53 protein-coding genes and 1 pseudogene (1 of these 54 running past the window's edge) are annotated in these 56015 nt (G+C 66.5%); 22 read left to right on the top strand and 32 right to left on the bottom strand.

The window, feature by feature from the left end:
- Both sseA and STE01S_RS09820 read right to left on the bottom strand, forming a co-directional pair.
- Positions 1-457: the 5' portion of a 3-mercaptopyruvate sulfurtransferase gene (gene sseA / locus STE01S_RS09825; protein ID WP_062767403.1), read on the bottom strand. Its footprint begins 386 nt before the window's first position; the window shows 457 of its 843 coding nt (coding positions 1-457); the start codon lies at positions 455-457; its stop codon lies off the left edge, out of view.
- Positions 458-666: 209 nt separating this feature from the next.
- Positions 667-2106, bottom strand: coding sequence for a hypothetical protein (locus STE01S_RS09820; protein WP_062767401.1), 1440 nt, complete (start codon positions 2104-2106; stop codon positions 667-669).
- A 122-nt stretch (positions 2107-2228) separates the two neighbouring features.
- On the opposite strand from STE01S_RS09820, the gene queF reads away from it, so the two are divergent.
- Both queF and STE01S_RS09810 read left to right on the top strand, forming a co-directional pair.
- Complete coding sequence (gene queF / locus STE01S_RS09815) at positions 2229-2699, top strand: preQ(1) synthase (protein WP_062767399.1); 471 nt, start codon at positions 2229-2231, stop codon at positions 2697-2699.
- A gap of 104 nt (positions 2700-2803) precedes the next feature.
- On the top strand, positions 2804-3214 hold the full coding sequence (locus STE01S_RS09810) for an acyl-CoA thioesterase (protein ID WP_003041952.1): 411 nt from the start codon (positions 2804-2806) through the stop codon (positions 3212-3214).
- A 175-nt stretch (positions 3215-3389) separates the two neighbouring features.
- Here STE01S_RS09810 and STE01S_RS09805 read toward each other — a convergent pair whose 3' ends face one another.
- From STE01S_RS09805 to STE01S_RS09780, 6 genes are all read right to left on the bottom strand, one after another.
- The gene (locus tag STE01S_RS09805; RefSeq protein WP_062767397.1) at positions 3390-4676 is read right to left on the bottom strand and encodes a cytochrome P450; all 1287 of its coding nucleotides are present in this window, start codon (positions 4674-4676) and stop codon (positions 3390-3392) included.
- 70 nt (positions 4677-4746) lie between these two features.
- Positions 4747-5199, bottom strand: coding sequence for a hypothetical protein (locus STE01S_RS09800; RefSeq protein ID WP_062767395.1), 453 nt, complete (start codon positions 5197-5199; stop codon positions 4747-4749).
- Positions 5196-6791, bottom strand: a complete 1596-nt coding sequence (locus STE01S_RS09795) for a helicase HerA-like domain-containing protein (protein WP_062767393.1) — start codon at positions 6789-6791, stop codon at positions 5196-5198. Before STE01S_RS09795 ends, STE01S_RS09800 begins: the two co-directional genes overlap by 4 nt.
- A 153-nt stretch (positions 6792-6944) precedes the next feature.
- Positions 6945-8789: a M2 family metallopeptidase gene (locus STE01S_RS09790; protein ID WP_062767391.1), complete on the bottom strand. Its 1845-nt coding sequence runs from the start codon at positions 8787-8789 to the stop codon at positions 6945-6947.
- A 76-nt stretch (positions 8790-8865) separates the two neighbouring features.
- Positions 8866-9618, bottom strand: coding sequence for an alpha/beta fold hydrolase (locus tag STE01S_RS09785; protein WP_062767389.1), 753 nt, complete (start codon positions 9616-9618; stop codon positions 8866-8868).
- 400 nt (positions 9619-10018) lie between these two features.
- Positions 10019-10666, bottom strand: coding sequence for a 2-hydroxychromene-2-carboxylate isomerase (locus STE01S_RS09780; protein WP_062767426.1), 648 nt, complete (start codon positions 10664-10666; stop codon positions 10019-10021).
- A 129-nt stretch (positions 10667-10795) separates the two neighbouring features.
- On the opposite strand from STE01S_RS09780, the gene STE01S_RS09775 reads away from it, so the two are divergent.
- Genes STE01S_RS09775 through STE01S_RS09765 form a run of 3 tightly spaced genes read left to right on the top strand, consistent with a single transcriptional unit; the run spans position 10796 to position 13981 of the window.
- Positions 10796-11248 carry a MarR family winged helix-turn-helix transcriptional regulator gene (locus tag STE01S_RS09775; RefSeq protein ID WP_062767387.1) on the top strand — a complete coding sequence of 151 codons (453 nt, stop codon included), beginning with the start codon at positions 10796-10798 and terminating at the stop codon, positions 11246-11248.
- Complete coding sequence (locus STE01S_RS09770) at positions 11248-12381, top strand: HlyD family secretion protein (RefSeq protein ID WP_062767385.1); 1134 nt, start codon at positions 11248-11250, stop codon at positions 12379-12381. Before STE01S_RS09775 ends, STE01S_RS09770 begins: the two co-directional genes overlap by 1 nt.
- Before the next feature lie 10 nt (positions 12382-12391).
- Positions 12392-13981, top strand: coding sequence for an MDR family MFS transporter (locus STE01S_RS09765; RefSeq protein WP_062767383.1), 1590 nt, complete (start codon positions 12392-12394; stop codon positions 13979-13981).
- A gap of 21 nt (positions 13982-14002) precedes the next feature.
- Here the strand turns inward: STE01S_RS09765 and STE01S_RS09760 are convergent, their stop codons facing one another.
- From STE01S_RS09760 to STE01S_RS09730, 7 genes are all read right to left on the bottom strand, one after another.
- Entirely contained in the window at positions 14003-14737 is a 735-nt protein-coding gene (locus STE01S_RS09760; protein ID WP_062767381.1) for a DUF4336 domain-containing protein, read from the bottom strand.
- Positions 14738-14797: 60 nt separating this feature from the next.
- Positions 14798-15406, bottom strand: a complete 609-nt coding sequence (locus tag STE01S_RS09755) for a hypothetical protein (protein ID WP_062767379.1) — start codon at positions 15404-15406, stop codon at positions 14798-14800.
- Between the two features lie 49 nt (positions 15407-15455).
- A complete protein-coding gene (locus STE01S_RS09750; protein ID WP_062767377.1) occupies positions 15456-16235 on the bottom strand; it encodes a dimethylarginine dimethylaminohydrolase family protein in 780 nt (259 codons plus the stop codon).
- 186 nt (positions 16236-16421) lie between these two features.
- A complete protein-coding gene (locus STE01S_RS09745; protein WP_003041985.1) occupies positions 16422-17447 on the bottom strand; it encodes an aspartate-semialdehyde dehydrogenase in 1026 nt (341 codons plus the stop codon).
- Between the two features lie 108 nt (positions 17448-17555).
- Positions 17556-17933 carry a 50S ribosomal protein L19 gene (gene rplS, locus STE01S_RS09740; protein WP_003041987.1) on the bottom strand — a complete coding sequence of 126 codons (378 nt, stop codon included), beginning with the start codon at positions 17931-17933 and terminating at the stop codon, positions 17556-17558.
- A 4-nt stretch (positions 17934-17937) separates the two neighbouring features.
- Positions 17938-18675 carry a tRNA (guanosine(37)-N1)-methyltransferase TrmD gene (gene trmD / locus STE01S_RS09735; RefSeq protein WP_003041989.1) on the bottom strand — a complete coding sequence of 246 codons (738 nt, stop codon included), beginning with the start codon at positions 18673-18675 and terminating at the stop codon, positions 17938-17940.
- Complete coding sequence (locus STE01S_RS09730; RefSeq protein ID WP_062767375.1) at positions 18672-19592, bottom strand: LysR substrate-binding domain-containing protein; 921 nt, start codon at positions 19590-19592, stop codon at positions 18672-18674. Before STE01S_RS09730 ends, trmD begins: the two co-directional genes overlap by 4 nt.
- Positions 19593-19695: 103 nt before the next feature.
- Between STE01S_RS09730 and STE01S_RS20375 the strand changes: the two genes are divergently transcribed.
- Positions 19696-19857, top strand: a complete 162-nt coding sequence (locus STE01S_RS20375) for a hypothetical protein (protein WP_156000993.1) — start codon at positions 19696-19698, stop codon at positions 19855-19857.
- On the opposite strand, the gene STE01S_RS09725 is transcribed toward STE01S_RS20375, so the two are convergent.
- From STE01S_RS09725 to hflK, 5 genes are all read right to left on the bottom strand, one after another.
- Positions 19854-21362 (bottom strand): serine hydrolase domain-containing protein, encoded by a 1509-nt coding sequence (locus tag STE01S_RS09725; RefSeq protein WP_062767371.1) that lies wholly within the window; start codon positions 21360-21362, stop codon positions 19854-19856. The two genes, STE01S_RS20375 and STE01S_RS09725, sit on opposite strands and share 4 nt — an antisense overlap.
- A gap of 125 nt (positions 21363-21487) precedes the next feature.
- Positions 21488-21856, bottom strand: coding sequence for a VOC family protein (locus STE01S_RS09720; RefSeq protein ID WP_062767369.1), 369 nt, complete (start codon positions 21854-21856; stop codon positions 21488-21490).
- Positions 21857-21976: 120 nt separating this feature from the next.
- Positions 21977-23476, bottom strand: a complete 1500-nt coding sequence (locus STE01S_RS09715; RefSeq protein ID WP_003041997.1) for a Do family serine endopeptidase — start codon at positions 23474-23476, stop codon at positions 21977-21979.
- Positions 23477-23603: 127 nt separating this feature from the next.
- Complete coding sequence (hflC, locus tag STE01S_RS09710) at positions 23604-24455, bottom strand: protease modulator HflC (RefSeq protein ID WP_003042000.1); 852 nt, start codon at positions 24453-24455, stop codon at positions 23604-23606.
- The gene (gene hflK / locus STE01S_RS09705) at positions 24455-25627 is read right to left on the bottom strand and encodes a protease modulator HflK (protein ID WP_082813294.1); all 1173 of its coding nucleotides are present in this window, start codon (positions 25625-25627) and stop codon (positions 24455-24457) included. Before hflK ends, hflC begins: the two co-directional genes overlap by 1 nt.
- 92 nt (positions 25628-25719) lie before the next feature.
- On the opposite strand from hflK, the gene STE01S_RS09700 reads away from it, so the two are divergent.
- The 7 genes from STE01S_RS09700 to STE01S_RS09670 all read left to right on the top strand — a co-directional run bounded on the left by STE01S_RS09700 (position 25720) and on the right by STE01S_RS09670 (position 33440).
- Entirely contained in the window at positions 25720-26697 is a 978-nt protein-coding gene (locus STE01S_RS09700; protein WP_062767367.1) for an Mrp/NBP35 family ATP-binding protein, read from the top strand.
- Complete coding sequence (locus tag STE01S_RS09695; RefSeq protein ID WP_062767365.1) at positions 26697-27119, top strand: CoA-binding protein; 423 nt, start codon at positions 26697-26699, stop codon at positions 27117-27119. Before STE01S_RS09700 ends, STE01S_RS09695 begins: the two co-directional genes overlap by 1 nt.
- Positions 27120-27171: 52 nt before the next feature.
- Complete coding sequence (locus STE01S_RS09690; protein ID WP_062767363.1) at positions 27172-29460, top strand: xanthine dehydrogenase family protein molybdopterin-binding subunit; 2289 nt, start codon at positions 27172-27174, stop codon at positions 29458-29460.
- The gene (gene hemH, locus STE01S_RS09685; RefSeq protein WP_062767361.1) at positions 29457-30455 is read left to right on the top strand and encodes a ferrochelatase; all 999 of its coding nucleotides are present in this window, start codon (positions 29457-29459) and stop codon (positions 30453-30455) included. The genes STE01S_RS09690 and hemH overlap by 4 nt, the downstream gene beginning before the upstream one ends.
- A 96-nt stretch (positions 30456-30551) precedes the next feature.
- Positions 30552-32144, top strand: coding sequence for a DUF1963 domain-containing protein (locus STE01S_RS09680; RefSeq protein ID WP_062767359.1), 1593 nt, complete (start codon positions 30552-30554; stop codon positions 32142-32144).
- 106 nt (positions 32145-32250) lie between these two features.
- Positions 32251-32973 carry an acetoacetyl-CoA reductase gene (phbB, locus tag STE01S_RS09675; protein WP_058810798.1) on the top strand — a complete coding sequence of 241 codons (723 nt, stop codon included), beginning with the start codon at positions 32251-32253 and terminating at the stop codon, positions 32971-32973.
- Between the two features lie 212 nt (positions 32974-33185).
- Positions 33186-33440, top strand: a complete 255-nt coding sequence (locus STE01S_RS09670; protein WP_062767357.1) for a ribbon-helix-helix domain-containing protein — start codon at positions 33186-33188, stop codon at positions 33438-33440.
- On the opposite strand, the gene STE01S_RS09665 is transcribed toward STE01S_RS09670, so the two are convergent.
- The 4 genes from STE01S_RS09665 to STE01S_RS09650 form a co-directional block, all read right to left on the bottom strand.
- Positions 33425-34276 (bottom strand): ATP-grasp domain-containing protein, encoded by an 852-nt coding sequence (locus STE01S_RS09665; protein ID WP_062767355.1) that lies wholly within the window; start codon positions 34274-34276, stop codon positions 33425-33427. The two genes, STE01S_RS09670 and STE01S_RS09665, sit on opposite strands and share 16 nt — an antisense overlap.
- Before the next feature lie 43 nt (positions 34277-34319).
- Positions 34320-39017 (bottom strand): NAD-glutamate dehydrogenase, encoded by a 4698-nt coding sequence (locus STE01S_RS09660; RefSeq protein WP_062767353.1) that lies wholly within the window; start codon positions 39015-39017, stop codon positions 34320-34322.
- Between the two features lie 165 nt (positions 39018-39182).
- A complete protein-coding gene (locus STE01S_RS09655; protein ID WP_062767422.1) occupies positions 39183-40583 on the bottom strand; it encodes a PAS domain-containing protein in 1401 nt (466 codons plus the stop codon).
- Between the two features lie 96 nt (positions 40584-40679).
- Positions 40680-41060: an OsmC family protein gene (locus STE01S_RS09650; protein ID WP_003042032.1), complete on the bottom strand. Its 381-nt coding sequence runs from the start codon at positions 41058-41060 to the stop codon at positions 40680-40682.
- Between the two features lie 102 nt (positions 41061-41162).
- Between STE01S_RS09650 and STE01S_RS09645 the strand changes: the two genes are divergently transcribed.
- Both STE01S_RS09645 and STE01S_RS09640 read left to right on the top strand, forming a co-directional pair.
- Entirely contained in the window at positions 41163-42182 is a 1020-nt protein-coding gene (locus STE01S_RS09645) for a DUF2804 domain-containing protein (protein ID WP_062767351.1), read from the top strand.
- Between the two features lie 124 nt (positions 42183-42306).
- Entirely contained in the window at positions 42307-42912 is a 606-nt protein-coding gene (locus STE01S_RS09640) for a Yip1 family protein (protein ID WP_062767350.1), read from the top strand.
- A gap of 54 nt (positions 42913-42966) precedes the next feature.
- On the opposite strand, the gene queG is transcribed toward STE01S_RS09640, so the two are convergent.
- Positions 42967-44019 (bottom strand): tRNA epoxyqueuosine(34) reductase QueG, encoded by a 1053-nt coding sequence (gene queG / locus STE01S_RS09635; protein ID WP_062767348.1) that lies wholly within the window; start codon positions 44017-44019, stop codon positions 42967-42969.
- Between the two features lie 57 nt (positions 44020-44076).
- Between queG and STE01S_RS09630 the strand changes: the two genes are divergently transcribed.
- The 4 genes from STE01S_RS09630 (at position 44077) to msrB (ending at position 48239) form a co-directional block, all read left to right on the top strand.
- Complete coding sequence (locus tag STE01S_RS09630; protein ID WP_058810805.1) at positions 44077-45066, top strand: ABC transporter ATP-binding protein; 990 nt, start codon at positions 44077-44079, stop codon at positions 45064-45066.
- Positions 45063-46310, top strand: coding sequence for an ABC transporter permease (locus tag STE01S_RS09625; RefSeq protein ID WP_062767346.1), 1248 nt, complete (start codon positions 45063-45065; stop codon positions 46308-46310). The genes STE01S_RS09630 and STE01S_RS09625 overlap by 4 nt, the downstream gene beginning before the upstream one ends.
- A 123-nt stretch (positions 46311-46433) precedes the next feature.
- The gene (locus STE01S_RS09620; RefSeq protein ID WP_062767344.1) at positions 46434-47690 is read left to right on the top strand and encodes a cytochrome P450; all 1257 of its coding nucleotides are present in this window, start codon (positions 46434-46436) and stop codon (positions 47688-47690) included.
- 60 nt (positions 47691-47750) lie between these two features.
- Entirely contained in the window at positions 47751-48239 is a 489-nt protein-coding gene (gene msrB / locus STE01S_RS09615; protein ID WP_062767342.1) for a peptide-methionine (R)-S-oxide reductase MsrB, read from the top strand.
- Between the two features lie 84 nt (positions 48240-48323).
- Here msrB and STE01S_RS09610 read toward each other — a convergent pair whose 3' ends face one another.
- Positions 48324-49052: a Bax inhibitor-1/YccA family protein gene (locus tag STE01S_RS09610; RefSeq protein ID WP_003042056.1), complete on the bottom strand. Its 729-nt coding sequence runs from the start codon at positions 49050-49052 to the stop codon at positions 48324-48326.
- Positions 49053-49191: 139 nt separating this feature from the next.
- Between STE01S_RS09610 and thpR the strand changes: the two genes are divergently transcribed.
- Complete coding sequence (thpR, locus tag STE01S_RS09605) at positions 49192-49809, top strand: RNA 2',3'-cyclic phosphodiesterase (RefSeq protein WP_062767340.1); 618 nt, start codon at positions 49192-49194, stop codon at positions 49807-49809.
- On the opposite strand, the gene STE01S_RS09600 is transcribed toward thpR, so the two are convergent.
- Positions 49716-50204 carry a low molecular weight protein-tyrosine-phosphatase gene (locus STE01S_RS09600; protein ID WP_003042063.1) on the bottom strand — a complete coding sequence of 163 codons (489 nt, stop codon included), beginning with the start codon at positions 50202-50204 and terminating at the stop codon, positions 49716-49718. The two genes, thpR and STE01S_RS09600, sit on opposite strands and share 94 nt — an antisense overlap.
- Before the next feature lie 105 nt (positions 50205-50309).
- Between STE01S_RS09600 and STE01S_RS09595 the strand changes: the two genes are divergently transcribed.
- Positions 50310-51914 (top strand): spinster family MFS transporter, encoded by a 1605-nt coding sequence (locus tag STE01S_RS09595; RefSeq protein WP_062767338.1) that lies wholly within the window; start codon positions 50310-50312, stop codon positions 51912-51914.
- Between the two features lie 16 nt (positions 51915-51930).
- Here STE01S_RS09595 and STE01S_RS09590 read toward each other — a convergent pair whose 3' ends face one another.
- The 5 genes from STE01S_RS09590 to STE01S_RS09570 form a co-directional block, all read right to left on the bottom strand.
- Positions 51931-52503 (bottom strand): superoxide dismutase family protein, encoded by a 573-nt coding sequence (locus STE01S_RS09590; RefSeq protein ID WP_003042066.1) that lies wholly within the window; start codon positions 52501-52503, stop codon positions 51931-51933.
- Positions 52504-52692: 189 nt separating this feature from the next.
- Positions 52693-53118: an ExbD/TolR family protein gene (locus STE01S_RS09585; protein WP_040589500.1), complete on the bottom strand. Its 426-nt coding sequence runs from the start codon at positions 53116-53118 to the stop codon at positions 52693-52695.
- A 32-nt stretch (positions 53119-53150) separates the two neighbouring features.
- Positions 53151-53642 carry an ExbD/TolR family protein gene (locus STE01S_RS09580; protein ID WP_003042070.1) on the bottom strand — a complete coding sequence of 164 codons (492 nt, stop codon included), beginning with the start codon at positions 53640-53642 and terminating at the stop codon, positions 53151-53153.
- 120 nt (positions 53643-53762) lie between these two features.
- Positions 53763-54518 (bottom strand): MotA/TolQ/ExbB proton channel family protein, encoded by a 756-nt coding sequence (locus STE01S_RS09575; RefSeq protein WP_051066368.1) that lies wholly within the window; start codon positions 54516-54518, stop codon positions 53763-53765.
- Positions 54519-54644: 126 nt separating this feature from the next.
- Positions 54645-55301, bottom strand: coding sequence for an energy transducer TonB (locus tag STE01S_RS09570; RefSeq protein WP_040589502.1), 657 nt, complete (start codon positions 55299-55301; stop codon positions 54645-54647).
- A 306-nt stretch (positions 55302-55607) separates the two neighbouring features.
- Between STE01S_RS09570 and STE01S_RS09565 the strand changes: the two are divergent.
- Positions 55608-56015, top strand: a pseudogene (locus tag STE01S_RS09565) (hypothetical protein); the annotation flags it as partial.

Raw genomic sequence — 56015 nt, 5'->3', positions numbered from 1 at the left:
TGCGGACGGCCTTCGCGTCGCGCCATACGGTAAAGTGACGGTGGCGCAGCGTCTGCTTGCCCATTTCGAGCGGGCGTCCTTCGGCCTTCCACTTGGCGAGGCCGCCGTCGAGCAGCGCGACATCATGCGCGCCGAACAGTTTGAGCAGCCACCAGGCACGCGCCGCGCTCTTGAGGGGGCTGTCGTCATAGATCACGATCCGGCTGCCGTCGCCGAGGCCGAGCGACTGCATGCGGCTTGCGAATTTTTCGGGCGGCGGTGCCATATTTTCGACCACGCTCGTCGTGTCGGCCAGTTCGGTCAGGTCCATGAACACCGCGCCGGGGATATGGCCGGCTTCATATTCGGCGCGCGCGTCGCGGTCGGTTCCCGCCATGAATTTCGTCGCATCGACAACCCGCAGGTCCGATGCCCCCAGTTCGCGTTCCAGCCATTCGGTAGAAACCAAGGCGTCCATGTCATGCTCCTGTTACGACCGGGCGGTGGACCTTCTATCCATTCCCTCCGCCGGCCATCCTGCTGTGGCTCTTAATCTTTCCGGGGAACATCAGCCTATGCCCCCACCTGCGCTTTTTCAAGCGCAGTGGCGCTCTGCCCCAGTCAATGCTGCGCCGCAACACAAAAGCGGAGGCAACGCAGAGCGTGGCGCCCGCGCGATGCGGGGAATCACTGCATCCGGCGCACGGCGGTCGTGCGTGCACCGGGGCGGTCAATGACCAGCATCGGGCGATCGAAGGGCAGCGGCGCCAGCTTGTCGCTACCGCTGCTCCCCTGTTCGCGGCCGAGCACGAAACTGCCGGCATTCTGGCCAAAAGCCTCGCCCGGGCCATCCCAATGATAGGTGACGTCTAGCGCGATGACCGGGATGAGCATCGGGCGGCCGCCGATCACCAGCGGCTCGACGATCGCGCGCGGCAACATGACCTCGGTCGTCAGCGCCTCGCCCGCGCCTGCCGCCAATGTCATGTCGTCGCGCAGCACGCTGCCCCCCGCCCCGTCGAAAAAGCGCGCGAGCACCGCTTCGGGCATCGCCGACGCCTGATGGAGCGCAATACGGACGAGCAGACCGGTGGCGTCGAGCAGCCCCTCGTTGAGCAGGTTGAGCGTGAAGGACACGACCAGATGCTCGGACGTCAGGCGAATGTCGCGCACCTCGAACGCCATCGACACCTGCGCACGTCGTTCGGCCGCCGGGCGCGTGACGAGCGGGGAGGGAACGGGCGGCGAGGCAACCGGAAGCGGCGTCGGACGGAATTGCGGCTGGGGCGCACGATCCGGTTGCGGCGCGGGTTGCGGCGCCGGAGGAGCAGGCCGCGGTGCTGGCTGCGGCGCGGCGGCGCGCGGCGCAGGAACGGCGGCACGCGGTGCGGGGGGCGGCGAGGGCTGATCATAATCTGCCGGGGCGTCAGCGGCGGGCGCCGGACGGCGGCGCCAATACCATAGCCCTGCCCCGGCAGCGGCGAGCCCGGCGAGCAGCCACGCCCAGATCGGCACCGCGCCCTTGTCGATCGGCGCCGCCGGACCGGCCGCCTCGTCCGACGGCTGCACCGGCGCGTCGAGCGTGCCCGCCGCGCTCGTCGGATCGCTGGTGAAGCCCGGCAGCGTGGCGGCATCGTCGGACGGCGGGGTCGCAGCGGGCGCGTCCTGCGACGCGGTCGGTGCCGGGGTCGGCGCGGGCGTCGGCGTCGCGGAAGGCGGGCGCGTCGATGCCGCGGCGGGCGTATCGCGGCGCGTCGGGGTCGGTGCCGGGGTCGGCGCGGGCGTTGTCGCGGTCGGACGCTGGGTCGTCGGCGCGGTCGCAGGGCGCGTGGGAACCACCACGGTCGGCGCAGGCGTCGGTGCCGGAGTCCCGCGGCGCTCGCCCGGCGCAAGCGGCGGAATACCATTGTCCGCCGGACCCTGCATCCCCGTGGTGCGGCCATCGTTGGTCGACGGCAGGCGGAAGGTCGACGGACTGGTGGCCGATGGCGCCGGGGTCGGGGCGGGCGTTTCGTCCTGTTGCGCCAGCGCCGGCGTTCCCGCCGCGCCCGCAATCAACACCGCCGTCAGCGCGGCGGTCGATAGCCGCGCCATCTTCGCTGTCCGCCCGAAACTCCGCTTCGTCATGATGTTATGCGATCCCGAAAACTCTGTATGGCCTGCGCCTTGCGTACCGCACGGGCGCTTCGCGCCGCCATCCCGTCCCGATCGACGGTGACATCGGCTGCGCGCCGCACTAGACGAAAGCCATGAGTGATTCCAGCCATACGCCGCTTCAGCCCAAACATCTCGGCCAATCGAGTGAACTGCCTGCCTCGCCCGAGGCGGCATCGCTCGACTATGTACCCAATCCGCGCCCCGGCGAGCTGTATCTCGTGCGCTTTGCCGCGCCCGAATTCACCTCGCTCTGCCCCGTCACCGGGCAGCCCGACTTTGCGCATCTGGTGATCGACTATGCGCCGGGCGAAACGATCGTCGAATCGAAAAGCCTCAAGCTGTTCCTCGGCTCCTTCCGCAATCATGCGGGCTTTCACGAAGACTGCACCGTCGGTATCGGCCGCCGCCTGTTCGACGAGATGCAGCCGCAATGGCTGCGCATCGGCGGCTATTGGTATCCGCGCGGCGGCATTCCTATCGACGTGTTCTGGCAATCGGGGCCGCCGCCCCAGGGGCTGTGGCTGCCCGATCAGGGGGTCGCCCCCTATCGCGGCCGCGGCTGAGTGCCTGCTTCGCCGACGTCGAAGATGGCCCTTCCCGAGACCGGACCAGAAAAGAATCGGATTTCATCTTTCCGTCACCAATTGTTGACACTAGTGTCAACGATATGAGCAGCGCTGCGCTTCCCCACGACCATGACATCACCGTCGGCCCCGACGTCATCGACTTCATGGGCCACGTCAACAACGCCCATTATCTGAGCTGGGTGCAGGATGCCGTCCTGTCGCACTGGCGCAAGATCGCGCCGCCCGAGGCGGTTGCCCAGCATCTGTGGGTCGCGCTGAAGCATGAAATCACTTATCGCCGCCCCGCCTTTCTGGACGATGAGGTCATCGCGACGGTGATCCTGGAAAAGGTCCAGGGCGCGCGCGCCTTCTATGAAACGATCATCAAGCGTGGCGAAGAGGTGCTTGCCGAAGTCAAATCGAGCTGGTGCTGCATCGACGCCGAAACGCTGCGCCCGGCGCGCCTTGCCAGCGACGTGATCGCACGCTTCTTTCCGGGCGAGAGGGTTTAGGGCAGCGTCTTTGCGACAGCTTCGTGTTCCCCGGCGAAAGCCGGGGTCCAGAGCGTCGAACGCCGACGTTGGAACTCTAAAGCCCTGGACCCCGGCTTTCGCCGGGGAACATAATACCGTCGCGGGACTCTCATTCCTTCGGTGAACTTCGCAGACTGCGGTCGCTTGCAGCTCCCTACGCCGCTTCGAACCGGATCGGCAGGCGCTTCAAGCCGCCGACGAACACCGACTCGACGCGCGCCGGCTCGCCCGCGAGCTCCAGCTTTTTCAGGCGCGGTAGCAATTCTTCCATCATGATCCGCATTTCCATACGCGCCAGATGCTGGCCGAGGCACACATGCGCGCCGAAGCCGAAGGCGATCTGCTGGTTCTTCGCGCGGTCGGGGTCGAAGGCAAAGGCGTCGCCGAACACCGCTTCGTCGCGATTGGCCGAGACATAGTTGAGCATCAGCCAGTCGCCTTCGCGGATCTGCTGCCCGCCGATCTCGACATCGGCCCGTGCGGTGCGCATGAAATGCTGCACCGGCGTCGTCCAGCGGATCGCCTCTTCGATCAGCCCCGCCTTGTCGCTGTCGGCGGCGCGAAAGCGTTCGAAAAGCGCCGGATTCTTTGCCAGCTCCATGATCGCGCCGGCGGTCGACGCACTCGTCGTGTCGTGCCCTGCCGTCGCGATGATCATATAATAGCCCGCAAGTTCGCGGTCGGGAATCTGGCCGCCATCGATCGTCGCATTGGCGATCACCGTCGCAATATCCTGACGCGGGTTGGCGCGGCGGTCGGCGGTCAGTTCGCGGAAGTAATTTTCGAAATCGGCGATGACATAGTGGAGCATCGCGATCGCCTGTTCGGCGCTGGTGATCGCCTCGCGGCTGCGGTTGAGGTCGGGGTCGGTCGATCCGAACAATTGCTGGGTCAGCATCAGCATCCGCGGCTCGTCTTCCGGCGGCACGCCCAATATGTCCATCACGACATGCAGCGGATAATGCGCCGCGACGTCGCGCGCGAAATCGCATTCGCCGCCGGTCGCGAGCAATTTGTCGACCGTCTCGCGCGCGATCTGGCGGATGCGGTCTTCGACCTGCTTCAGATTCTTGGGCATGAACCAGCTCTGCGTCAGCAGCCGGTATTTCATATGGTCGGGCGCATCCATCTGGACGAGCGAGCGAATCAGATGCCCGTCGTTGCCCGGCGTCGCGGCACGCGCCAGCGCCTCGCCATCGCGATTGGTCAGCACGGTCGGGCGCACCGCATTGGCAAAGCGCTGCGGGTCGCGGCCGATCGCCATAACGTCGGCGTGCCGCGTCACCAGCCAGAAAGGATCATAGTCCGGGTTCTCGGCCACCGCGAGCGGCGCATTGGCGCGCGCCCAGGCAAGCTGTTGGTGCAAGCCATCCCATGCCCCGTAAGCGACGGGATCGACGACGGCGGCGGCTACCTCTCCAGGCAATATAGGTTTTGTCATGCAACCAAATTGCCCGAAGCCTTGGCCCCTGTCGAGATGCAATAAAACGCGCCGCAAACGTGGGCGCGGGTCAGCCAGCTGCCCGGCGGCGCACCTCGGGAAGCGCCGCCTGCCATTCGGCGAGCGCGCGGTGGATCATCGCCTTGAGCGCCGCGGCCTGACGGCGCCACGCGGCGTCGCAATCCGCGTCCCATGCGGCGCCCGCCGCCACAGCAAGCGCATCGACCGCCATATCGACGAAGGCGTCATATTCGGCCGCCGTCAGCGTCCCATAGTTGCGATGCGTTACCACCAGTTCGGCAATCTGCGGCCAGACCCAGCCCTCACCCTGCGCCAGCCCGAACATCGCCTGCAATGTCTCGTCGGTCATGCGCCGCGACGCCGCATCGAGGTTCAGGAAAGCGGCGCGTCGTTGCGGGAAGGCATTGAGGAACCGGTCGAACAGCGCATGGCGAATGTCGATGCCCGCGTCGGCAACGGCGAGCAGCGCCGCCTCCATCCGCGCGGCATCCCTGGCGGTCATTTGAACAGGCTGCCCAATATGCCGCGCATCAGCTGGCCGCCGAACTTGCCCGCAACCTGCCGGCCGAGACTCGTCGCAGCGGAGCGCGCCGCCGACTCCATCATCTTTTCGGCCATGCTCGGCTTCGCCGCCTCGCGCGCCGCCGCGCGTTCCTGTTGCAGGCGGACGCGCTCGTCGGCGGCCTTGCGCTTGGCCTCTTCCTTCGCTGCGATTGCCGCCGCCTTGTCGGCTTCCTCCTGCGCCCTGGCTTCGGCGGCGGCGGCCTGCGCCTGCTCGGCCTTGGCGGCGAGCAGCTCTTCGGCGCTTTCGCGATTGACCAGCGTGTCATATTTGCCCGCGACCGGCGAGATCGACTGGATGATCGCGCGCTCCTTGGGATCGAGCGGACCGGCGCGCGAGCAGGGCGGCTTGATCAGCGTGCGCTCGACCGGAGAGGGCGCGCCGTCGGCCATCAGCAGCGAGACCAGCGCCTCGCCGACCTTGAGCTCGGTGATCTCGCGTGCGACATCGACCTTGGGATTGGGCCGGAAGGTGTCGGCCGCCGCCTTCACCGCCTTCTGGTCGCGCGGGGTGAAGGCGCGCAGCGCGTGCTGGACGCGGTTGCCGAGCTGCCCCGCAACTTCTTCGGGCACATCGATCGGGTTCTGCGTCACGAAATAGACGCCGACGCCTTTCGAGCGGATCAGGCGCACGACCTGTTCGATCTTGTCGACGAGCGCGGGCGGCGCATCGTCGAACAGCAGATGCGCTTCGTCAAAGAAGAAGACGAGCTTCGGCTTGTCGGGATCGCCGATCTCGGGAAGCGTCTCGAACATCTCGGACAGCAGCCAGAGCAGGAAGGTCGCATAAAGCTTCGGACTGGCCATCAGCTTGTCGGCGGCAAGAATGTTCACATAGCCGCGGCCCTTGTCGTCGCACTGGATCATATCCATGATGTCCAGCGCGGGTTCGCCGAAGAAATGGTCGCCGCCCTGGCTTTGCAGCGATAAAAGCTGGCGCTGGATCGTCCCCACCGTTGCCTTGGTCACATTGCCATATTTGGTCGACAGATCGCCGGCATTTTCGGCGCACCAGGCGAGCATCGCCTGCAAATCGCCCATATCGAGCAGCAGCAGATTCTGTTCGTCGGCGACGCGAAAGGCGATCGACAAGACCCCTTCCTGCACCTCGTTGAGATCCATCAGCCGCGCGAGCAGCAGCGGCCCCATTTCGGAAATGGTGGTGCGGATGGGGTGGCCCTGTTCGCCGAACAGGTCCCAGAAGATCGCCGGATTGTCGTGATAGGCCCAGTCGCTGTCGCCGATTTCGGCCGCGCGTTTGGCAAAGACCTCGTGCAGTTTCGATGTCGGACTGCCCGCCATCGCGAGGCCCGACAGGTCGCCCTTCACGTCGGCAACGAAGACCGGCACGCCGACCGCCGAGAAACCTTCGGCCAGTCCCTGCAGCGTCACCGTCTTGCCGGTCCCGGTCGCGCCCGCGATCAGCCCGTGGCGGTTCGCGCGCTTCAGCACCAGCGACTGGCGCGGCCCGTCGGGCGCACCGCCTCCGCCGAGTCCGATGTAGATTTCGGTCGCTTCGTTGCCGTCGCTCACTGCTGCATTCCTCCGCTCTGGGCACCCGGCCAAGAGCCTAGAACGGCGCAGGAAATCAGGCAATCGGCAAAGCGGCGGCGGCCCGTACCCGGCCGACATGCAAAGGGACCGGAAAGATGGCTTTCCGGTCCCTTGCTTGCGGTTCCGCGTGCCTTACCAGCCCGACGGCTTGCCCTTATTCTGTTCGTCGAGCCATTTCTTGAGCGGGGCGAAATATTCCATCATCGCCTTGCCCGACATGTCGCGGCTGCCGGTGAAGACCTCGAGCGCGTCAGGCCAGGGCTTGGAGGCGCCCATTTCGAGCATCGCGTTCAGCTTCTGCCCCACTTCTTTGTTGCCATAGAAGGAGCAACGGTGGAGCGGGCCCTTCCATCCCGCCTGCTTGCACGCCGCCTGATAGAATTGGAACTGCAGCACGCGCGCCAGGAAATAGCGGGTGTAGGGCGTGTTGCCGGGGATATGATATTTGGCGCCCGGGTCAAACGCGGTGTCGGGGCGCGCGACCGGCGGCGTGATGCCCTGATATTGCAGGCGAAGCTGGGTCCAGGCCTTGTTGTAATCGGCGGGCTTGATCGACCCGTCGAACACGCCCCAGCGCCAGCGGTCGACGAGCAGGCCGAAGGGCAGGAAGGCGACCTTGTCCATCGCCTGACGCAGCAGCAAGCCGATATCCTTGTCGGCGCTCGGCACCTTCGCCTTGTCGAGCAGGCCGATGTCGACCAGATATTGCGGGGTGATCGACAGCGCGATGAAATCGCCGATCGCTTCGTGGAAGCCATCGTTGGCGCCGTTCAGATAGAGGAACGGCTGCTTGTTATAGGCGCGCTGATAATAGTTGTGGCCAAGCTCGTGGTGGATGGTGACGAAATCGTCGCTGTTCACCTTGATGCACATCTTGATGCGGATGTCGTCCTTGTTGTCGACGTCCCAGGCCGAGGCATGGCACACGACTTCGCGGTCGGCGGGCTTCAGGAACTGGCTGCGCTTCCAGAAGGTGTCGGGCAGCTTCGCGAAGCCGAGCGAGGAATAGAAATTCTCGCCCGCCTTGACCATGTCGAGCGGCGCCTTGCCCTTTTCCTTGAGCAGATCGCCAATGTCGTAACCAAGGTCGCCCGATCCCGGCGGCGCGACGAGCGGGTAGATATTGCCCCATTCCTGCGCCCACATATTGCCGAGCAGGTCGGCGCGGATCGGGCCGGTTTTCGGCTGCACCGCATCGCCATATTTCTCGTTGAGTTTCCAGCGGACATAGGTGTGAAGCGCCATGTAGAGCGGCTTCACTTCCTGCCACAATCTCTCGGTCGTCTTGGCGAAATCCTCGGGCGACATGTCATAGCCCGACCGCCACATCGCGCCGGTATCGGCAAAGCCGAGTTCCTTCGCGCCTTCGTTGGCGATCGCGACCATGCGCGCATAATCATCCTTCATCGGCGCGCCGACATTATCGTGCCAGCTCGTCCACATTTCGGCGAATTCGGCGGGCGTGTGCTGGAGATTGCCCATCTCCGCCTCGATATCCGAGCCCGAGATTTCCTTGCCGTCGAGCGTGCCGCGGCCCTTGCCATATTGCGATTGCAGGTCGGTCGCGATCGTGTTGAGCTCGGTCGCGGCGCCGGGCTTGGTCGGCGCGGGAAGGACAAGGCCGGTGCGCAGGATGTCGAGCTTGCGCTTCGTATCGGCGCTGAGCCCCGGCACATCCATATATTTCGCGGCTTCGAGTGCATATTTGACCGACTTTTCGGTCCCCACGGCATTGATCCGCGCCGCCATCGCGTCGGTGTCGTCGGTGATGTAGGTGGCGTTGACCCAGTTCACTTGGCTCGCCTCGACCGTATAGTCGAACAGATCCTTCTCGACGGCGGCGATGAAGGCATCGGCGTCGGCCGCGGTCGGCGTGGCGGCGGGGGCCGCGGTCGCGGCGGCATTGTCCTGCGCATATGCCGGTGCGGCGAGCGCGAGCGACAGGGCAAGCGACATAGTCGAAATCATGGCTTTCATGGGGTGCAATCCTCTGGACTTTGGGGGTGCGCTCTGCGGCGCCGTAAAACCAGCTTGGCGCGTCGGCGCCGGGGGGTCAAGCGGTCAGAAAGGCCGCGATCGCCTCACCCAGCTCGGGCTCGGTGACGCTCGACATGTGCGTGCCGGGGATCGTCGCGAGTTGGGCATCGGCCAGCGCCGCGACCAGCTCGGGCGCCGAACCATTATCGTGATCCTGTTCGCCGCACACCACCAGCGTCGGCATGGTGATCGCCGCCAGCGCTTCGGGCGGCGTGTCGGTGAAGCTGTCGAGCAGAAGCCCCGCCGCGACACGGTCGATCTTCATCGTTTTCATGAACTGGATCGACAGCCATGTGTCGTCGCCGCGCTTCGCGCTGTCATATTCGGCGATCACGCGCTTGAAGAAACGCCCGCGCCGCTGCCACCCCGCGAGCCCCGCGAGCCCCATGCCGCCGAGGATCAGGCGCGCCGGGCGCATCCCCGCAACGACCGCGCGCACGCTTGTTCGCGCACCGAGCGAGAAGCCGCCAAGGTCGAAATCGGCAAGATCGAGATGCGCGACCAGATCCTGCAGGTCATCCACCAATATGTCGGAAGGATAATGCTCCGCCCCATGCGGCGCCGCGCTCGATCCGTGGACGCGCAGGTCGGGCATGATGACATGATATCCCGCGCGCGCGATTCGCGCTGCGGTGCCGAATTTGATCCAGTTGACTTCGGCACTGGAAAACAGCCCATGCAGCAACAGGATCGGCCGACCTTCTCCCATTTCCCGCCAGGCCAGGCGCACCCCGTCGCGCGCGTCGAAAAATTGCGGTTCGATGCTCATGCCCGTCCTTATGCGGGGAAGACGCGCAAGGGCAAGCGGCCGCGACCTTCATGCGGTGTTCGCATGGACTTGCCGACACCGGCCGCGCCGCGCGCATGGCGGTTTTGAGGTGGGAAGCGGACTTCGCCGCTAACCGCTCGTGCTCCCCGGCAAAAGCCGGGGCCCAGAGCGTCAAAAGCCGCCGTTGGTGCTGTAAAGCCCTGGACCCCGGCCTTCGCCGGGGTACACAACATCGACGCAGGACTTTCATACCTTCGTCATCCCGGACTTGATCCGGGATCCATTCGCGCGACGTTGGAAGAATGGATCCCGGATCAAGTCCGGGATGACGAAGACGATCGAACGACCGCAATCGGTCGTTTCCAGACTGAAGCCGGCCGCCCGCAACCGCGCGCTCCGTCTATCGCGGCCGCAGCCCCTTTTGTTCCATGCGCCACTTCGCCATTTCGATGCGGTCCTGTCCGAAGAAGGGCTCGCCTTCGAACACCAATGTCGGCACGCCCCAATGGCCAGCGATTTCGAGCGCGACCTGGTTGGCGGCGATTTCCTGGTCGAGCGTTTCGGCGTCGCTTTGCGCCTCGGCATCGAGTTCGGCAAGGTCGAGCCCCGCGCGCTTTGCCGCGCCCGCCAGATGGTCGCCGAGGTGCCAGTCCTGCGCGCCGCCCCAGATGAGCTGCGCCACCTCGTCGCAAAAGGCCAGGCTCTTGCCGCGCCGCGACGCCGCCTGCCCCAGCCGGGTGAGGCGGTAGATATAGGGCTGTTCGGCGGCGATCTCGCGCGTCATCACATTCTGGACGATCGGGTCGGGACGCGGCGGCCCGAAGGGGATGCCGTGGAACTGCGCGACGCGGATCATGTCGCGCATCGTGTAGCTGAGCCAATTGGGGTGGTTGCGCTCGAAAAAGTCGGGCTGGCGCACGGCCAGCGGATAGACCGGGCGCAGGTTGATCGTCACATCGTGGCTCGCCATCAGCGCGCGGTAGCGGCCGATCGCCAGATAGCTGTAGGGCGAGCGGAAGGACCAGAAAAGATCAGCAGACAGACTCATGCGCGGCATCCTGCAAAAAATGCGGCGCCGCGCAAGCGAAACGGCAATTTTTTGCTCCAAATCAGATGCTTCGCACATGCAGCATAATCGTCATTGAATATTATAGCAGTTGCTATTATATCGCATGCCATGAGTGAGACGATCGGTTTCCTGCTCAACGACACCGCGCGGCTGTTTCGCCGCGCCTTCAACGCGCGCACGAAACACAGCGGAATCACCGCGCTCCAGTGGCGGCTGATCAGCTATCTGAAGCGGCACGAGGGGATCCGGCAGGGGCCGCTCGCCGAACTGATCGAGGTCGAACCGATCACCCTGTCGCGCATGGTCGACCGGCTGGTCGAGGCGGAGCTGGTCGAACGCCGCGCCGATCCGACCGACCGCCGCGCCTGGCGACTGTATCTGACGCCGCGCACCGGCGCGATCGTCGGCGGCATGCGCGACATCGCCGATGCGCTGACCGAAGAGGCGACCGAGGGGCTCAGCGCAGCCGAACGCGCGCAGCTCATCGAGCTGGTCGAGCGCGTCCGCGCCAATCTTTCGCGCCGCGAATGCGGCAAGGAACCGACAAAAGAGACAATGTGATGGATCAGCTCTCCCCCTCCCGTCCTGCCGCCGCGCCCACCGCTCCCGCCGCTCCCACGGGCGAAGAGGTTTCGGTGCCGAAGGCGAAACCCAAGGCCGATCCCGTGCCGCCCGCGCCCGAGGCCGAAACCGACGAGGCCCGCAAGCCGGGCTGGCGCACCCGCCTGTTGATGTTCGGCGTGCCGCTGGCGCTGCTCGTCGGCGGCGGCTGGTACTGGCTGACGAGCGGCGGCGCGGTGTCGACCGACAATGCCTATGTCCAGATGGACAAGGTATCGATCGCCGCCGAGGTTGGCGGCCGGATCACCGAGGTTGCGGTGCGCGACGGCCAGATGGTCGACAAGGGTCAGCTGCTTTTTCGCATCGACGGCGAACCCTATGCACTGACGGTGGCGCAGGCGAATGCCGCGATCGACGCGGCCAAGGTCAATGTCGGCAATCTGTCGGCCAGCCTCGCCGCGACCGGCGTCGACATCAAGGCGGCACAGGAAGCGGTGGGCTTTGCCGAATCCAATTTCGCGCGGCAGGCGGCGCTGATGGAAAAGGGCTTCACCACCAAGGCGGCCTATGACGCCTCGAAACATGCGGTCGAACAGGCGCGCGCCGGCCTTGCGCAGGCCCGCGCCGACGCCGCCGAGGCGCGCGCCAAGCTCGCCACCGGCGGCAGCGGGGTGAATCCCGAGGTCGAATCGGCAAAGGTCCAGCGCGCGCAGGCACAGGTCAACCTCGGCCGTACCGAAGTGCGCGCGCCGAGCGCCGGGCGCATCGCCCAGTCGGACCGGCTGCAACTCGGCCAGATGATGGTGGCGGGGCTCCCCGCGGTGACGCTCGTCGATACGCTGCACCCCTATGTCGAGGCCAATTTCAAGGAAACCGACCTTGCCGACATGCGCGTCGGCCAGCGCGCCGAGATCCGCTTCGACGCCTATCCGGGGCTCAAGGTGCGCGGCCATGTCGAAAGCATCGGTGCGGGGACGGGTAGCGAATTTTCGGTACTCCCCGCCCAGAATGCGACCGGCAACTGGGTGAAGGTGACGCAGCGCGTGCCGGTGCGCATCGCGCTCGACGAAAAGCCGTCGCGCGACATGATCGCCGGCCTGTCCGCCGACGTCAAAGTGATCACCGCGAAATAGGGGCGGGCCGATGGCGAGCCGCGCCCTTCCCCGCCGGTCGCCCAGTGCGGCGCAACCGGTCGATGCGTCGATCCCGCTTTATCAGCAGGTGCGCTATCGCGGCCTGCTGACGGTGGCGGTGATGGGCGCGTCGGTGATGCAGATTCTCGACACGACCATCGCCAATGTCGCGATCCCGCATATGCAAAGCGCGCTCGGCGCGACGAGCGAGACGGTCAACTGGGTTCTCACCAGCTATATCATCGCCTCGGCAGTGGCGATGCCGATCACCGGCTGGCTCGCCGACCGGATCGGACGGCGGCAATTATTCCTTGCGGCGATCGTCGGCTTCGTCCTGACCTCGATGGCGTGCGGCGCCGCGCAGAATCTCGAGGAGATGGTTGCGTTCCGCTTCCTGCAGGGGATCGCCGCCGCCTTCATCAGCCCGCTGTCGCAATCGGTAATGCTCGACATCAACCCGCCCGAACGGCACGCGCGGGCGATGTCGATCTGGGGCATGGGGATCATGATCGGCCCGATTCTGGGGCCCATCCTGGGCGGCTGGCTCACCGAATCGGCGAATTGGCGCTGGGTGTTCTACGTCAACCTGCCCGTCGGGCTGATCACGCTGGTGCTGATGTGGGCGCTGCTGCCGCGGACGCACACCCGCGAGCGCAAGTTCGACCTGTTCGGCTTCTCGATGCTCGCGCTCGGCCTCGCTGCGCTGCAGCTGATGCTCGACCGCGGTGCGCAGCAGGACTGGTTCGAGAGTGCCGAAATCTGGATCGAACTCGGCGTTTCGGTTGCCTGCCTGTGGATGTTCCTCATCCACCTGCTCACCGCGCCGGTGACCCTGTTCAACCGCAAGATGCTCGCCGATCGCAACCTCGTCATGGGCATGGGCTTCATGATCGTGATCGGGGTCGTCATGTTTTCGTCGATGGCGCTGCTGCCGCCGATGCTGCAACGCCTGTTCGGCTGGCCGGTGATCGATACCGGGCTGGTGCTCGCGGTGCGCGGGATCGGCATCCTGATGAGCATGTGGGTTGCCGGGCGCCTGCTCGGCAAGATCGACGCGCGCTGGATGGTCGGATCGGGACTGCTGATCGCCGCCTATTCGCTCTATCAGATGAGCCAATGGTCGCTGATGATGGGCACCGGGCCCGTGGTCGTCAGCGGGCTGGTGCAGGGGCTGGGGATGGGGCTGATCTTCATCCCGCTCAACACGATGGCCTTTGCCACGATCCCGATGCGGTTCCGCACCGACGGGTCGAGCCTGCTCAACCTGTTCCGCAGCATGGGCGCGTCGGTCGGCATTTCGGTCGTCACGACGCTGCTCGGATCGAATACGCAGACCAGCCACCAGGATCTGGTCGCCCATGTCACCAACAGCTCGGTCAGCCTCGTCGATCCCTCGACCGCCGACCGCTTCGGCATCATCGGCGACGTCGCGATGCAGATGGTCAATGGCGAAATCAACCGGCAGGCGGCGATGGTCGCCTATATCGACGATTTCTGGCTGATGATGTGGGTCACGCTCGCGGCAGTGCCGCTCGTCGTCCTGCTGCGTCCGCCCAGGCCCGGCGCGGCCCAGGCTTCGGCCGCCGACATGGGGCACTGACAGGGTCGCGCCAGCGCCGCGTCAGCAGGCCCAGCGCAAGGCACGCCGAAGCTCGGCGGCGCCGTCCCGCTCATATGGCAAGCCGTGCGCCATCACGACACGCTCGCAATCCCAGCCCAATATCGCAGCGACCGCCCGGCGAACACGCGCGCGGCGCGGCCAGAAGGTCAGCCGCAGGTCGATCGGCGCCTTGCCGTCGGGATGCGCTGCGCCCGATAGGCGGACGAGCCCGCGATAAAGGCAGCTGCGTATCCGCTGCGGCTCAAAATTCTCGATCAGGTCGGTCAGCACGACGGTGCGCGAGGGCCGGTGGAAAAACACCGCTTCATTGACCAGCGTGCCCGGAACGAAAACCGTCTCCAGCTCTTCGGGCAGCACCGCCGCCTCGCTGTCGAGCGTCGCGTCGATGCGGAAAGGCCGCTTCGCGCGCGTGGCGAGATCGGGCACCGCGAGCGTTCGCGCGCCGGGATAGATCGCCTGCCAGTCGGCCACATACCAATAATGAAGGCTGTTCGGCGCGATCAGCCAGGCGACCGGGCCGAGGCGGTCGATGGCGGAAAGCAGGTCCTTGTCGGGAGCGATCGGCGAATGAACCCACAGCGTGCCGTCGGCAAGCCGCGCGATCGTCATCCGGGTTGGAAAGGGGATCGAAGTCGGCCCGTAATCCATGCGGATTTCGGGACCATCGACGATCCACAATTGGTCACCAAAGGCTTTGGGCGTGTTGAGCGGCGTATAGGGAAGGAAAGCCGACATGGCGGCAGACTAGCCCCGGCAACGCCGTCGATCAAATCTCGCCGGCGATCCGCGTGACTGTCAACGGAAGAAGCAATTGGCGCCAGCGAACAGCGCCTCGATCTTCGCATCCTGGCCCGGCTCCGCGAACATGCCGCCGATCGCTGCATCGCCGGTGCCCAGGCTGAACTCCTCGCCCAGCGTGCTGTCCTTGTGATCGACGACGGTGGTCGATGCGGATGCCTTGGCGCGCGTCGTGCCGATACCGATGCCGCTGACCGTCGAATAGAAATCGGCGCCCGCCTCGTCGCCCAGAAACCAGCCGACGAACTTGTCGTCCTGAAAATTGAGCGTCATCGCATCGAAGCGCGAAAATTGCATCGGCCCCGCGCCGCACTCGTCATTGTCGCTGCGGTCGTCGACCACCCCCGCGACACGCGCCAACGCCTCTTCGGCCTGTTTGCGCGGGGTGCCAAACGCGAGCAGGCTGGCCTTGCCGCTGGTCTTGTCGATGAAGCGCAGCCCCGCCCCGTCGAGCGCGACCGACAGCGACGCCGCGGCCGGACCGTCGAGCTTGGCCTCGGGCACGTCGGGCACGACCGGCGGGCGGTCGTCGGCGGCCGGTTTTTCGGCGGCGGGCTTGCACGCCGCAAGCAGCGCGAGGAGGACAAGGGCGGGCAGCTTGCGCATGGCAGGACTCCGAAGGGGACGCGTCGCTATACGCCAGAGCGCGGGGCGATTACCAGCGCAGCGACATGCAGCTGAGCCCGGCGTCGATCCGCGCGATCTGATCGGTGGGCAGCGCGCGGAACGGGACGCCGCGCGCCGCCAGCAGCGCCTGCGTCGCAAGCCAGCGCGCGCCGACCAGCACCGTGTCGCGGACGCGCAGGATATTCGCCGCGTCTTCTTCGCCCATCGGCGTCAGCACCACCTCCAGCCCCGCAAATTCGGGGCAGTCGCGCATGGCGGGGACGGCGAGCACGGTGCGGTCGTCGACGAGGCCGCAGCCGGTCTTGAAATGCAGCACGCCGGGCGGGGTCTGCGCGATCTGCGCGCGGTGGCCGAGCTCGCCGAGCAGCGCAGTCAGCGTTTCGGCGCCCGCCCGGTCGGTACGGTCGGACAGGCCGATGATCACGCGATCGGCAAGGCGCAGCACATCGCCGCCGTCGACATGTCCCGGCCCGGCCAGTTCAAGGACGCGGTCGTGAAGTTCGGCGAGCGCGGCGCGGATATGCGCGGCCTCGCCCGCGCGGCTCGGCGCACCGGGACGGAGCAGGATCGCGCCTTCGGCAAAGGTCAGCGCGACGTCTTCGACGAACAGGGCATCGGGAAAGGCATCGAGCGGCGGCAGGACATCGACCGTCAGCCCCAGCTCGCGCAGCGCGGCGACATAGGCGGCATGCTCGGCCATGATCCCCGCCAGCTCGGGATCGGGGCCGCCGCCCGCGCGGATGCCGTTGACGGCCGACGGCGCCGGGGTCCGGCAAAGCGCGTGGGTGAAAGCGAAGGGCGCGGTCATGTCACGGGCATAGTCCGGATGCCCCGATCTCGCCAAGGCAATCCTCCCTGCCGCGCAGCGGTGGGGAGGGGGACCGTCCGCGATGCGGATGGTGGAGGGGCCGCGAGCGCACCGGCGTCAAAGCCCCTCCGTCAGCCCTTCGGGCTGCCACCTCCCCATCGCTGCGCGACAGGGAGGATAACAGGATCAGCCCTTCTTGAGGTGCCGGCGGCCGAGCAGTTCGGCGATCTGCACCGCATTCAGCGCCGCGCCCTTGCGCAGGTTGTCGCTGACGCACCAGAGGTTCAGGCCATTGTCGACGGTGCTGTCGTCGCGCACCCGGCTGACGAAGGTCGCATAGTCGCCGACGCATTCGACGGGGGTGATATATCCGCCGTCCTCACGCTTATCGACCAGCATGACGCCCGGCGCCTCGCGCAGGATGCGCTGCGCTTCCTCGGCGGGCAGTTCCTTCTCCATCTCGATATTGATGGCTTCGGAATGGCCGACGAAGACGGGAACGCGGACGCAGGTCGCGGTGACCTTGATCTTCGGATCGAGGATCTTCTTCGTCTCGGCGACCATCTTCCATTCTTCCTTCGTCGATCCGTCGTCGAGGAATTTATCGATGTGCGGAATGACGTTGAAGGCGATCTGCTTGGTGAACTTCTTGATGTCCTTTTCGTCGCCAACGAAGATCTGGCGCGTCTGGTTCCACAGCTCGTCCATCCCCGCCTTGCCGGCGCCCGACACCGACTGATAGGTCGAAACGACGACGCGCTTGATCTTCGCCGCATCGTGCAGCGGCTTCAGCGCGACGACCATCTGCGCGGTCGAACAGTTCGGGTTCGCGATGATGTTGCGCTTGGTATAGCCGTCGATCGCGTCGGGGTTCACCTCGGGCACGATCAGCGGCACGTCGGGGTCCATGCGATAGAGCGACGAGTTGTCGATCACGACGCAGCCGGCGGCCGCAGCCTTGGGCGCGTGAATCGCGGTCGCGTCGCTGCCGATGGCGAAAATCGCCATGTCCCAGCCCGACCAGTCGAAATTCTCGATATTCTGACATTTCACGGTCTTGCCGGTATCGCCGATCTCGACTTCGTCGCCCTGGCTGCGCGACGACGCGACCGCCGCCAGTTCGGCGATCGGAAATTCGCGTTCGGCGAGGATGGCGAGGACTTCGCGTCCGACATTGCCCGTCGCACCAGCGACGACGATCCGGTAACCCATGAAATATGTCCTTTGTCTTGGCGTGAAATGAAAAACGACCGGTTCTGCGCTTTGGCGGAACCGGTCGTTCTGGAAAGCTGTTTCGGCTTTGTGGGGAGAAACCTCTCCTCAGCCTTCGCCGGCTTCCGACCGGTAATCGCGGCGCTCCGCAATACGAGCCGATTTACCGGTGCGGCCCCGCAGATAGTAGAGCTTCGCACGGCGCACGGCGCCCTTGCGGACGACGGTAATCGAATCGATGTTCGGCGAATAAAGCGGGAAGACGCGCTCGACGCCTTCGCCGAACGACATTTTGCGCACGGTGAAGTTCGAGCCCATGCCCTTGTTCGAGCGCGCGATGCACACGCCTTCGAAATTCTGGACGCGGGTGCGTTCGCCTTCGACCACCTTCACGCCGACGCGCAGCGTGTCGCCGGGGCGGAACGTCGGAATCTCTTTGCCGGCCTTGGCAATTTCTTCGGCTTCGATCGTCTGGATGAGGTTCATGCCTCTAGTCCTTCTTCTTTTGCCGCGCGCCAGAGGCAGGTCGGGCCCGAGCGTCCTCATGACGCTCCCAAAGGTCCGGCCTGCGTAACCGTGTATGATCTTGCGCCTGTTGTTTCCGCCAGGCGGCGATCTTCGCATGATCCCCCGATCGCAGCACTTCGGGGATCGTGCGCCCTTCCCATGTGACGGGCCGGGTATAGTGCGGATATTCGAGCAAACCGTTCTCGAACGATTCGTCGTCGCCGCTTGAAGCCGCGCCCATTACGCCGGGAAGCAGCCGAATGCAAGCGTCGAGCAGCATCAGCGCCCCCATCTCGCCGCCCGAAAGCACGATGTCGCCCATCGAAAGCTGCTCGATCGGCCGTGCGTCGAAGATGCGTTCGTCGAAACCCTCGAATCGGCCGCACAGGATGATCGCCCCCGGACCCGCGGCAAGGTCGCGCACGCGCTTCTGCGTGACCGGCGCACCGCGCGGGGTCATGGCGAGCAGCGGCAACCCCGGATGCGCCGCCGTCGCATGATCGATCGCAGCGCCGAGGACATCGGCCTTCAGCACCATGCCGGCGCCGCCGCCCGCGGGCGTATCGTCGACGGTGCGGTGCCGGTCGGTGGCAAAATCGCGGATCTGGACGGGCGCGCACGCCCATGTCCCGCTTTCGAGCGCACGTCCCGCCATGCTGTGCCCCAGCGGACCGGGGAACATGTCGGGATAGAGCGTGAGCGGGACGGCGGTGAAGGTCATGACGGCGGCTGCCATAGCGCCTCGGGCAGCAGGTGGCGATCCTTCTTCAATTCGGCGTGCAGCCATTCGCGGAAGCGCTCGATCTTGCGCACCCCGACGCGATTTTCCCGGTGGACGAGCCACAGGCCGGCATCGGCGGCATAGAGCGTATCGAAGGGCTGGACCATCCGGCCGCTGGCAAGGTCGGCCTGCCAGAACAGCGGGGTCATCATGGCGACCCCGAAGCCCGCCTGCACCGCGCTCGCTTCCTGCAATTGGCTGTCGAGCTCGATGCCAAGGCGCGATGGCGCCAGCGGAGTCGCGACCCCCGCGGCGACAAACCAGTCGGCCCACCAGCTGTCGTTCGGGGCGAGCCGCTGGACGCGCAGCAGATCGGCGGGTTCGCGGATCGCATGCTCGGCGATGAACGATGGTGCGGCGAGCGGTGCCAGCGTCTGGCGCATCAGAAAGTCGCTGCGCAGGCCGGGCCACGGCCCCATTCCAAGGCGGATCGCAACATCGACGTTCGACGCGTCGAAGTCGACCAGATCGTTGCTCATCGACATGCGCACGGCAAGGTCGGGGTACGCGAGCTGGAAGCGGCCGATACGCGCGCTCAGCCACGCGCCGCCGAAGCTCGTCACGGCGCTGATCGTCAGCACGTCGGTCTCGTCGCTGCCAAGTGCAGCGAAGGCATCGTGCATCGCGGCAAAGGCGGCGCGGATCGCGGGAAACACGCGTTGCCCGGTCTCCGATAGCCGCACGCGCCCCTTCTCGCGCACGAACAGCGCGCGGCCGAGCCGGTCTTCCAATTGGCGGACCTGATAGCTGACCGCCGCCTGCGTCATCCCCAGCTCCTCGGCGGCGCGCGAGAAGTTTTCCAGCCTTGCAGCCGATTCAAAGGCGCGGACGGCAGCGAGGGGCGGCAGCTTCGGCATCGCCGGAGTATAAGGCAAACTTATAACTCGGTGCAAAGCTTTAATTGGCGAAGGCGCCAGCGAAGGCGCATCTGCACCCTATCGCAACCGATGGAGACAGACGATGATGGATGAAATCTGGATGCGGAGCTGGAACGCCGATCATGCGCGCTTCAGCGCCGACCTCGACCGCGGCTTCGCGCAGCTCGGTGCTGCCTTGAAGCCGCTTTTCGCCCGGCGCCCGCGCGGCGCGGCCAAAGCGGCTCCGGTTCGCCCCGCGAGCTAATCGCGTGCCGACCGGAGGCGCAGGGCCTGAACCGTCAGCGGATGCGTCGGCGCCAACAGAATCTGACCGTCGAGCCTGCCGTGTTCGCAATTGAGCCGGAACACCGCCCCCAGCGCGCCGCGCGCGACCGGCGGCTCGGCGGTCGGACATGCGCCCAGCTGATCTTTCAGCGCCGCCAGATCCTTCGCCCATAGCGCCGCCGAGCGGTCCATCAGGAAGTTCATCGCCAACCGGTCCTGCATCGGCGTCAGGTCGCCCGCGTCATAGACCGCGCGCGCCACCGCGATCATCGCGACCATGTCGGACGTCACCGGCACTGACCGGTCTTTGAGCAATCCCGCCCTCTCCATCGCCACCGCCGTGTCCCAGGCGGGCGCCGACGGCCCGGCATAGGTGCGGTTCGACAGCGCAAAGACGCCGGCGCCGAAGTCGGGCATCAGCATCACATGGCTGCCATAGCCCGGATAGCCACCGCCGTGCGACAGGGTGAGCCCGAGGTCGCAGTCCTGCGCGACGCGCCAGCCCATACCATAGGCCGCGGCCTGCTTGCACGCCGTCTCCCCCCTCGCGCCGGCGCGCGTCGCCAGCGAGACGAAGTTCAGGCCCTGCGCGATCTCGCGCACCGTCGCGCGCCGGATCGGCCCCGCGTCGGGATCATCGCGTGGCGGCCACGCCGACAGCAGAAAGGCGACCCATTTGGCATAATCCCTCGCGCTGACCTGCAGCCCGCCCATGCTGTTGAAAGCACCGTCGGCCATTTCGGGTTCGGGCACCCACGCCTCGCCTTCCCAGCGATAGCCGCGGGCATAATGTGCGCGCGGCGCGCGCGTCACGTCATAGCCGCTCGCATCCATCCCAAGCGGGCGGAGGATCGTGATGCGGACATAGTCGGCATAGGGCATTCCCGATGCATTGGCGACGATGCGGCCGAGCAGGGCATAGCCGAAGTTCGAATATTCGAACCGGCTCTGCGGCACCTGTGTGAACGGGACGCCGGCGGCCAGCATCTTCGTGAAATCATCCTGCGACAATATCTGCTGGCGGTCGCCCCACGGATCGTCGGTGACGAACCCCGCGACATGGTGGAGCAAATCGCGCACGCGGATGCGCGGACTGTCCGCGGTGGGATAGGTCCAGTGCTTCATTTCGGGGACATAATCTTCGGCCAGATCGTCGAGCCGCAGCTTGCCCTGGTCGCGCAGGTTGAGCACTGCCAGCGCGGTGAAGGCCTTGGTCATCGAGGCGATCCGGAACAGCGTATCGCCGTCGACCGGCGTTCCGGTCGTCACATCCTGGACCCCGCGCCCCTTCAGATAGACGAGCTTGCCGTCCTGCACGATGCCATAGACGAGGCCCGGGATATGCTGATCGGCCTGATAGCGGGCAAAGAGCGCGTCGATCTGAGGCGCGACCTCATCGACGCTCTGCCCCGCGCTTTCCTGCGCGATCGCAGGCGACGCACAGCCGAGCATCGCCGCGACACCAACGGCCGATTTCCAACGCATGACGATCCTTTCGCAAACGGACGAGCGCCGCAGGCTAACAGCCGGCCGGTACAGCGGCAATCCGCCGCGGCCGGCCGTTAGGACTGGCTATGGCTGCAACGCCCGTGCGCGTCGCCGACGCGTCGTCACCCCATGACGAACGCGTTAAGCTTGTTGCCGTCGGGGTCGCGAAAATAGCCCGCGTAAAAGCCTTCGCCGCGCGGACCGGGGGCGCCTTCGTCGCTGCCGCCATGCGCCAGCGCAATATCATAGAGGCGCTGGACCTGATCGGTGTCGCTGGCCTCCAGCGCCACCATCACGCCATTGCCGACCGTTGCGGCGTTGCCGTCGAATGGCTTGGTCAGGCCGATGCCCGCGCCGCCGCCTTCCTTGCCCCAGGCGATGAAATTGTCGAATTCCATCATTCGCGGCACGCCCAGTTCGGCGGCGATCGCGTCGTAAAAAACCGCCGCTTTGGCAAGGTCATTGGTGCCGAGCGTCACATATCCGATCATTGGTCGTCTCCCGATTCGTTGAAGAAAGAACATATCAGGAACAATACGTGCGGCAAGCAAAGAAAAGGGCGCCCGGACCATATCCGGGCGCCCCTTTGAAACGCTGAAGATGCCGCGCGATTACGGCTTGATGCGGATCGCGATAAAGGCAGACGGACCGCCACGGCGGAGGATTTCCATCAGCACCGCGTCGCGGCCAGCCTTCTTCGCTTCCGCCACCGCCTTGGCCAGGCCCTCGCTCGTCGTGACCGGGGTGCGGTTGACGCTGAGGATCACGTCGCCGCGGCGCAGGCCCTTGCGGCCGGCATCGCTGTTGCTCGACGCGGCGCCGATGACGAGGCCCTTGGTCGAGGCATCGACGCCGACGGCGCGCGCGATGTCGGGGGTCAGCGTCTGCACCGCCAGGCCCAGATTGTCCTGGACCGCCTTGTCGGAAACGCTGCCGCTGTTGTCATCCGGCGTCGCCTGATCGTCTTCGGGGTCGAAATCATTGCCCGCGAGCTGGTCTTCGGGCGGACGCGTTCCGACGACGGCGTTGAGCGTCATCGTCTTGCCGTCACGCACGACCTCGATCGGGATACGCGTCCCCGGCTTGGTGTTCGCGACGATGTAGGACAGCGTCTGCTGCGGCGTCACATCCTTGCCGTTGACCTTGGTCACGACGTCGCCGCGCTTGATCCCCGCCTTCGCCGCGGCACCGTCATCCTCGACGCGCTGGACGAATTCGCCGCGATCCTTGGGCAGGCCGAGTGCCGCCGCCATATCCTCGCCGACAGGCGCAATGCCGATGCCCAGATAGCCGCGCTCGACGCGCTCGCCGGCGCGCAGCGCGTTGATCACCGGGATCGCCGCATCGGCCGGGATGGCGAAATTTACGCCGATGTTCGCGCCGACGGGCGAGATCAGCATATTGTTGATGCCGACGACATTGCCGTGCAGGTCGAACAGCGGACCGCCCGAGTTGCCGCGATTGATCGCCGTGTCGGTCTGGATGTAGCGGTCATAAGCGCCGCCACTGCCGATATTGCGCTGCACCGCCGAGATAATGCCCGCGGTGACGGTCGAGCCGAGGCCGAGCGGGTTACCGATCGCGACCACCCAGTCGCCGACGCGCGCCTTGCCGCTGTCGCCGAATTTCACGAACGGCATGCCGGTCGCGTCGATCTTGAGCAGCGCGAGGTCGGAGGCGACGTCGCGGCCGACGATCTTGGCCTGAAATTCCTTGCCGTTGGTCAGCGTCACCGTGACCTGGTTCACCTGCTCGCCGCGCGGGCCGCCGGTGACGACATGGTTGTTGGTGACGATATAGCCGTCGTCGGAGATCAGAAAGCCCGAACCGCCGCCCTGCTGTTCCTGCGTGACCGGTTCGCGCGTTCCCGCGAACGGATCGAGCCGGACGCCCAGCGTAACTTCCTGCTTGGTCGAGATGTTGACCACTGCGGGCTGCAGCTGCTCGACCAGGTCGGCGAAGCTTTCGGGCGCGCCGGCGCGCGGAACCGCCTTCGCGATTTCGCTGCGCTCGTTCTGCGCGACCTGCGCGATAACGGGCGACTGGGTGACGAGCGCGAGCGCTGTGCCACCCACCAGCAAAGCCGAAGTGATGCCATAAACATAACGCACGATCGCAAATCCTTCTCTCTTGCGAAAAAACCCAAGGACCCCGGCAGGCTTCATTTGGGGCCGTGCGGCTGAACGGCAATTGAACATGAACGGCGACTGCACGTCCGGTTCATCCGCCGTCCGGCCCCTATCCGCCGCTGAAGCGCTTCAGATATTCATTGTCGGGCGACATGATGATCGACGTTCCGCCCTTGTTATTCTCACCCAGGAATGTCTGACGATAGCTCTGCATGGCGCGATAGAAATCGTAGAATTCGGGATCCTTGCCAAAGCTGGCGGCATAGATGCGCGCGGCTTCGCCATCGGCGTTACCGCGAATGATCTGTGCTTCCTTCTGCCCTTCGGCGCGGATCGCGATCGCTTCCTGCTGGCGCGCGGTGCGCATGCGGTCATAGGCCGCCTGCAGCGTCGCGCCTTCGGGGAGGTCGGCGCGCTTGATCCGCACGTCGATGATCTCGGCGCCATATTTGTGCGCCTCGCGATTGAGCGCGACCTGGATATTGTCCATCACCGCACCGCGTTCGGGCGAGAGCAGGGTCGCGAAGGTCCGCTTGCCCAGTTCGTTGCGCAGCGACGAGCCGAGGATCGTCGCAAGCTGCTGCTGCAATTTATCCTCGGTCCGGATCGCGGTGTACATGCGCACCGGGTTGGTGATGCGGAAGCGTGCGAAGGCATCGACCTGCAGCCGTTGCTGGTCGGTCGACAGCACCTGCTGGCGCTCCATGTTGATGCCCAGGATGCGCTTATCGATATATTGGATCCCATCGGTGAACGGCACGCGCAGGACAAGGCCCGCACCCGACCGGCCGAATTCCTCGTTCGGCTTGTAGCGGTTCACCGTGCGCTCGATTTCGCCGAAGCGCAGGATCAGCGCCTGCTTGTCTTCGGGAACGATCGCCAGCGTTTGCGACAGGATGACGAGTATGGCGACGAGGCCGACGAGCAGCCGCATCGGGTGGCGGGTGATCGATTCGAACATCACTGGCCTCCCTTCGCCGCATCGGACGCGGCGTCGGACGCGGCGTCGGACGCCGCGCGCGCGCGCCGCTGGACTTCGCTCAGCGGCAGATAGGGGGTGACGCCGCGCGCCTCGACAATCGCCTTGTCGACGTTCGACAAAACATTCTCCATCGTTTCATAATATAGCCGCTTGCGGGTCACGCCCGGTGCCAGCTTATATTGTTCGTAAATCTTGTCGAACGCCGAGGTGTCACCGCGTGCGCGTTCGAGCACCTGTTGTTCATAGGCGCGTGCCAGGTTGATCGACGATTCGCGTTCCTGCCGTGCCGCCGTCACTTCCTTGAACGCCTCGTCGACCTGCTTCGGCGGATCGGCCTGGCGGATCGCGATGCCCTGGATTGTCACGCCGGCGCGATATTGATCGAGCAGGGCCTGCATGCGCTGCTGAACCTGCGTCTCGATCTCGACGCGACCGGGACCGATCGCCTGCACCAGGTCGAAATTGGCGACCGTCGCGCGCATCGCGCTTTCGGCGACCTCGCGGATTGTGCCGTCGGGATCGGCGAGCTGGAAGATATAGAGTTCGGGGTCGCGGATCGACCAGCGCACTTCATAAGCCAGATCGACGATGCTCTGGTCGCGGGTAAGGACGAAATTCTCGTCGCTCGCATTGGGCGAGCCGACCTGCATCGTGCGGATCGCGCGCACGTCTTCCATCCGGATGCGCTCGATCGGCGCCGGCCAGGTGAATTTCACGCCGGGGCCGACGGTGCGCGAATAGCTGCCGAGCCGGGTGACGACGCCTTCCTTTTCGGGCGGCACGATGTGGAAGGAGGAAAAGAGGAACCACACCGCGACGAGGGCGCCAACGCCCCATTTCCACGGCCGGGCCGATTCGGGCATCTGCAAATTGCCGCCGCCGCCACCCGAACCGCCGCCGCCGAAGCCGCCGCGTCCCTTGCGCAGAAGTTCGTCGAGTGCGGAGGGGCCGCGCGGCTTGCGCCCGCGCAGTCCGTCGGCGGGATCGGGCGTCACCCACGGATTGCGCGGACCCGACCGGTCATCGCCATCGCCGTTATCCTTCGGGCCATTGCCCCACGGACTGTTCGCCATCAGCGCAATCTGATGGAAAAATTGCCGCACTCCCTGCGGGGCGCGGCCTCCCATGCTGCCATCACTTTTGTTGCTCATGAATGCTTTTATAGGGGCGGCGCGCGCGATTAACAGGGGGGCCAGGCGAAAATGGGTGGCAATCGCCCCGCTTATCCCTATCTGCCGCGGACATGACCGATATCGCCATCCTTGCCAGTCTCGCCACCGATCTGACCGGCGGCCGCACGTCGGGGCTTCGCTATCTCGACGATCAGGGCACGCTCGCGATCGTGCTCGACGTCACCGGGCTCGCCGAAGACGACCGCAAGCCGCTCGAGGAAAAGCTCCGCGCGGGCCTGCTCGCCCGTTCCGGCGTCACCAGCGTCCGCGTCGCCATGACCGCCGAACGCAAGGCGATGACGATCATCGCGGTGGGCAGCGGCAAGGGCGGGGTCGGCAAATCGACGCTTGCCGCCAATCTTGCCGTCGCGCTGCGCCGCGCCGGTGTGAAGGTCGGACTGGTCGATGCTGACATCTACGGTCCGTCGCAGCCGCGCCTGATGGATAGCGAGGGCGTGAAGCCCGAAGCGCGCGGATCCAAGCTCTCGCCGGTGCAGAGCGCCTATGGCGTTCCGATGCTGTCGACCGGCCAGATCGCCGCCCCGGGTCAGGCCATCGCCTGGCGCGGCCCGATGGCCGGCCGCGCGCTCGAACAGCTGATCGACGCAAGCTGGGGCGATATCGACACGCTCGTCGTCGACCTGCCCCCCGGCACCGGCGACGTCCAGCTCACGATGATCCAGAAGCACAAGCCCACCGGCGCGGTCGTCGTCTCGACGCCGCAGGATCTGGCGCTGATGGACGCGGCGCGCGCCGTGTCGCTGTTCGAGCAGGCCGAGGTGCCGATCATCGGCGTCGTCGAGAATATGGCCGGCTATGCCTGCCCGCATTGCGGTGAGGTCAGCGACCCGTTCGGAAGCGGCGGCGCCGAGGCGGCGGCGAAGGAGATGGAGCTCGATTTTCTCGGCCGCGTACCACTGTCGATGGGCATCCGCCTCGCGAGCGACGGCGGCGTCCCGCCCGCCGCTGGAACCGATCCGCTGGGCGAGCCGTTCCACGCGATAGCCGCGAAGGTCGCGGCGTGGCTCGCGGCACGAAAGGGCATATGATGGCGATCAACGACGAGGCTGAAATTCGTGCCCTGCTCGAACGGCCGCGGCGCATCGCCATCGTCGGCGCCTCGCCCAACCCCGCACGCCCCTCGAACGGCGTTCTCGCCTTCCTGGCCGCGCAGGGGCATGACGTGATTGCGGTCAATCCCGGCCATGCCGGCAAGACGATCCACGGCGCGCCCGTCGTCGCGACGCTCGCCGACGTCGAGCCGGCGGCCGAGATCGTCGATATCTTCCGCAACAGCGCCGACGCGGGCGCCGCTGTCGACGATGCGATCGTTCACGGCGCGAAAGCGGTGTGGATGCAACTCGGCGTCATCGACGAAGCCGCGGCACGGCGCGCCGACAAGGCCGGCCTGGTCGTCGTCATGGACCGCTGCCCCAAGATCGAGATTCCCCGGCTGGGCTTGCTGCGCTAGCCCCGACGAAAGGCTTTGCGTCGCCGACTCGCCGCGATTATCAGCAGCGGGGATGACCGGCATTCGGGACAAAGTGGGGACCAAGAAATCGCGCCTGCCGCATGTCAGCCGCCGGTCGCTGCTCGTCGGCGCCACCGCGGCGGGCGGCCTTGCGCTGGCCTGGTCATTCTGGCCGCGTCACTATGCGCCCAATCTGACCGCTGCGCCCGACGAACATATCTTCAACGCCTTTCTGAAGATCGGCGACGACGGGCATATCGCCGTCATCGTGCCGCAATGCGAAATGGGGCAGGGCGTCACCACGCTACTGCCGCAGATCATTGCCGACGAGCTAGGCGCCGACTGGCGCACCATCGCGGTCGAAACCGCGCCGATCAGCCCGCTCTATACCAACACACTGCTCGTCGACGAGGATAGCGCCACCTTCATGCCGCGCGCGCTGGTGCCCGATGTCGTCGCCGACGTGCGTAGCTGGGTCCGACGCGAATGGGCGGTGCGCCATGCGGTGATGCTGACTGCCAACAGCTCGTCGGTCCGCATGTTCGAGGGGCCGTGCCGCGACGCCGCGGCGCAGGCCCGCACGCTGCTGATGATGGCCGCGGCGAAGCGGTGGGACGCCGATTGGCAGGATTGCGACACGCAGGACGGCTTCGTCACCTGGAAGAACCGCAAGCTGCGCTTCGGCGACGTCGCGGCGGTGGCCGCAACGCTCGATCCGCCCGCCGAACCCGTCTATCGCGCCAACAACAATGACCCGCTCTACGGCAAGGAACTGACGCGGCTCGACCTGCCGGCAAAGGTAGACGGCTCGGCCAATTTCGCCGGTGACATCCGCCTTCCCGACATGGTCTTCGCCGCGATACGCCAGGGACCGTTCGGCGCCACCCGGCTCAAGAGCATCGACCGCAAGGCGGGGATGGCGTCGCCCGGCCTGCTCGACATCGTGCTGCACGACCGCTGGATCGCGACCGTCGCGCGCAACTGGTGGGCCGCGAATCGCGCGCTCGACCGCTTCGCACCGCAGTTCGAAACCACCGGTCCGCCGATTTCGAGCGCCGGCATCGACAAGGCGCTGAAGGCCGCACTGAAAGCCGATGGCTATCGCATCGTCAAAAAGGGCGACGTCGCCGAGGCGATGGAAGGGCGCCCGAAGATTTCGGCGCATTACGCCGTCGCGCCCGCGCTTCATGCGCCGATCGAGACGCGCACCGCAACCGCCGCCCCCGATGGCGACCGGCTGCGCCTGTGGGTTGCGACGCAGGCGCCCGCACAGTGCCGCGCAGCGGTCGCGCGGGCAGTCGGATTGCCGCCGGGCAAGGTGACGCTGTTCCCGATGATGGCGGGCGGATCGTTCGACGCCTGCCTCGATCACAGCGTCGCGGTGCAGGCGGCGATCATCGCGACGCAGATTAAGCGCCCGGTGCAGCTCGCCTGGTCGCGCGCCGAGGAAATCATGCGCGACATTCCGCGCGCGCCCGCGCGCGCCAAAATCTATGCGACGCTCGACGCCGCGGGCGGGATCGACGCGCTTGTCGCGCGGATCGCGGTGCCGTCGACCAACCATGAATTCCGCGCCCGGCTGTTCGACGGGACCCCGGCCGACGTCGCGCAGCGCGAGGCGGCAGGAACGCCCGACGCCGCAGCGGTCGAGGGCGCGGGCGGACCCTATAATTTCCGTCATTTCGCGGTCGATCATTGCCCCGCCGATATCGGCCTGCCAACCGCGCGCTGGCGCGGCAACGCCGACAGCTACACCGCCTTCTTCACCGAATGTTTCATCGACGAAATGGCGGCGCGCGCCGGTTCGGACGCGCTGTCGTACCGGATGGCGATGCTTGGACAGGCGCCGCTGCTCGCCCGCTGCCTGCTCACCGCGACCAGCCTTGCGGGGTGGGAGGGGGGCCTGTCGGGCACGGCACAGGGCCTTGCCTGCCATTCGATGCGCGGTAGCCACATCGCGCTCGTCGCCACCGCGCGGCCCAGCGACCGGGGGCTGCAGGTCGAACAGCTCGTCGCCGTTGTCGACGCCGGGCGGCTCGTCAATCCGGCGATCGCACGCCAGCAGATCGAGGGCGGCCTGGTCTTCGGCCTCGCCGCCGCGGTCGGCGCAACGACCGATTATGAAGGCGGCGTCGCGACCGCGCGCAAGCTCGGCCAGCTCGGCCTGCCCCGCCTGTCGCAAGTGCCGCAGATCGTCGTCGAGTTCATCGACAGCGACCGCGATCCCGGCGGCGTCGGCGAAATCGGCGTGCCCGTCGTCGCGCCGGCGATCGCCAATGCGATGTTCGCCGCAACGGGTCGCCGTATCCGCCGCATTCCGCTATCGCCCGACCCGCTATGATCGATCGTCCCGCAACCCATCCCGCGGTGCCCGCGCCGCGTATCGGCGTGCTGCTTGTCAACCTCGGCACCCCCGACGCGCCCAAGCCGGGTCCGGTGCGCCGCTATCTGCGCGAGTTCCTGTCCGACCGGCGCGTCGTCGAAATTCCGTCGCTGCTGTGGCAACCGATCCTGCGCGGCATCATCCTCAACACGCGACCGAAGAAATCGGCCCACGCCTATGCGCAGGTATGGACCGACGAAGGCTCGCCGCTCGCCGCGATCACCCGGCGCCAGGCCGGAGCGTTGCAGGCGGCGCTCGGCGACGATGTCCGCGTGTCCTGGGCGATGCGCTATGGCGCTCCGGCAATCGGCGGCGCGATCGACGAACTTGTCGGCGAAGGGTGCCGCCGTATCCTGATTGCCCCGCTCTATCCGCAATATTGCGCCGCGACGACGGCAACGGTGGTCGATGCGGTCGGCGCGCATCTTGCGCGCCTGCGCTGGCAACCCACGCTGCGTTTCCTGCCCCCCTATCACGACGATCCCGCTTATATCGCGGCGCTTGCCGCGTCGGTCGAGGCGGGGGTCGCCGCGCTCGATTTCGCGCCCGATACGCTCGTCGCCAGTTTTCACGGCATGCCCGAACGGACGCTGCATCTGGGCGACCCTTATCATTGCCAGTGCGTGAAGAGCGCGCGGTTGCTGTCCGAAGCGATCGGGCGGCCGGTCGAGATTGCCTTCCAGTCGCGTTTCGGACGCGCCAAGTGGCTCGAACCCGCGACCGACGCGCTGCTCGAACGGCTCGGCCGCGAGGGGCGCCGCGTGGCGATTTTCGCGCCGGGTTTTTCGGCCGATTGCCTCGAAACGCTCGAAGAGCTCGCGATCCGCGGCAAGGAACAGTTCGAGGCGGCGGGTGGGCGCGACTTCGCCTATCTTGGCTGCCTCAACGACACCCCGCCGGGGATGGCGATGCTCGAGGCGCTGGTGCGGCGCGAACTCACCGGATGGCATTGAAATAGCGGGCGCTTACCTCCTGTTTAACTCTGCGCCTTAAGCTCTGTTTCCAGCGGCTTCCGGCATGTTGCGCCGGCACCCGCGCGGAGACATGCGATGAGCGAACTCGACCGGGCAGCCATGACGCTCGCCGGCCTGACCCTGGCCTTTCTGCTCGCCGTCGCCATCGTCTGGTGGATACGCCGCCCCCGCCCGCAGGTTACGCTGCCCAAGAGCCCCAAAATGCCGCGCGAAATCCGCATGCCGCGGCTGCCGCGCCGCGCCGAACCCGAAATCGAGCCGGTCGAAATCGCGCCCGCGCGCCTCGCGCGGCTGCGCGCCCAGCCGGTCTATGATCCGTTGCCCGACGACGAACCGCCGACCGAGGTGGCTCCGATAGCCGCCGAAACCGAATCGCCGCCAGACGCCCTGCCGCCCGAACCGATCGAGGCGATGCTTGCGGCACAGGTTCAGGCGGTCGAGGCGCAGGCCCATGCCGCACCGGAGCCGTCGCCCATCGCGGACAGTCCCGCGCCCGGTCATGCCGTGCCTGCCGGGCAGGCGCGGTTGGTTGCGCAAATCCCGCCGCGCGACGCGATCCTGACGCGCAACTGGATTGGCGGACGTCCGCGTCTGCCGGACGCAATGCCCTGGCCGCGGATCGAGGGCACCGATGCCGACTTCATCGCACAGATCGCCTGCTCCGACCTGCCTGCCGGACTCTGGGACGGGCTGGGGCCGCGCACCGGGGCGCTCGCCTTTTTCGCCCATCCCGAAACGGGCGCGGCGACGGCGCTCCATCTGCCCGAGGCAGGACCGCCACGCGCGGCGCCCAAGCCCGTCGGCCGCGCCTATTTCCGTCCCGCCGGGCTCGATGACGATGCGCTGCATCGCCTCGCGGTGCGGGCCTTTCCCGAATGGGCGGTCGACGTCCGCGGTCCCGATGCGCCTGCCACACCGGCCGGGATGGACGCCGCCGACGCCTTTTTCGCGGCCACGGGCTATGATCTTGCCGACCCTGCCTTTCATCCGTTCGACTGGCCGACGATGACCGCGCTGGCGGCGCTGCTCGCCCCCCGGCTTCCCGCACTCGAAACCGGTACGCCGCCGCCGCCCGACGCAAGCGACGAACTGACCGAGGCGCTGGCCGATGCCGCCGCAACCAACCGCGACGCGGCCGAGCGCGCGCGCGAGATATTGGCGATCATCGACGAAAGCGCCGGGCAGGCCGGCTTTTCGGCGTCCGACGCGACCGCGGTGATGACCGCGCTGCACGCGATCCACTGGTCGCGGGTGGTGGTCGAAAGCGACGCCGAAAGCGGCGAAGACCGCACCGAAACGGTCATTTTGCCGCTGACGCGCCACCATCCGGATGCCGATCTGTGGGTCAGCGACTATCGCGCGCTGCTTTTCGATCATGCGCGCCATCGTTGGTGCGCCGACCCCGATTCGCTTTCGGCCCCGGCCCGCGCGCTGTTCGAGCCCGTCTGGGCCGCACTCGCCGCCGCCGAAGCGCCTCTCGTGGGCGGGCAGCCGCGCCACTATGCGCCCGGCTTCGACGAGGAGCGCGACGCGATGCTCGTCGAATTGCCCGCGAGCGTCCTGACCGGCATGGCGCCCGCGCAGGGCGCCAGCCTGATCCTCGCGATCCGCAAGGCCGATCTCGCCGTCGGAAATTTCGCCGCCCTGAAGGCGCTGACCGGAAACTGAAAAACTTCCGCCGCAAAGCCGTGCGATTGACGTTCCGGTCAACTTGCGGCGGCTTCGCGCGCGCCCTAATCAAAAACGAAGCAAGATTGTGTGGGAGAGCGATTTCATGACACGCGTAGCAATCGTCACCGGCGGCAGCCGCGGCATCGGCGAGGCCATTTCGCTGGCGCTAAAGGATATGGGCGTCCGCGTCGCCGCCAATTATGCAGGCAATGACGAAAAGGCGCGCGCCTTCACCGACCGCACCGGCATCCCCGCCTATCGCTGGGACGTCGGCGACCATCAGGCCTGCCTCGACGGCTGCGCACAGGTTGCCGCCGACCTCGGCCCGATCGACATCGTTGTCAACAACGCCGGCATCACCCGCGACGGCACGCTGGCGCGCATGACCTTTGACGACTGGAACGACGTCATGCGCATCAATCTGGGCGGCTGTTTCAACATGGCCAAGGCGACCTTCGGCGGCATGGTCGAGCGCGGCTGGGGCCGCATCGTCAACATCGGGTCGATCAACGGCCAGGCGGGTCAATATGGCCAAGTCAACTATGCCGCCGCCAAATCGGGCATCCACGGCTTTACCAAGGCGCTGGCGCAGGAAGGCGCCAAGAAGGGCGTGACCGTCAACGCGATCGCGCCAGGCTATATCGACACCGACATGGTCGCCGCCGTCCCCGCCCCCGTGCTTGAAAAGATCGTCGCGAAAATCCCGGTGGGTCGCCTCGGCCACGCCGAAGAAATCGCCCGCGGCGTCGCCTTTCTGTGTAGCGAGGATGCGGGCTTCGTCACCGGATCAACGATGTCGATCAACGGCGGCCAGCATATGTATTGACGGACCGAGGGCGCCAGTGAAGGCGTTCGCAAAGCGAACGACGAGCTGGCAACCGGTGGTGAAGCCACAGCCCGGCTCGGCCAGCGGGGCGGCGATCCGAAAGATCGCCGAGCCCGTCTGACGTCACGGCGACGGCTTTGCCGTCGCCGCCAGGCGCGGCGCCGGTTCGACAATCCCTCGACTTCGCGCGATACGAACGGCAGACAGGATGCATGGCTGCTTCCTTGTCTCTCCATCCCCCCGTCAAACGCTCGGTGACGATTGCCGGGCACCCCACGTCGATCAGCCTCGAGCCCGTCTTCTGGGACGCGCTCGAAGCCGCGGCGGCGCAGCGCGGCCTGCCGGTCAATGCGCTCGTCGCGCGGATCGACGTCGAACGGATGGAAGCTGCCGATCCGCCCAACCTGACCTCGGCCATCCGCCAATGGTTGTGGCACGCGCGCAGTGCCGATCAGACGGCGGCGTAAACCGCCCGCCCGAAGGCCGCCCCCTTGTCGGCGGCGTGATGCAGGAACAGCGACGGCTCGATCAGTTCGAGTTCCATGATGTGCAGCACGCCCGCCGCGTCGCCGACCATGTCGACGCGCGCATAGACGGGCGGCGCGGGGGCGGCGGCAAGCGCGGCGGCGGCGAGCAGGCGCGCCGGCTCGCTCGCGTCCCATCGCGTCTCGCGCCCGCCGAACTGTTCCTGGACGCGGAAATCGCCCGATGCGGGGCGCTTGACGATGGCATGGCTGAAGGCGCCGCCGAAAAAGAAGAGCGAATATTCCCCGTCGGCGAGGATGCCGGGCATCAGCGGCTGGACAAGGCGGCGCTGTCCTAGCGCATCGGTGGGGATCGGCGCGCCGGGCGCGACACGGTGCGTACCGTCGGCACCGCCCGAAACGGCGGGCTTCACCACCACCTCTTCCACGCCGAGCGCCGCGCGCGCCTGCGCCAGCGATGCGTCGTCCAGCGCCGCGACCTCAACCGTCGGCACCACCGCAACGCCCTTCGCGCCTAGCTCGGCAAGATAGGCCTTGTCGCTGTTCCAGCGCAGCACCGGCACCGGATTGACGACGGGCAGTCCCGCGAGCCGGTCGAGCAGCGCATACCAGACGGCAACGTCGCGCTGATAGCCCCAGGCGAACAGCGGCAGGATCAGGTCGAACCCCGTCAGGTCGCCGGGGTCGGTCCAGACGCGCTGCTCGACCGCAAGCCCGGCCGCCGCCAGCGCCGCCGCCTTGCGCGCGAAGGCGGGCCGCCAATTTTCCTCATAATCGGGTGCCGGGACGAGGATCGCGACGCGCGGTTGGAACGGCATAGAGCCTCCTGAAGCCCTCCCCCGAAGGGGAGGGTCAGACCTGTTACCGGCCGAGCAGCCCGCGCGCCTGCCCCGCAATGTGCGACAGCATCGCGCCATTGGGATTGGGGATGGTGCGCGCGCGGTCGACCGTCGTGCGGAATTGCGCGACGCGCGGTGCGTTCGCTTCCAGCCATTTGCTGACCCCGGCATCGAGATCGCCCTTGGGCAACCCCGCGAGGAAGCTCAGCCGCATCTGCTGGAAATCGCGCGCCAGGCTGTTGACGAGCAGGCGTTCCCATGGATCGGCGGGGCTCATGTGCGCCGCCAGCGTCTGCGCCCAGTCGAGCCCGAGCGCGTCGCCCAGATGGGTGAAGGCCCGCGTCACCCCGACCTCGTCGTCGCCGCGACGTTCGGCAAGGTCGACGATTCCGATCGCGCCGTCGGTCTTGAACAGGCGGACGACCGCCGCGGTCAGCGCCTCGGGCGCGCCGGCATCGAGCAGCTGCTGCGCCAGCGCGTCCCACTGACGCCGCACTGACGCGCTGAGCAGCGTGTCGACGGTCGCGGTCAGGCGGTCGACGCCGGGTTCGAGCCGCGCAACGAGCGCGCCCGGCTGCGCCAGGCCGGGGCTGACGCGGAGCAGGTCGGCCATCTGCGATGCCATCGCCGAGGCGGCTTGGCTGAACAGCGACAAGCGGATGGATTCGTTGATCCCCGCGCTGTCGAGCGAAGCCCACAGCCCCTTCATATCCAGCAAGCGTTCGACGGCGACGAATGCCGCCGCGACCTCACCCAGCGAGCAGCCCTCTTCTTCGACCAGTTCGAGCGGGTGGACGATGCCCATGCGGTTGACGATGCGGTTCGCAAGCTTGGTCGCAATGATCTCGCGGCGCAGCTGGTGATCGGCGATCGCGCCGGCGAAATCGCGCTGCATCTCGGCCGGGAAGGCCGCGGCAAGATCGCTCGCCAGAGCGGGATCGTCGGGCAGCGCGCTCGCTTCGATCGCGTCCTGCAGCGCCAGTTTCGCAGTCGACAGCAGCACGGCGAGTTCGGGCCGCGTCAGCCCGCTCCCTTCGGCCGAGCGGCGTAGCAGCTCGTCGTTCGCCGCCAGCCCTTCGACCTTGCGGTCGAGCCGGCCCGATGCCTCGAACGTCTCCATGATCCGCACCAGCGACGGCACCGCGGCAGCGCCGCCCTTTTCGGCGATCGACAGCGCGAGTGCCTGCAGCCGGTTGTCCTCGAGCACCAGCGCCGCGACATCGTCGGTCATGCGGACGAGCAGCGCGTCGCGATCGTCCTGGCTCAGCCGGCCTTCGGCCATCTCGCGGTTGAGCGCGATCTTGATGTTGACCTCATTATCCGAACAGTCGACACCGGCGCTGTTGTCGATGAAGTCGGTGTTGATACGCCCGCCCTTCGCCGCAAAGGCGATACGTGCGGCCTGCGTGACGCCCAGATTGGCGCCCTCACCCACCGCGCGGACGCGCAGATCCTCGGCATCGACGCGCAGCGCGTCGTTGGCGGGATCGCCGACCTCGGCATTATTCTGGCCCGCGGCCTTCACATAGGTACCGATACCGCCGAACCACAGCAGATCGGCGGGCGCGCGCAGAATCGCGGAGATCAGCCCGGCGGGGTCGATTTCGGCGACCGACAGGCCCAGCAGCGCCTGCACCTCGGGGGTCAGCGGGATGCTCTTCTGGCTGCGCGCGAAAACGCCGCCGCCCTTCGAGATCAGATTCTTGTCATAATCATCCCAGCTCGACCGCGGCAGTTGGAACATGCGGTCGCGTTCTTTCCAGCTCTTGGCCGGATCGGGGTCGGGATCGAGGAAGATGTGGCGATGATCGAAGGCCGCGCACAGCTTGATCGCCTTCGACAGCAGCATGCCGTTGCCGAACACGTCGCCCGACATGTCGCCGCAACCGACGACACGGATCGTGTCGGTCTGCACGTCGATGCCCATTTCGGCGAAGTGACGCTGGACCGAAACCCACGCGCCCTTGGCGGTGATGCCCATCGCCTTATGGTCATAGCCTTTCGACCCGCCGCTCGCGAACGCATCGCCGAGCCAGAAGTCGCGCTCCATCGCAAGACCGTTGGCGACGTCGGAGAAGGTCGCGGTGCCCTTGTCGGCGGCGACCACGAAATAGGGGTCTTCGCCATCGCGGATCACGACGCCCTTGGGGTGCACCACCTTGCCGCCGACGATATTGTCGGTGATCGACAACAGCGACCTGATGAAGATGCGATAGCATTCGGTGCCTTCGGCGAACCAGGCGTCGCGATCCTCGGCCGGGCTCGGCAACTGCTTGGGATAGAAGCCGCCCTTCGCGCCGGTCGGGACGATGACGGCGTTCTTGACGCGCTGCGCCTTCATCAGCCCCAGAATTTCGGTACGGAAGTCGTCGCGCCGGTCGGACCAGCGCAGGCCGCCGCGCGCGACCGGGCCGGCGCGCAGATGGATGCCCTCGACGCGCGGGCTGTACACCCACACCTCGCGCCACGGCAGCGGCTTGGGCAGGCCCGGAACCAGACTCGAATCGATCTTGAACGCCAGCGCCTCGGCGGCGGCGGGCGCAAAGGCGTTGGTACGCAGCGTCGCGCCGATCACCGCATGGAACAGACGCAGGATGCGGTCGTCGTCGATCGACTGGATCGCGGCAAAGCCGGTCTGGATTTCGGCTGCGAGCGCTTCGGCGCGCGCGGCATCCTTTGCCTTGGGGTCATGGAGCGCACGGAAGCGATCGACCAGCGCCGCGGTCAGCGCCGGGGCGCCGCGCAGCGCCGCCACCACCGTATCCATGCCATAGCTCGATCCGCCCTGGCGCATGTAGCGGAACCAGGCGCGCAGCCACACGATCGCCTGCGGATCGGTCTGCGTCACCAGCACGAGCTGATTGAAGGCGTCGTTTTCGGCCTTGCCATCGAGCACCGCGGCAATCGCGCCCTCGATCGTCTCGACATGCGGCATCAGCGCGGTTTCGTCGACATTGGCGGGCAGGCGCAGCGAAAAATCGTGGATGAAGGTTGCCTCGGCATCGCCCTCACCGCCGCCGTGGACGTGCAACTCGGTCGGGATTTCCTCGAGCACCTCGAACCCGAAATGTTCGAGCGCCGGAACCACGTCCGACAGCGCGAGCGGTCCGGCCGCACTATAGACTTTCAACCGCAGCCGGTCGTCGCCGTCGAGGCTCTTTTTCGCCAGCCGCACATTGCGCGGGCGGTCGGCATCAAGGTCGCGCAGACGCAATATATCGCGCGCCGCCTCTTCGGGATTATAGAGATTGCGGTAATTGGCCGGAAACAGCGGTGCGAAGCGCGCCGCAAGTGCCGCCGCGCGGCCCGGATCGCCGCGGCGCGCCAGCGCGCCCTCTACCTCGGGCTGCCAGCCACGCACCATCTGTTCGAGCTGCGCGTTCAGCGCTTCGGTATCGGGCACGATGCCGCCGCCGCGCAGGTCGAGCGTGTAGCGCAGCAAGGCAGCGCCGCCGTCTTCGAGCGCCATCGTCCAGCCGATGACACCCGCCTTGGCCTCGCGCACCAACAGCGATTCGATCGCCAGCCGGCGTCCCGTCGACACCTCGTCGCGCGGCAGCCAGACGAAGGTGAAGAGATGGCGGCCGAGCGGGCTGCGTATCATCACCAGCTTCGGGCGCGGGCGATCGGTAATCGACATCGAGGTGAGCACCAGCTCCTCGAGCGATTCGGCGTCGAACGCGATCAGCAGGTCGTGCGGCAGCGCGGTCAAAGCGTGCGCGAGCGCCTTGCCGGCGTGGCCGCCGGGGTCGAAACCGAATTTGGCCATCAGCGCCTCGAGTTGCGCGCGCAGCACGGGCACCTTGGCGGGCGGCGTCGACAGCGCGGCGCTGGTCCAGAGGCCCGCGTGGATCGACAGGCGCTCGACCGTCTTGCCCTTCATCTCGGGAACGACGACCAGATCGAGCAGTACGCGGCGATGCACCGACGACAGGCGGTTCGACTTGATGAGCAGCGGCGCCGTGCGGCCCTTTTCGAACCAGGCGAAGGCCGCTTCGAGTGCGGTTTCGGACAGGATTTCGCTCGTCCCCGCGGCACAGATGCCCAGCGGGTCGTGGCGCTTGCCGTCGCGCGTGCGCCATTCGTGGCCGAGCTGCGTCATCGCGCCGCTTTCGAACCAGCGCAGCAGCTCGGCGCCATCGCCGTCGGCGCGCATCGTCGAATCGGCGAGCATCGCGGCGCGCATCGCCTTCCAGTCGGCGACCGCGGCGCGCACATCGGCGAGCGAGGCTTCGAGCGCATCGAGCAGACGGCGCCGGGCGCGCGCGTCGCCGCGTTCGAGCTCCATATAGATGACCGACTCGCGCGCGCCGTCCTTGCCGGCGTCGACCGCGGTCAGATGATTTTTCGCGTCGCGCTCGACCGACACCACCGGGTGGAGGATGCGGTGCACGGCAAGGCCCTGCGCGCCCGCGATTTGCGAGGTCGAATCGACGAGGAAGGGCATGTCGTCGTTGACGACGACCAGGCGCATCCGGCGGTCGGTGCCGTCGGCCGCCACCGGTTCGAGCAGGAACGACGGTTGGCCCGGCGCGCGGTCGAGCGACGCGCGGGCGGCGAATTCGCCCGCTTCGGCCAGCGCCTTGGCATCGAGGTCGTCGCTCTCGCCGGGCAGCGCGCTGCCCTGCAAGGCGGCCTGATAGGCCTTGGCGAATTTCGCAGGAACTTGCGCCGCCGGCGACGTGCCGGCTGCGGTGTCTTCAGTCGATTTTTCAGGCATAGGGTTGCAGCATCCCGGACCAAGTTGAAGCGAGCATCCGCCGGGGGGACGGCGGCGCCTTGCGCTACGGCTCCCTATGCGCCCGCGCCGCGAAAGGCTCAAGACCCCCCGCGCATGCCGCGCAAAATTATTTCAACTTTTGGATTGTCTGTTACGCTATGCGTGTCAATCGGCCGGGGTGATCGCGATTGCCTTCTTCGCCAGCTTCGCAATGAGCGCCGGATCGTCGGCCGCCTTGGCGACGATGCCGATATGTCCGCCGGGCATCGCGCGCGCAATCAGCACCACGAATTCGGCATCGCCCGCATCATGTTCCAGGATCAGCGCCGGGTGCGCGGTGCGCAGCGCCGCCAGTTGCTCGTCGACCTTCGCCGCTGCATCGCCCGCGGGCTTGCGGCGCGCGCGCGCATCCTTGACCAGACCCTTAAGCCCGCCCGGATAGCGATCGAGATAGGCGGGAAGCGCCCCGCGCTCCAGCCCCGCGTCCTTCGCATGGCCGAGCACACAGGCATATTCGGCGAGGCGCGTCTTGTCATAGGAGGCGCCGAAGACCAGTTTGACGACCGGCGTCATCGGCGCGCGTTCCTGCGCCTGCAGCCCTGCATCCTCGAGCAATTCGGCAAAGGCGTCGGGCTGCGCTTCGGCGGCGAGGGCGAAATCCCATGCCTTGCCGACCGCCTGATAGAGCGCGCTGCGGCTGCGGCTGTCGGCCGCCATCGCGCGTTCGGCGGTTTCGCGCGCCAGCGCCAGCCAGTCGGCCAGCTCGGCATCGTCGCCCGGTCCGGCCGCGCCGTCGTCGACAGTCTCGTCGGCGGCCTCGTCGCCCTCGGCAACCGGCGCCGCAGTATCGTCGAAGCGTTCGGTCAGCAGCATGGCATCGCCAAAGGCAACCGCTTCGGGCTCGGCGTCGCCGAGCGCGGCGAAACCCGGCGCCGCTTCATCGTCGATATGCTCCGAATCGGGGCCGTCGGCCCACACCGGCACGGGTGCGGTCAGCGGCGCCGCGCTGCGCAGCGCCTGCTCGACCGACAGTTGCAGCTCTTCGGCCTGCTCTGCGGCAACCGCTTCCTTCCAGTTGATGACGCCCATGATGAAATCGATGGTGTCGTCGTCGGACGAGAAGGGCAGCAGGATGCCGCGGTACATGATCGTGGCGCCGCGATCGTTGACGAACTCGGCCTCGAAGCCGATCGGCGCGCGATTGGCGATGATCTGGAGATAATGGTCGGTCAGCCGCGACAGCAGCGACCGCCCCGGAATCTGGCTGATATAATGGACATCCTCGTCGATCTGCGATTCTTCGCGCAACCGTTCGCCGAGATAGGAGATGCCAGGATTTTCGATACCCGCGGTAAAGTCGAGCAGCACCGCATTGGGGCCGAAGTCGGCGCCGTCGAGGTCGAGATCCTCGACCGACGGATAGGCGCGGTCGGCAAGCAGCGACGCCCAATGATTATAGGCGCGCACCTGCATCCGCCGTTCGTCGACACCGACAGCCGGCGGCGCATCGATCGCGCCATCGTCCTGATCGTGGCTGCCCGAAAGCAGTCCGCGCATGCTGTCCATCATTCGTCCCCAGTCGCAAACATCGGGGATGTCATGCACCGACAGTGGTAAAAGCGGCGTAAACGATGCGCTCCGCAGCCGCCGCGCGCCGCGCCGTCAGGCGAGCGTGGTGGTGATCGGCAAACCGGCCTTCAGCGTCAGCGTGACCGGCGTACGCTCGGCGATGTCGGCCATGCGCGCGCGCTGTTCGTCGTCGAGCCCGACGATCGCCAGCGAGCGGTCGATCCGCTTCTCCTCGCGCCCCGACAGACGCAAACCGACCTCGACCGATTCGAGCGGCCAGCCCTTGCGATCGGCGTACATGCGCAGCGTGATCGCGGTGCACGCGCCCAGGCTCGCGAGCAGCAGATCGTAGGGCGCCGGGCCAACCCCGCCGCCGCCGAGCGCGGGCGGCTCGTCGGCGATCAGCGCATGGCCGCCGACATCGATCTCGGTGCGATAGCGGTCCTTGCCGATTCGCGCGCTGCCCTGCGCCATGCCATCCTCCTGCATCCTGCGTCGTGCGCAGCCTATCAGATGCACCGCCCGTTGCCAGCCACCGTGCGCGGCTGGCATAGACGGCCCCGCAGGGAGGCGAGGATGCAGACAAAAATGGGGGCGGGACTGCTGCTCGACGCGCGCGGGCGGCTCGCCGAAACGGGCTGGGCGACCGCCGAGGTGCGCCGCTACGACCGCGCGCGGATCGCGGCGGGCAAGCTGCGGATCAAGGAATGGGACTATTATTGCATCCTGACCGACGCCTTCGGCATCGCGCTGACCGTCGCGGACAATGGCTATCTGGGCTTCCTCGGCGTGTCGTGGATGGATCTGGCGGCTGGAACCGCGATCAACGATGGCGCGGTGATCCCTTGGCCGATGGGCCGCATGCGGTTGCCCGAAAGCGCCGATGCGGGCGATATCGAACAGCGCCGCGGCGGCATGCTGCTGCGCTTCCTGCACGAACCGGGCGGCCGGCGCCTGACGGTCGAGGCCCCGAAATTCGGCGGCGGACAGGGGCTCGCAGGTGAATTATGGCTCGCGCAGCCGCCGATGCACCGCATGGTGATCGCCACACCTTTCTCGGGAGCGCCAAGGGCCTTCTATTATAATCAGAAGATCAATTGCCTCGCCGCCGAGGGCGAGATTCGGGTGGGGAACACCCTCCATCGCTTCAGCCCCGACCGCGCCTTTGGCGTGCTAGACTGGGGGCGCGGCGTCTGGACCTACGACAATGTCTGGTATTGGGGGTCGGCCTCGGGAATGGCGGACGGACGCCGCATCGGGTTCAACATCGGTTACGGCTTTGGCGACACGGCGGCAGCATCCGAGAATATGGTGTTCGTCGACGGCACCGCGCACAAGCTCGACCGCATCGCCTTTCACATGCCGGCGGGCGGCCCCGACGCGGGACCGTGGCGCTTCACAAGCAACGATGGACGCTTCGAAATGACGATGGACCCGATCGTCAATCGCCACCACAGCACCAACCTGGGGCTGTTCAGGACGGTGCAGGATCAGGTCTTCGGCCGCTTTTCGGGGCGCATCATCCTCGACGACGGCAGCGCGCTCGACATTGCCGGGCTCACGGGCTTTGCCGAAGAGGTGCGCAACCGCTGGTAGCCGGCCCTGTGCGCCCGCGCACAGCAATGCACACCCTTGCACCCTATCCCAGAATGCGAGAGTATCGCGGTCTATCGGGGTAGACATCCGGGGTCGCGGTTCAGCCATTGGGTGGAGACCGACTATGACAGGGAATGACCAGCAGCCGCGCTTGATCGTCGATCGCGTCAAGAATATCTTGCTCCAGCCCGCGCGCGAGTGGGAGGTGATCGACGGCGAAGCCGAAACGATCGGCGGCCTCTATCGCCGCTATATCATCCCGCTGGCGGCGATTCCCGCGGTGGCGGGGCTGATCGGCATGCTCGCCTTCGGCTTTTCGGTGATGGGCTTCACCTATCGCCCCTCGGTGAGTTCGGCGGTCGCCTCGGCCGTCGTGCAATATGCGACGACCTTGATCGGCGTCTTCATCCTCGCGCTCATCATCGACGCGCTCGCCCCCAGCTTCGGCGCGACGCAGAACCGCGTTCAGGCGTTCAAGGTCGCGGCCTATTCGGGCACCGCGAGCTGGGTCGCGGGCATTTTCGCGATCCTGCCCGCGCTTTCCTGGCTGTCGCTGCTCGGCCTCTACGGCCTCTATCTCCTTTACCTCGGACTGCCCCGCCTGATGCGCGCGCCGCAGGACAAGGCGATGACGTACACGATCCTGATCGTGGTCGCGGCGATCGTCGTCGCACTCGTTATCGGCGCGATTACTGCCCCGATCACCGCGACCTTCATGCGGGGATTCTAGGCAAGAAGGCGGACCGGCGACGGAGGGGGGCGGCACGATCGCCGTCTCCCGCCGTCAGTCCGCCAGTTGATCGAGCGCCCATCGTGCGGCATCGGCGACCATCGGCGATTCGTCGCTCGCCAGCGCCATCAGGCGCGGCCGCAAGCCGCGATCGCCGCTGTTGCCCGCCGCGATCGCGGCGTTGCGCACCATGCGGCCCCGCCCGATCCGCTTGATCGGCGAGCCTGAAAAGACCTGCCGGAACCCCGCATCGTCGAGTGCGAGCAGATCGGCGAGCGCGGGCGCCGCCAGTTCGCCGCGCGGCAGAAACGCCCGGTGCCGCGCCGCGGTGTCGGCGAACTTGTTCCACGGGCACACGGCCAGACAATCGTCGCAGCCATAAACCCGGTTGCCGATCGCGCGCCGGAATTCGGTCGGGATCGGCCCGTCATGCTCGATCGTCAGATAGGAGATGCAGCGGCGGGCATCGACGCGATAGGGCGCCGGAAAGGCCGCGGTCGGGCAGGCCTGCTGGCAGGCCGTGCAACTGCCGCACCGATCGCGCCCCGGAACCGACGGCGCCAGATCGAGCGTCGTGTAGATCGCGCCCAGAAACAGCCAGCTGCCATGCTCGCGGCTGACCATATTGCTGTGCTTGCCCTGCCAGCCGAGCCCGGCAACGGCGGCGAGCGGCTTTTCCATTACCGGCGCGGTGTCGACGAAGACCTTCACTTCCGCCCCCGGCGCCTCCGCGACGAGCCAGCGCGCGACATGCTTCAGCGCCTTTTTGACGATGTCATGATAATCGGCCCCTTGCGCATAGACCGAGATGCGGCCGCGGTCGGGCGCCCCCGCGAGCGCCAGCGGATCGGTGCCGGGGGCGTAGCTCATGCCGAGCGCGATCACCGACCGCACCTCGGGCCACAGCCCTTGCGGCGATCCGCGTTGTTCGGCGCGGCTTTCCATCCAGATCATGTCGCCATGGCATCCCTCGGCGAGCCATTGCCTCAACCGCGCCGCGGTTTGCGGTGCCGCGTCGGCGCGCGCGATGCCGAACGCCGCGAAGCCATGCGCGCGCGCGGTGGCCGCGAGCCGCTCTTCGATCGGGGGCAAGGCATTGGAAAGCATTGCGCCCCTATACGACAGGCGGCGGGCCGTGCCATAGAGCGATGATACAGTGATGATATGCGGGCCGATTCAGCGAGCGGGGACCAGCGTTTGACCGATTATTGCGTGGAGGCGCGCGGCCTCACCAAATATTTCGACGAATTCAAGGCGGTCGATCATGTCGACCTCGAGGTACCGGTCGGGAGCATCTATGGCGTTCTCGGTCCCAATGGCGCGGGCAAGACCACCAGCCTGCGCATGACGCTGGGCATCATCGATCCCGACGAGGGGACGAGCCGCCTGTTCGGCAGCCACAAGCCGCAATCGGTGCGCCACCGCATCGGCTATCTGCCCGAAGAACGCGGCCTCTATCCCGGTATGAAGGCGCGCGAGGCGATCGCTTTCATGGGCGCGCTGCGCGGACTCGACTGGGGCGAAGGCCGCCGCCGCGCCGCGACCTTCATGGCCGAACTCGGGCTCGAACGCGTCATCGACGAAAAGATCCGCAAGATGTCGAAGGGCATGGCCCAGATGGTCCAGCTCATCGGCTCGATCGTCCATGCTCCCGACCTGATCGTGCTCGACGAACCCTTTTCGGGACTCGACCCGGTCAATCAGGAGCGGCTTGAAACGCTCGTGCGGCGCGAACGCGATCGCGGCGCGACGATCCTTTTCTCCACCCATGTCATGGCGCATGCGGAGCGACTGTGCGACCGGCTCGCGATCATCGCGCGGTCGCAGCGCCGCTTCGAGGGCACGGTCGACGAGGCGCGCGCGCTGCTGCCGATGCAGGTGCGCTACGCGCCGCGCACCGGCGCCGACGATGGCGTGATCGCGGCGCTGCTGCCCGCCGATGCGCAGCGGCGCGGCGACGCCTGGCATTTCGCGATCGACGACGCGGGGGTCGAACCGCTGCTCGCGCGGATCACCGCCAGCGGGCACGGCGTCGCCGGCCTGTCGATCGCGCGCCCCGGCTTGCACGATGCCTTCGTCCATATCGTGCGTCAGGTCGACGCGGGCTTCGCCGCCGACGCCGCCGAAGAAGCCGCTGCGGAGGCAAGCGCATGACCCCCTTTCTGAAAAATATGGCGGTCGTCGCGCGCCGCGACTTTCTCGCGATCGTGGCGACGCCGACCTTTCTCCTCTTCCTGCTCGCACCGCTGTTCATGCTCGGCATGAGCCTGGTCGGCGGCCTCGGCGCATCGCAGCTCGCCGACAGCGCGCGCGGCGCAGGGCGCATCGTCGTCGTCGCCGACGCGGGCGATGTCGCGGCGCTGCGCAGCGCCGACACGCGCTTGCGCGACGCGCTGGGCGGCCGCGGTCCCGCGACGCTCGACGTGCGGATTGCCTCGCCGAAGGGCGACGATCCGCTGGTCATCGCGCAGGAAAAGGGCGCCGACACCTATGCGGTGATGGTCGGCCCGCTCGCCGCGCCGCGCATCGTCGAACGCGAGGAGGGCAGCCGCGCGGGTCGCTATCTTGTGCTGCTCGCGGAAGAGGTGCTGCGCGACCGCGCTGCCGGCGCGGTGCCGCCGGTCGCCCCGCATTTCGAATCGATCCGCAGCGGCGGGACGAGCATAGCGGTGCAACAGTCGATGGGCTTCGGCGCGGTCTTTGCGATCTTCCTGATGACGCTGCTGCTCGCGGGGCAGACCGTCAGTTCGCTGGCAGAGGAAAAGGGCAACAAGGTCATCGAAATCCTCGCCGCCGCGGTACCGCTCGAAAGCGTCTTTCTCGGCAAGCTGCTCGGCATGCTCGGCGTCGCGGTGCTGTTTATCGCCTTCTGGCTCGCGATGGCGGCAGGCGGCGGACTGATCGCGGCAACCCAGATCGACCCGGCCACGCTCTCTGCGGCAGGCGCGGGCAAGCCGGTTGCGGCGATGCTCGCGGTGCCCGCTACCGGCTGGGGCTTCTTCGTCGGCATCTGCTTCGTCTATTTCATCATGGCTTTCCTCCTGCTCGGCGCGGTGTTCCTCGGTGTCGGCGCGCAGGCGGGAACGGTGCGCGAAATCCAGATGCTCAGCCTGCCGATCACCATCTTTCAGGTCGGCATGTTCAGCCTCTCTTCGGCCGCCGCGAGCGCGCCGGGCGGCCCGCTCGCGCGCTTCGCCGAGATCTTTCCCTTTTCGTCACCCTTCGCGATGGCGGCGCGCGCCGCGACCGACGATGCGAAGGCCGTCCATCTGCTTGCGCTCGGCTGGCAGCTGCTCTGGGTCGCGCTCGTCATCTTCCTGTCGGTCCGGATGTTCCGCGCCGGGGTGCTGAGCGGCAAGGCGGGCTGGAAATTCTGGAAACGGCGGCAGCGCGCGTGACGCCCCGAGGGTCCCGCTCGTTTCTAGGGTAATCGCCCCAAAGTCTCATTGACAAAACTGTAAATAGTGGCATTCTGCAACCCAATCGGCCGCGCCCGACGGCCTTGAGAGGAGCTGCCCCTAATGGCCACCCAGATTCGCGTCGAACCCGAAACCGTCAATCCGCTCGACGTCAGCCGCGCCGATATGTGGCGCGAGGATCGCTGGCAGCGGCCGATGGCGCAACTGCGCGCCGAATCGCCGATCTATTACTGCGACGATTCGAAATTCGGTCCCTATTGGTCGGTAACGACCTACAAGCCGATCCAGCATATCGAGGCGCTGCCCAAGATCTTCTCCTCCTCGTGGGAATATGGCGGCATCACCGTCGCGGGCGACGGTATCGAGCATCTGCAGGAGGGCGAAATCCCGATGCCGATGTTCATCGCGATGGACCCGCCGCAGCACACCGCGCAGCGCCGCACCGTCGCCCCGGCTTTCGGTCCCTCCGAAATCGAACGGATGCGCGCCGACACGCTGCGCCGGACGAGCGAAGTGCTCGATTCGCTGCCCATCGGCGAAACGTTCGACTGGGTCGAAAAATTGTCGATCGAACTGACGACGCAGATGCTCGCCATCCTGTTCGACTTTCCCTTTGAAGAACGCCACAAACTGACCGCCTGGTCCGACGCGCTCGGCGACATCGAAAGTTTCAATACCCTCGAAGAACGCCAGGCCCGCCTCGCGATCGCGTTCGAAATGGGCGCCGCGTTCAAGGAATTGTGGGACCGCAAGGCGCAGAATCCCGGCACGCACGACCTGATTTCGATCATGCTCCAGTCGGATGCGATGAGCCACATGAGCCATGAGGAATTCATGGGCAACCTCATCCTCCTGATCGTCGGCGGCAATGACACGACGCGCAATTCGATGTCGGCCTATGCCTATGGCCTCCATCTTTTCCCCGAGGAGCGCGCCAAGCTGGAGGCGAATCACGATCCCGAACTCGCGGTCAACGCGATGCACGAGATCATCCGCTGGCAGACCCCGCTGGCGCACATGCGCCGCACCGCGACCGAAGACACCGAATTGTTCGGGCACCAGATCAAGAAGCGCGACAAGATCGCGCTGTGGTACGCGTCGGCGAACCGTGACGAGAGCATCTTCCCCGACGGCGACCGGATCATCGTCGACCGCGAAAATGCGCGGCGCCACCTCGCCTTCGGTTACGGCATCCACCGCTGCGTCGGCGCGCGCGTCGCCGAGCTTCAGCTTACCGCGCTGATCTCCGAAATGCAGCGGCGGCGGCTGCGCGTGAATGTGGTCGGCGAACCCGACCGGGTGAACGCCTGCTTCGTCCACGGCTATCGCCACCTGCCCGTGGTGCTCGAGAAATATTGACGCGGCACTGAAACCGGGAGCAGGCCGGGATCGTATCTAGAAGGCAGAGGAGCCTGCCCCATGATCGAACGCCGTTATCTGCTTTCCGGTCTCGCCTTGGGCGGGGCGATGATCGCCGCGCCGATGCTGTTCGCCAAGCCCGGCAAGCGCCCGTTGGCGCAGCCGGGCTGGCGCCTGACCGATGCCGAATGGAAAAAGCGCCTCACCGCGACGCAATATGCGGTGCTGCGGGAGGCCGCGACCGAGCGCCCCTACACCAGCCCGCTCAACGAGGAGCATCGCGCCGGCACCTTTGCCTGCGCGGGCTGCGCGCTGCCGCTGTATTCGAGCAAGACCAAATATGACAGCGGCACCGGCTGGCCGAGCTTCTGGGCGCCGCAGCCCGGCGCGATCGCGACGTCGGTCGACCATGAGCTCGGCTATCCGCGGACCGAGGTACATTGCCGGCGCTGCGGCGGCCACCTGGGCCATGTCTTCGACGATGGGCCAAAGCCGACCGGCAAGCGCTATTGCATGAACGGCGCCGCGCTCCGCTTCGTCCCCGCCTGACTCCGCGCCGATTGGCGCACGCTCCAAACGAAAAGGCCCGGCGGATCGCTCCGCCGGGCCTTTGCCGTTCCGGTGCGCCGCCGCTTAGTCGCGGCTGCCCATCAGGTTGAGCAGGAAGGTGAACATGTTCACGAAGTCGAGGTAGAGCGTCAGCGCGCCCATCACCACCGACTTGCCGACGAAGTCGGTACCGCGGACATAGAAGTACATGCTCTTGATCTTCTGCGTGTCGTAGGCGGTGAGGCCGGCGAACAGCAGCACACCGATTACGCTGATCGCGAGGTTGAGCGCGGTCGACTGCACGAAGAGGTTGATCAGCATCGCGACGAGGATGCCGACGACGCCCATGATCAGGAAGGTGCCGAAACCCGACAAATCCTTCTTGGTCGTATAGCCATAGAGGCTGAGACCGAGGAAGGCCGCTGCGGTCGCGAAGAAGGTCGTCGCGATCGAGGTCTGGGTGAAGGCGAGGAAGATCGTCGACATCGACAGACCCATGATCGCCGCATAGCCCCAGAACAGCGCCTGCGCCGCGCCGGTCGACAGCTTGTTGATCCCGAAGCTGAGCACCATCACGAAGGCAAGCGGCGCGAGCATGACAACCCACATCAGCGGGCTGCCGATCAGCGACAGGGTGAAACCCGTCGAATAGGCGAGCATCGCGACGATGCCGGTAAGCAGCACGCCCGAGCCCATATAGTTATAGACCGACAGCATGTACGACCGCAGGCCGGCATCGACGGCCTGATCCATCGCGCTCGCGCTGCCAGGAAAGCCGGACGCCGCCATATTGGGGTCGTTCCAATTAGCCATTTTCAAATCTCCATCACCGGCCAGCCCATACCGGCCGTACTGCCAATATCAGTATTTTCGCCCTCCGTTTCAAGCGAAACCGGTCCGGGCGCCTTCGGCGCTGTCGCGCGCGGTGCAAAAGCCGTATGACGGGCGCACCATGTCCACGCACCGCCTGTTCGTCGCCCTGCGCCCGCCGCAGCCGATTCGCGCCCGGCTGATCGCGGCGATGCATGGCATTTCTGGCGCACGCTGGCAGGATGACGACCAGCTTCACCTGACCCTGCGCTTCATCGGTGAAGTCGACCGCCATCGCGCAGAGGACATCGCCGCGGCGCTCGGCGCCCTGCACGCCCCCACCATTGCCGCGCGCATCGCGGGGGTCAGCCTGTTCGAGCGGCACGGGCGGCCGCACATGGTGTGGGCAGGGGTCGAGCCCGCCGAACCGGTTGCGGCGCTGCACCGCAAGGTCGACCAATTGCTGATGCGCGTCGGGATCGACACGGAGACGCGCGCCTTTCTGCCGCATGTCACGCTGGCGCGGCTCAATCGCGGATCGGGGCCCGTCGCGCCCTTTCTGGCCCTGAACGGCGATCTGGCGACGCCCGATTTCCTCTTCGCCCACGCCACCCTCTATGAAAGCGAGCTTGGCCATGGCGGATCGCGCTATCACCCGATCGCGCGCTATCCGCTCGACGCCCCGGTCGCGGCAACCAGCGCGGCGGCGACCGCGCTGACATCGGCCCAGGTTTCGGCAAAGCCGTCGTCGGCGCCATAATAGGGATCGGTCACGCTCTCGCCCGCCCGTCCGGGTACGAGATCGAGCATCAGCATCAGCCGCGCCGTCGCGTCCGCCGGGGCGAGCGCACGCGCGGTCCGCAGATTGTCGGCGTCGGCGGCCAGGATCAGATCGAAGCGGTGAAAGTCGCCGCGCACGAGTTGGCGCGCGCGCAGATCGTCGATATCGACGTCATGCCGCCGCGCCTCCGCCTGCGCGCGGGCGTCGGGCGGGTGGCCGACATGCCAGTCGCCAGTCCCCGCAGAATCGAGCCGCACCGCGATTCCGGCGTCGGCAAAGGCGGCGCGCGCCGCGCCCTCCGCCAGCGGCGAGCGGCAGATATTGCCGAGGCAGAGAAAAAGGATGGCGGGCGCATCGCCCCGGTCGTCGGTCATGTCATGTCCTTCTTCACAAAGTTGAACGGGTTTTCAACTTGCGCTGCCCGGCGGCTCTGCTAGCCATGGCGGCCAACGATAATGACTGAGGGAGCGCGGTGCCAGATGGCTGAGACGAGCAACGATCCGGGGACAGGCGTCGAAAGTGCGGAGACCGAACCGCGCGCGACGGGATACAGCTGGTATGTCCTCGGCGTCCTCGTCGTCGTTTATATCCTCAACTTCATCGACCGCCAGATCGTCAGCATCCTCGCGGTCGACATCAAGGCCGACCTCGGCCTGACCGACGCCGACATGGGCTTCCTTGGCGGTGCCGCCTTCGCGGTCTTCTATGCGCTGTTCGGCATCCCACTCGGACGCCTCGCCGACAATTGGAACCGCGTGAAGCTGCTGTCGATCGGCCTCGCACTCTGGTCGACGATGACCGCCCTGTCGGGGTTCGCACGCAATCAGGTAACGCTGACCTTTGCCCGCATGGGCGTCGGCGTCGGCGAAGCGACCGCCAGCCCGACCGCCTATTCGCTGATCTCCGACTATTTCCCCAAGCGGCAGAAGGCGACCGCGCTCGCCATCTATTCGTCGGGGCTCTACCTTGGCGGCGGCGTGTCGCTGTTCATCGGCGCCTCGATCGTCGAGGCGTGGAACCGCACCTGGCCGAACGGAGGGCCGATGGGGCTGGTCGGCTGGCACGGCGCCTTTCTGGCCGTCGGCATTCCCGGCCTGCTCGTCGCGCTGTGGGTCGCAACGCTGCGCGAACCCGCGCGCGGCGCGATGGACGGAGTCGCGAGCCACAGTTTGCCCCATCCCTTCCGCGAATTCTTTCGCGACCTGTCGACGATCGTCCCGCCCTTCACCCTTTTCGGCGCTGCACAGCGCGGCACGACCGCGCTGGCGGTAAACATCGGCTTCGCCGCCGCGATCGCCGCCTTTGCGTGGTGGATGATTCGCCTGACGGGCAATTTCCCGCAATGGTCGGCGGTCGGGCTTGGCTATTACGCCGTCTTTTCATGGGCCTCGACGCTGCGCGCGCGCGATCCGGCGACCTTCCGTCTGATCTGGGGCACGCCTGCCTTCATCTGCACGACGTTGGGTTACGGGCTGGTGAGCCTTGCCGCCTACGCCCTCGCTTTCTGGTCGCCGCCCTATGCCGAGCTTGTGCTGAAGCTGCCCAAGCAGGAACTGGCATTCATCCTCGGCGCCAATGGTGCGCTTGCAGGGTTCGTCGGGGTCATTCTGGGCGGCCGCATCGCCGACGCGCTGCGCGCGCGCAATCCGGCGGGCCGCATCCTGACGATCATCTTCGGCGTCGTCGCGCCGATCATCCCGATCTGGATCGGCTACACGACCGAAAGCAGCTTCATTTTCTATGCGATGAACTTCCTTGCCGGCATGTTCGGTGCTGCAGCGCTTGGCGCCGCCGCCGCAACGACGCAGGATCTGGTGTTGCCGCGCATGCGCGGGACGGCGACCGCCGCCTTCTTCCTTGGCACGACGCTCGTCGGCCTGTCGTTCGGTCCCTATATGGTCGGGCAGATTTCGGACCTCGCCGGTACGATGGTCGACGGCAAGCCGGTGGGTGACCTGCGGACCGGCATATTGTCGCTGATCGGCGTCGCGCCGATCGCGCTGGCCCTGCTGATCTATGCCTATCGCACGGTGCCGCAGGCCGAAGCGACGATTGGCGAGCGCGCGGCGAGCGCGGCGGCCTGACCGCGCCCGCGCGCGATCAGTTCGCGGCGCCGAGCTGGATCACGCCGCAGGCAACGCGGCCGCCGCTGTTGCCGCTCGGATCGGTCTTGTAATCGTCGGGACCGGCGTGGATCACGAACGCCGCGCCATCGGCGTCGAGCAGTCCGCCCTCACCCGTCAGCCGCGAACCGACGACCTGCAGCGTCGCGCGGCCGATCGTTCCCGATTCGACGACGAGGTTGGGCAGGTCGCCATGGTGCGCCCCCATCGGATTGTCACGCCCGTGCTGGGCATGGGTCGGGTTCCAGTGCGGGCCGGCGCTGCTGAAATCGGGCGGGGTGCATTGGCCGACGGCGTGCAGATGCATGCCATAGGTGCCGGGGGCAAAGCCGCGCGCGACCAGTTCGATGCGCAGGCCCGTTCCGTCCTTGTAGATATCGACGCGCCCACGGTCGGCGCCCGACGCGTCGTAAAGCTGGGCATGGGCATCGGACGGCGGCATCGTCGTCGTCGGCCCCTTCGATCCGCTGGCGCAGCCGCCAAGGGCGAGCAGCGAGGCGGCGCACAGCGCGGCGGTCATCGTCGGGCGAAAAGTGGCGGCAGGCTTCATCGATCGGCTCCCCATCATCTGGCGCGCGGTACGGCGCTTGCGGGAATCCTACGCCGCGGCGCGGCGTTCGTTCCCAGGCCGGCAGGATGCCCCGCCAAAGCCGCCGCGCCAAGCGCTTTCACGCCCGGCAAAGCAAAAGGGCCGCGGATCGCTCCGCGGCCCTTCGCTGGCGCATCGCTGATCTAGCGATCAGAAAACGCGCGCATATTGTTCGTTGCCGACGAAGCCGAGCTTGCCGACGCCGCTACGCTTCACGACCGCCATGACGCGATCGACCACGATATAGCGGGCGTAGGGGTCCGGCTGAATCTGCAGTTCGGGTTCGACCGGCAGCGCCTTCGTCTGCTCGAGATAATCCGAAAGCTGCGCCAGATCGACCGGAACGCCGTTCCACGTGACCGTCCCCGCAGGGTCGATCATGATCTTGTTCTTTTCCGGGTCGACATTGTTTTTCGAATCGGTCGGAACCGGCAGGTCGATCTTCACCGCGTGGGTCTGGACCGGAATGGTGATGATGAACATGATGAGGAGAACGAGCATGACGTCGATCAGCGGCGTCGTGTTCATTTCCATCATCGGTTCATTATCGTCCCGATCCCCAACAGCCATAGCCATGAGACTATTCCTTCATTCCTTGGCGGACCGCCTTAGAGGCGGCCCAGCGTGGCCGAACCAGGGGCAGGTTCCGAAATGAACCCGATCTTCTGGAAACCGGCATATTGCATCGTGTAGATCACACCGCCGATGCACTGGTACGGCGTGTTGATGTCGCCGCGGATATGCACTTCGGGGAAGTTCTCTTCGGTGATATTCTGGGGCCCGCCGATATCCTTGAGAAGCTTTTCAAGCTTGTCTTGGCCGCGCTTGAGCAATTCGCGCGAATCGACCGGAGCCTGGCCCCAATATACTTCGCAGCTACCGGGGGTTGCGCCCGCTCGAACCGAGATGTTCACATTCTCGGGCTTCGTCGTCGTCGGCTCAAAAGCGACGTCGGGCAGCTTGAGCTCCACCGTCTCCAACACCACGGGAACCGTGATGAGGAAGATGATGAGAAGCACAAGCATGATATCCACGAGCGGCGTCGTGTTGATGTCGGACATCGGGGCATCTTCGCCCTTTGCGCCTGCACTCATCGCCATAGGATTAGCATCCTGTCACAAAATTACTGTCATGGACCTGCGAAAAGCCTGCCGAAGCGCGCCTTTTCGCTGTCCAGCGGCCCCGCCGATCGCCTGAGCGGCCGACGGGGCGCGAGAGTCTTAGGCCTTCTTCGGCGCGGCGGCGGGAGCAGCCTTGGCGGGCGCAGCGGCAACCGCCGGCTTCACCTGGCCGCCCGACATGATCGAGCCGAGGACGTCGTTCGAGAAGGTCGACAGACGGCGGGCAATCGCCTTGTTGCGGCTCTGGAGCCAGTTGAAGGCGAGAACCGCGGGAACCGCGACGATCAGACCGATGGCGGTCATGATGAGTGCTTCGCCAACCGGGCCGGCGACGGTGTCGATCGAGGCCTGGCCCGATGCACCGATCTTCACGAGGGCGCGAAGAATACCGATAACCGTACCGAACAGGCCGACGAACGGCGCGGTCGAACCGACGGTCGCGAGGAAGGCGAGGCCGCCGTTGAGCTTCGAGTTGATGTGGTTCTGCGAACGCTCGAGCGTGCCGTGCATCCAGTCATGCGCTTCGACCGGGTCGGTCAGCTTGTTATGCTCTTCGTTGGCGCGCAGACCGTCTTCGACGACCTGACGATAGGCGCTGTTCTTTTCGAGCTTGTTCATGCCTTCGGCGAGGGTCGGCGCACGCCAGAAGTTCGCGTCGACCGCCTTGCCCTGGTTGATCACCTTATTCTGTTCGAACAGCTTGGTGAACAGGATGTACAGCGTGCCGATGAACATGATCAGCAGGACGAGGAAGGTGATCTGCGACACGATACCGCCTTCGCACAGCGCCGGGACGAGACCATAGGGGTTCTCGCCCTCTTTCTTGACGCACATCGACGCGGGCATGAGGCTCATCCCGACATCGTGGGCACCAGCCGCAGCAGCGGCGTTCGCAATCAGATTGAACATTTCGATATTCCCTCTCAAAAAATCTAAACCGGGGGTCGGCATTGCTGCCGGAAAATTCAGGAAAAGCGACGCTTAGCGATCGATCTTCCAGGTAAAGCGGCTCGACCAGCTACCCGTCGTGGGGTTGCCGTTCCGATCGACGGCCGGTGCGAATTTCGCACGGCGCATCAGCAGCTTGCACGCTGCATCGTCGAGGTCGGAATGCCCGCTGGACGATGTGACCGAACAGCCGGTGGGCCTGCCGTCGGTGCCGATGGTCAGACGGAAACCCGTCGTCCCTTCGCGTTCCTGACGCTGCGCGCTCGGCGGATAGTCGTCGTTCGTCACCCAGCGGCCCGGAGACCCCTTCGGCGACGCGCCCTTCGACATGTCGGGGGTCGGCGGCGGAGCCGGCGGCGCGGGCGGCGTATAGACCTGCGGCGGCGGCGCCGGCGGCGGCGTCGGAACCGACTGAATCTGGTTCGCGGTGCTCGGCGGCGGGATCGGCGACGGAGGCGTCACGACCGGCGGCGGCGGCGGCAGCTTGTTATCCGGCGGCGGCGGCGGCGGCGGCTCCTCCGGCGGCGGCGGCTCTTCGACGTCCACCACGTCCAATTTTTCGGCAATTTTCTTGACGATGCTGATATTCAGGCCGTTCACCAGGCCGTAGCCCAGCACTGCCGTCAGCAAGCCCACCAAGACAATTGCCACTACCCTGTTTTTAGGGTCGACATTATCACCATAAGCCATTCAGGGACGACGCTCCTTGCTAGATCATCCTGACACCAAATCCGCACCATCGGGTTCGGTTGCCAATTGCCCGGATATTTTCCGATGCGCTCCGCAGACCCGATGGCTTAGCAGCCGGCTTGTTCTGTTTATGCCGGACGCTTCACCGCTCGTCCTATCGCGGTGGCGAGAAGTTCGCAAACCCTTTATCAGCGGTTAATGTGCACTTGTCCATGATGGGCAATTGGCCGCCTTTCGAGGCAGGATAGAACAGAAGGTGGATCGAATATGCGCGCCCTCGCCCTGGCTACCGTGGCCGGCATTGCTTTGTTTACTAATTGTTTTTCAGATGCTTACGCCGAGTCTCCGACCCCCGCCGCGGTCGCCGAAAGCCCCTGGAGCTATGCCGATCTCGCCGATCTGGCGACAGTTGCCCCGATGGTGATCGAGGCGCGCGTTTACAGCACGGCGCTGCTGAAACCCGAACGCGCACCGGGGCTCGCGGCGGGCTTCGCGCGATTCTATGTCGAGGCCGATGTGGTCAGCCTGATTCGCGGATCGGGCCCGCTGGCGGCGCGGATCAGCTATCTCGTCGACCTTCCGCTCGACGCAAAGGGCAAGCCGCCGAAGCTCAAAAAGAAGCAGCCCGTGCTGCTTTTCGCCCGCCCGGTCGCGGGCGCGGCGGCGGGGAGCAGCAGCACCGGCAGCGTCCAGCTGATCGCGCCCGACGCCCAA

The sequence above is a fragment of the Sphingopyxis terrae subsp. terrae NBRC 15098 genome (assembly GCF_001598815.1).
GTDB classification, from domain to species: domain Bacteria; phylum Pseudomonadota; class Alphaproteobacteria; order Sphingomonadales; family Sphingomonadaceae; genus Sphingopyxis; species Sphingopyxis terrae.
Note: the sequence above shows the minus strand (reverse complement) of the source record. Positions and strands in the feature narration are given on the sequence as shown.

Coding starts and splice junctions, on each gene's coding strand:
- STE01S_RS09820 (WP_062767401.1), bottom strand. CDS start 2,106: ATGACGAAGCGGAGTTTCGGGCGGACAGCGAAGATGGCGCGGCTATCG.
- queF (WP_062767399.1), top strand. CDS start 2,229: ATGAGTGATTCCAGCCATACGCCGCTTCAGCCCAAACATCTCGGCCAA.
- STE01S_RS09810 (WP_003041952.1), top strand. CDS start 2,804: ATGAGCAGCGCTGCGCTTCCCCACGACCATGACATCACCGTCGGCCCC.
- STE01S_RS09805 (WP_062767397.1), bottom strand. CDS start 4,676: ATGACAAAACCTATATTGCCTGGAGAGGTAGCCGCCGCCGTCGTCGAT.
- STE01S_RS09800 (WP_062767395.1), bottom strand. CDS start 5,199: ATGACCGCCAGGGATGCCGCGCGGATGGAGGCGGCGCTGCTCGCCGTT.
- STE01S_RS09790 (WP_062767391.1), bottom strand. CDS start 8,789: ATGAAAGCCATGATTTCGACTATGTCGCTTGCCCTGTCGCTCGCGCTC.
- STE01S_RS09785 (WP_062767389.1), bottom strand. CDS start 9,618: ATGAGCATCGAACCGCAATTTTTCGACGCGCGCGACGGGGTGCGCCTG.
- STE01S_RS09780 (WP_062767426.1), bottom strand. CDS start 10,666: ATGAGTCTGTCTGCTGATCTTTTCTGGTCCTTCCGCTCGCCCTACAGC.
- STE01S_RS09775 (WP_062767387.1), top strand. CDS start 10,796: ATGAGTGAGACGATCGGTTTCCTGCTCAACGACACCGCGCGGCTGTTT.
- STE01S_RS09770 (WP_062767385.1), top strand. CDS start 11,248: ATGGATCAGCTCTCCCCCTCCCGTCCTGCCGCCGCGCCCACCGCTCCC.
- STE01S_RS09765 (WP_062767383.1), top strand. CDS start 12,392: ATGGCGAGCCGCGCCCTTCCCCGCCGGTCGCCCAGTGCGGCGCAACCG.
- STE01S_RS09760 (WP_062767381.1), bottom strand. CDS start 14,737: ATGTCGGCTTTCCTTCCCTATACGCCGCTCAACACGCCCAAAGCCTTT.
- STE01S_RS09755 (WP_062767379.1), bottom strand. CDS start 15,406: ATGCGCAAGCTGCCCGCCCTTGTCCTCCTCGCGCTGCTTGCGGCGTGC.
- STE01S_RS09750 (WP_062767377.1), bottom strand. CDS start 16,235: ATGACCGCGCCCTTCGCTTTCACCCACGCGCTTTGCCGGACCCCGGCG.
- STE01S_RS09745 (WP_003041985.1), bottom strand. CDS start 17,447: ATGGGTTACCGGATCGTCGTCGCTGGTGCGACGGGCAATGTCGGACGC.
- rplS (WP_003041987.1), bottom strand. CDS start 17,933: ATGAACCTCATCCAGACGATCGAAGCCGAAGAAATTGCCAAGGCCGGC.
- trmD (WP_003041989.1), bottom strand. CDS start 18,675: ATGACCTTCACCGCCGTCCCGCTCACGCTCTATCCCGACATGTTCCCC.
- STE01S_RS09730 (WP_062767375.1), bottom strand. CDS start 19,592: ATGCCGAAGCTGCCGCCCCTCGCTGCCGTCCGCGCCTTTGAATCGGCT.
- STE01S_RS20375 (WP_156000993.1), top strand. CDS start 19,696: ATGATGGATGAAATCTGGATGCGGAGCTGGAACGCCGATCATGCGCGC.
- STE01S_RS09725 (WP_062767371.1), bottom strand. CDS start 21,362: ATGCGTTGGAAATCGGCCGTTGGTGTCGCGGCGATGCTCGGCTGTGCG.
- STE01S_RS09720 (WP_062767369.1), bottom strand. CDS start 21,856: ATGATCGGATATGTGACGCTCGGCACCAATGACCTTGCCAAAGCGGCG.
- hflC (WP_003042000.1), bottom strand. CDS start 24,455: ATGTTCGAATCGATCACCCGCCACCCGATGCGGCTGCTCGTCGGCCTC.
- hflK (WP_082813294.1), bottom strand. CDS start 25,627: ATGAGCAACAAAAGTGATGGCAGCATGGGAGGCCGCGCCCCGCAGGGA.
- STE01S_RS09700 (WP_062767367.1), top strand. CDS start 25,720: ATGACCGATATCGCCATCCTTGCCAGTCTCGCCACCGATCTGACCGGC.
- STE01S_RS09695 (WP_062767365.1), top strand. CDS start 26,697: ATGGCGATCAACGACGAGGCTGAAATTCGTGCCCTGCTCGAACGGCCG.
- STE01S_RS09690 (WP_062767363.1), top strand. CDS start 27,172: ATGACCGGCATTCGGGACAAAGTGGGGACCAAGAAATCGCGCCTGCCG.
- hemH (WP_062767361.1), top strand. CDS start 29,457: ATGATCGATCGTCCCGCAACCCATCCCGCGGTGCCCGCGCCGCGTATC.
- STE01S_RS09680 (WP_062767359.1), top strand. CDS start 30,552: ATGAGCGAACTCGACCGGGCAGCCATGACGCTCGCCGGCCTGACCCTG.
- phbB (WP_058810798.1), top strand. CDS start 32,251: ATGACACGCGTAGCAATCGTCACCGGCGGCAGCCGCGGCATCGGCGAG.
- STE01S_RS09670 (WP_062767357.1), top strand. CDS start 33,186: ATGGCTGCTTCCTTGTCTCTCCATCCCCCCGTCAAACGCTCGGTGACG.
- STE01S_RS09665 (WP_062767355.1), bottom strand. CDS start 34,276: ATGCCGTTCCAACCGCGCGTCGCGATCCTCGTCCCGGCACCCGATTAT.
- STE01S_RS09660 (WP_062767353.1), bottom strand. CDS start 39,017: ATGCCTGAAAAATCGACTGAAGACACCGCAGCCGGCACGTCGCCGGCG.
- STE01S_RS09655 (WP_062767422.1), bottom strand. CDS start 40,583: ATGGACAGCATGCGCGGACTGCTTTCGGGCAGCCACGATCAGGACGAT.
- STE01S_RS09650 (WP_003042032.1), bottom strand. CDS start 41,060: ATGGCGCAGGGCAGCGCGCGAATCGGCAAGGACCGCTATCGCACCGAG.
- STE01S_RS09645 (WP_062767351.1), top strand. CDS start 41,163: ATGCAGACAAAAATGGGGGCGGGACTGCTGCTCGACGCGCGCGGGCGG.
- STE01S_RS09640 (WP_062767350.1), top strand. CDS start 42,307: ATGACAGGGAATGACCAGCAGCCGCGCTTGATCGTCGATCGCGTCAAG.
- queG (WP_062767348.1), bottom strand. CDS start 44,019: ATGCTTTCCAATGCCTTGCCCCCGATCGAAGAGCGGCTCGCGGCCACC.
- STE01S_RS09630 (WP_058810805.1), top strand. CDS start 44,077: ATGCGGGCCGATTCAGCGAGCGGGGACCAGCGTTTGACCGATTATTGC.
- STE01S_RS09625 (WP_062767346.1), top strand. CDS start 45,063: ATGACCCCCTTTCTGAAAAATATGGCGGTCGTCGCGCGCCGCGACTTT.
- STE01S_RS09620 (WP_062767344.1), top strand. CDS start 46,434: ATGGCCACCCAGATTCGCGTCGAACCCGAAACCGTCAATCCGCTCGAC.
- msrB (WP_062767342.1), top strand. CDS start 47,751: ATGATCGAACGCCGTTATCTGCTTTCCGGTCTCGCCTTGGGCGGGGCG.
- STE01S_RS09610 (WP_003042056.1), bottom strand. CDS start 49,052: ATGGCTAATTGGAACGACCCCAATATGGCGGCGTCCGGCTTTCCTGGC.
- thpR (WP_062767340.1), top strand. CDS start 49,192: ATGTCCACGCACCGCCTGTTCGTCGCCCTGCGCCCGCCGCAGCCGATT.
- STE01S_RS09600 (WP_003042063.1), bottom strand. CDS start 50,204: ATGACCGACGACCGGGGCGATGCGCCCGCCATCCTTTTTCTCTGCCTC.
- STE01S_RS09595 (WP_062767338.1), top strand. CDS start 50,310: ATGGCTGAGACGAGCAACGATCCGGGGACAGGCGTCGAAAGTGCGGAG.
- STE01S_RS09590 (WP_003042066.1), bottom strand. CDS start 52,503: ATGAAGCCTGCCGCCACTTTTCGCCCGACGATGACCGCCGCGCTGTGC.
- STE01S_RS09585 (WP_040589500.1), bottom strand. CDS start 53,118: ATGGCTATGGCTGTTGGGGATCGGGACGATAATGAACCGATGATGGAA.
- STE01S_RS09580 (WP_003042070.1), bottom strand. CDS start 53,642: ATGGCGATGAGTGCAGGCGCAAAGGGCGAAGATGCCCCGATGTCCGAC.
- STE01S_RS09575 (WP_051066368.1), bottom strand. CDS start 54,518: ATGAGCCTCATGCCCGCGTCGATGTGCGTCAAGAAAGAGGGCGAGAAC.
- STE01S_RS09570 (WP_040589502.1), bottom strand. CDS start 55,301: ATGGCTTATGGTGATAATGTCGACCCTAAAAACAGGGTAGTGGCAATT.